Below are 50444 nucleotides of genomic sequence, written 5' to 3' on the forward strand. Positions count from 1 at the left end.
CTTACTATTATTCAATCAATAAACAGAAACCAAAATAGAAATATTAACAAATTAAAAATTAATATTACCTAAATGCACTACGGGTTTACGAAAAATATTCGAACTTCAATTTTCTAATAGCGAACTTCGCATTTCGTAATACATAAAGCATAATTAAAGATGTTTCATTATTTTTACACAAAAAGTCTCAGAACTTATGATGTTAAAGAAAGAACGCGTCCAATTTGTGATTGATGAATTGGAAAAATTATATCCAGTTCCACCTATTCCATTAGATCATCAAGATGCTTTTACATTATTGATTGCCGTTTTATTATCTGCCCAAACAACAGATAAAAAAGTGAATCAAGTAACACCCGAATTATTTGCGAAAGCTGCTAATGCAAAAGCAATGTCGTTATTAGAAGTAGATGAAATAAAATATTATATCCGCGAAATTGGTTTATCAAATACAAAAGCCAAAAACATCAAACGATTATCCGAAATTTTAATCGAAAAATACGATGGAGAAGTTCCAGAAGGTTTTGATGAATTAGAAGAATTACCTGGCGTTGGACACAAAACTGCTTCGGTTGTGATGTCACAATGGTTTGGTCATCCAGCTTTTCCTGTCGACACACATATTCATCGTTTGATGAAATTATGGAAATTGACAAAAGGGAAAAATGTTGGAGAAACAGAAAAGGATGCGAAGAAAATATTTCCAAAAGAATTGTGGAATAAATTACATATTCAAATCATTTATTATGGACGTGAATATTCTCCTGCACGCGCTTGGAGTTTAGACAAAGATTTTATTACACGAAAAATGTTCGAATAAAAAATACCTTCCAAGATTGAAGGTATTTTCATTATTATTTTACAATTTCAAAAACTTGCAAACGAAGCTTTATCGTATCTACTTTACTCAACGTATCTTGCAAAATCAAATATTTTGGATCTAACTGCTTCACATAATAATTGTACGTTGTATCATTCAGAGACATCGTTAACAAACGTTTTGTTTTAGACGTATTATACACATACGTTCCTATCGTTTGTTCTTGTACACAATTTCCTTTTTCGGTTTTATACATGTTAGAATTATAATTCGTAACATCCGAAAAATCTAATGTAGACTGTCGCTCACAAGCCAACAACTTGTCTGTTTCCGTTATATTCCCTTTCGTTTTTCTAATTTCTTTCAATTGCCATTTTCCAGATCGCAACAATTGATCTTGCGATATTGCCAACGAATCGTCTTCTTTGCACGAAAAAACTGAAAGCAATAAAATTGATGCTAAAAATAGGCTGAATATATTTTTCATTCGGTTCAATAATTATGTGGTAAAAATAAAGATTTTGAATGACGTAAAGTGAATATAAAAAATAAACCTGAAAACTTATTTTCTTTATTTATTGTTTACGTAAAATATCATAACTGATTGTATTTGCTATTTTCTCAAATTTCTTATCAGAATCTACAATTTTTTTATCAATATATGTTTCAAAAGTTATCGTTTTATCTTGATTAATTTTCACAATTCTATCCTCAAAAATATAATCATCAATGTAAAATTGAATTCTATTATCAACAATTCGCCACAATGTTAATCGAGGCTCACTAGGAAAACAATTGCCATTACTTCCTTCTACATAGTTATAAATAGCATATCCATTATCCCAAATTGTATAATTTCTCATTAACCGACAATCATCAAATTCTTTAGACACTTTTTTGCCATTTTCATAAAAGCCCGATTCTTGTAATTTCCAAAAACCAATCACATTATCAGGTTTTAATTGTTGAGAAAACATTTTTGAAGAGAATAAGATTAATAGAATTAAAATAATTTTTTTCATAAGATTGATTTACCTTGTAAAGGTATATTTTTTACCTTATCAAATAAAAAGAATGAAAAAATTCATACTAGAAACTTCCGACAAATATCCAATTGCCGTAACCTCTTTTGGCGAAAACAACGCAACCAAAAAAATCATTGTCATTTCGTCTGCAATTGGTGTTAAACAAACTTTTTATGCCAAATGTGCAACGTATTTAGCTAATAAGGGATATTTGGTTTTTTCGTTTGATTATCGCGGAATCAGCGATTCTAAACCCAAAAAGTTAAAAGATTTTAAAGTGCATTTTACAGATTGGGCCGACAAAGATTTTTTAGGTTTGACACAATATATCGAAGAATTTTATCCCAATCACGAAAAATTTTTAATTGGTCATAGTATCGGTGGAATTATGATTGGTTTGACACGCGCTTACAAAGTTTATGATAAAATTGTAACAATTGGTTCTCAATATGGTTATATCAAAAATTTTCATCAAAAAGATAAACCAAAAGTAAATTTCTTTTTTCGTATTGCAATTCCTATTTTATCTGCTTTTTACGGATTTTTTCCTTCTCAAAAGGTTGGAATGGGTTAACCAGTTCCAATCGGAATTGCGAAAGATTGGCGAAAGTTAATTCTGAATGAAACTTCGATTTTAGGTTATGCAGATGAAACACAGAATTTATATGATGAGATTACAAAACCTGTTTTAATCATTAGTTTGGATGATGATTTTATGGCAACGCCAAAATCTGTAGATTTATTTGCTGAATTAGTTTTGAAAAATGTGAGGAAAAAACGTTTGAATATCATTCCTAAAGAATATGGATTGGATGAAATTGGACATTTGGATTTCTTTCGAGAAAAAAATAAAACCGAAATTTGGCATATTCCTCTTGATTATATTGAAGAATAAAAAAAACTCGAGAAGTTCTCGAGCTTTTAGCTTTTTATAAACGAATTCCAACTCCGCCCAAAACATTAATTCCGGCTTGTGGAAAATAATATCCTCCTCCATAATAATAACCGTTTGATTCGTATTCTACATCAAATAAGTTATTAATCAAGAACGAAAATTCAAGGTTTTTAATTCCTTTTACTTTTGTCGAATATCGAATCAAAAGATCCGAAACCAAATAACTATCTAATTTACCATCTGCTGGTTCTGTATTTGATAAATATTGTTCACCAACATACTTATTCGTCAAATTAATCAATACATTTTTGAAAGGAACAGCTTCAAAACCGAAAGCAGAAATCACATCTGGTGAAAGCGAAATTTTTGTTTTTCCATAATTTTTTATAGAAGAAATTCCTTTTTCATCCCAAGCCTCCTCTTCGTAATTTATATTTCTATTTTGACTTAAAGTTAAATTTCCAAAAATATTCAAGTGATTCGGAATAACTTTATAATTCGCATCCAACTCTATTCCTCTTCTATAGCTATTTCCAGAGTTAACACGCTTTCTTGCACCTACTTCATTTAACTCTCCTGTTGCAACCAACTGATTCTGGTAGTCCATATAATACAAATTTGCATTCAAAGAAAGTTGTCCTACTTTTCTATAACCAAATTCATAATCTTGTAGAAATTCTTCTTTTGGTTTAGATTTAGAATCTACATAATCATTTCTCAAAGGCTCACGATGTGAAATACCATAAGAAGCATACAATACATTTGAAGAATTGATTTTAAAATTTATTCCAGCTTTTGGATTCACAAAATTGAATGTATCCGAAAATGGTCTGAAATCTTCCTCATCATTTTTCCCATTTGGCAAATATTTCGCATCATATTCAACATAACGGTATTGCAAATCACCAAACAATTCAAATTTATTCAATTGATACAATACTTTTGCATAAGCAGCCAATTGCTTTTTCACAGAACGATTGTTGTAATATTTGAAATCTTTATCCTTAAAATCTGTGCCTTTTACCCATAAGACATTTCCATAATGATCGCCATCATATTCGTTTGCAGATAATCCGAAAAATACTTTAAAATCGTTTAATTTTTGATTTTCAACTTCAAGATTAAAACCATAAAAATCATTATCAAGATATTCACGATTAATTAAATTTCTTTTTTCTGAAGTTAAATAATCCAATTTATAACGTTTCAAACTGCGATTATTTTTATAGCTCTCGTAATAACCTTTACCTTTTGTGTAATGAAGTGTTAAATTTGATTTCCAATTATTCCCAAAATCTTGTAACCACGAAAGAAAATAATGATTTTGACGGTAATTATCGGTGTGATTTTTATAAAAACCTTCAACTTTTCCATTTTCGTCTAAAATTTCTCCTTCAAAATTATATGTTCTATCTTTTTTTAAAGTTTCAGCATCTACACCACTCCATGCCTGATACGTTTGTTCTTTTCCAAACATATTCTGAAATCTAAACTTTGTTTTTTCATTCAATTCATATAAGGCAGTAAAATCATAAGAGATTAAATCTGACCAAGATCTGTCTACATATCCATCCGAATTTATCTTAGAAAAACGTCCATCAATACTCAACTTATTATTTAGTATTTTTCCCGTACCAGCCTGAACTGTATATTTTTGCGTTTTATAATTTCCGAAAGAAACATTTGCTTCTGCAAAAGGAACGGTAGACGGATTTTGAGATTCGATATTAACACTTGCTCCAAAAGAAGCCATTCCGTTTGATGAAGTTCCAACTCCTCTCTGAATTATCATAGAACTTGTAGATGAAGCCAAGTCTGGCATATTCACCCAAAAAACACCTTGAGATTCAGGATTATTAAGCGGAATTCCATTTAATGTAACGTTGATTGATTGTTCATTAAGTCCACGAATTTTGATAGACGAATAACCAATTCCTGTTCCTGTATCGGAAGTTATAGAAACAGACGTAGCAGAATTTAACAAAGTTGGAATATCTTGTCCCAAATTCTTCTTTTGTAACATTTTATCAGTTACCTTTTCAACTGTAATCGGAAGTTTTTCGACAATTGAAACTTCTCCTAATTGAATTTCTTCTTTTTGAATAGAATCTTTTTCTTGTGCATAAAGAATAGATGCACCAAATAATGACAATAAAAAAATCGACCTTTTCATAATTAATTTTAAAAAATATTATGAAAGGAGCCATCTTACACTTTTATAATTTACGCGCGAATGTAATTTGGTGAAGTACCAGTTCCCTTAGCAGCATTACCTGCCCAGGTTCTTTGGGTATAATCTCAGCCTCTTGTAAAGAAGCACCCCTTTCGATTGAACTTCAAAGGTAATCTTTTTTTTGAAATTTAAAAATTAACGCAAATTCTTAATCTATTTTCAGTTCTGCAACAATCGGAAAATGATCTGATTTTATATCATCTCCACGATAAAAATTGGTCACTTTTATTTTCTTCGAAACCCAACATTGGTCAATATTTGTGCGGAAAATTGGAATAAAAGCATTCCAAGAATTATTCAATCCAAAACCAGAACGAGCATCTTTCATTTTATCCGATTGCACCAATTTGAAGTTCGGAGAATAAACTGTTGAATTCAAATCGCCAACTAAAATGATATTTTCATTCGGTAAAGCATCAATTTCTTGCTTCATCAATTCGTATTGTTTATTTCGTCTTTCAAAACGAGCCTGATTTGGTAAAGGCGGAACAGGATGTGTTGCTAAAATGCTTACCAGCTTAGCGTCTACAATAATTTCCGCTAAAATAGACGGATGCATTTCATCAATATAATTTTTTGTAGATACTTTAGAGAATGGAATTTTAGAATAAATCGCAATTCCAAAATTGTTACTTCTCACCTCTTCTTTATAATATGGATATTCTTTTCGGATAAACTCTACATGTTTTTGCCAAGCAGGCGTTAATTCTTGTAAAACAATTACATCACTTTTATCTTTAGCTAAATAATCTTTTAGATGTTGAAATTCTTCATTTTGAGAAAAAATATTGATCGACGTAATTTTAAAATTCGATTTTTCTCCTTTTGCATTTTCTCCAAAATAGAAATTTCCTATGTTTTTGTACGTAATAATCGGAATCGCAACCAAAGGAATCAACCATAAAATATTTTTCTTTTCTTCTTTTCGAATCGAATAATTGTAAATCAAACACAAGAAAAAAGCAATAATCAGCGCATACATAGAATATTGTACCAGCATATCGAATACAAAATATTGATAAAAACTCTTACTCGTCAAATAAATTCCAGCAAATACAAAAAATAAAATTCTACTCCATTTTGTTAACATCTCGTCAATACTTTTTTAATTCTCGTAAAAATAGAAATTATATTATTCATTAACTTCGCAATATGATAAAAATCGGAATTTTAGGAGGAGGACAATTGGGGTATATGTTTTTGCAAAATGCATTGCAATATCCTTGCGAGATTAGTATTTTAGATCCAGCTGCTGATGCACCTTGCGCGCCACATGCACATCATTTTGTACAAGGCGATTTCAAAGATTATGACACGGTTGTTGCATTTGGAAAAGATTTAGATGCCATCGGAATTGAGATCGAACACGTAAATGTTGAAGCATTACGTTATCTAAAATCAATTGGAAAACACGTTGTTCCAGATCCTGAAGCTTTAGCGATTATTCAAGACAAAGGAATTCAGAAAGAATTTTATGTCAATAATAATATTCCAACTGCGCCTTATCTTGGATTAGATAATTGGGAAGATTTAGAATCGAAACAAGACATCAGTTATCCAATTTTTCAAAAATCTCGAAAAGATGGTTACGATGGAAAAGGTGTTCAGTTCCTAAAATCTGAAGCTGATTTGGATAAAATGCTTCAAGCTCCTTCAATTTTCGAAACGCCAGCCGATTTAGATCGTGAAATTGCGGTTGTTACGGTTGCCGATCATTTAGGAAATATTGTCACCTATCCAACCGTAGAATTTGTCATCAACGAAGAATATAATTTATTAGATTATTTATTGATGCCTTCTACACTTTCGAAAGAAATCACTGATCGAGCGGAACAAATTGCGCGTGATGTTGTAAAAGCATTGAAATCTCCAGGAGTTTTCGCAGTTGAATTATTCTTGAACAAAGATCAATCGATTTGGGTAAACGAAACCGCTTCTCGTGTTCACAATTCTGGACATTCAACAATTGAAGCTGCTTATTCATCACAATTCGATCAAATGTTAAGAACGTTAATGCAATTACCACTTGGTTCTACAAAATTGTTTACTACTTCTGCTATGGTTAACTTAATTGGTGCTGAAGGACAAACTGGACAAGCAGAAATCGAAAATATTGAAGAATTATTGACGATTCCAGGAACATTTTTGCATTGGTACGCAAAAACTATCACAAAACCAGGTCGAAAAATGGGACACGTTACATTGGTGAATGATGATTTAGAACAATTAAAACAAAACATAAAACAAGTTAATGCAACGGTTAAAGTCGTGGCAAAAAAGTAACAACTATGGTAGGAATTATAATGGGAAGTGATAGCGATTTGCCTATCATGAAACAAGCTGCTGATCTATTAACAGAATTAAATATCCCTTTCGAATTGACAATTGTTTCGGCGCATCGTACGCCAAAACGTATGTTTGATTATGCAAAAACAGCGCATGAACGTGGAATAAATGTTATTATTGCTGGTGCAGGAGGTGCTGCGCATTTACCAGGAATGGTTGCATCTATTACGCCTCTTCCTGTTGTTGGTGTTCCTATTAAATCGTCAAATTCTATTGACGGTTGGGATTCGATTTTATCTATTTTACAAATGCCAAATGGTATTCCAGTTGCTACAGTTGCAGTGAATGCGGCGAAGAATGCAGGGATTTTGGCAGCGCGTATTTTAGGTGCGACTAATCCTACTTTACAAGAAAGATTAATCAAATATCAAGAAGATTTACAAAAAGCTGTAGAAGCGAAAATTGAAATCGTGAAAGGCGAATATCCGAATGGTTTTGATAAGTAAAAACTAATTTGTATGATTGAAAACTACATCCAATACTTAGGAGGCTATAATAAAGATAATATTGTATTTTCTGATATTGAGAAAGCTATAATAGAAATTAATGAAACAGATGATGAACATGGCGTATTTTGGGTTTCGGTAATTTCTGATGATGATTTTGAAAATGTTATAGAGACTTCAAAATCATTAGATTTAATTATAACATTTGATGAAATAGGTATTAAGTATAAAGCTAAAGACTGGAATGAAGTTAAAGAATTATACAAACTACTTTTAGAAGAAAAGTTTGACTTAATAAAAGCTCAAATTAAATAAACCAAAAACTCCCAAACTTTATAGTTTGGGAGTTTTTTATTGTAAGAAATTTTTAAATCTTAACGTAAAGCTCTATCGCGGTTATCAACCACATCAGCAGCTTGAATCAATGATTGTAACAATGTTTGTTGAAATTTACCTTGTAATTGACGGTTTAAATTATCCAAAATCATTGAACCTTTTTGATTCTTTTGAATTTGTTGGTTTGAAGGAATAATGTAGAAAACTCCAGCATTTCCTGCAATCGCCTTAGAAGATTGATTTGGTTTTACACCAAACGCAGCTCCTACAACTTTAGGTTCTAAACCAATTCCAGTTAAATTAGAATTAGAGAAGTTAACCGTAGCATTTCCTTTTTTCGCTCCGAATTTAGATGCAAAAGCATTCAATCCACCGTTTGCAACTTGCTCATCAACCAATTTAGCAACTTTTTCGTGCATCAAAACTGGCTCTACATATTGACGAACAACACTTGGATGTGCTAAACCTTTGTCAAATTTTTCAACTAAATGAACAACAATGTAATCTCCTGTAGAAGATGTAAACAAGTTTGTTGCTCCTTTATCTGTTTTCTTGTCAAAAGCCCATTTTAAGATATCTCCGTCCTGATCGTTTGGAATATCTTGACCAATCGCAGCATAACGCTCAATTCCTTCTGTTGTATTATTTAAATAACCACCTTTTTTCGCAGTATTTTTGAAATCATTCAATGATTTTCCTTCAACATTCTGAACATACGTTCTTGCATTTGTAAATGCTTTTTCTGTTGTCGCTTTAGAAGGCTCAATTGTTTTTACAATATTTGCAACTTGATAAGCTGTTTTGTTTTTCGCGTCATCAACTTTGATGATATGAAACCCAAATTGAGATTCTACCAAATCAACTGTACCAACTGGTTTTGTAAAAATAAATCCGTTGTAAGTTTGATCTAATTGATTGTTTTTTCCAACCCAACCAATGCTTCCTTTTTGTACAGCAGATGATTTATCATCCGATTTTGTTGAAGCAACTTCTCCAAAAGAAGCTGGATTAGCTTTTACCTCAGCTAAAATTTGTTCAGCTAATTTTTTTGCTTCGTCTTTTGTACGTTTTACTCCGTTTCCAGCAGCGCTTCCTGTATAAGAAACTAAGATGTGACTAGATTTTACAGAATCTTTTACTTCTTTCGATTTCGAAAGTTTGTATAATTGGTATGTATTTCCAATTTTGAAAGGTCCACCAATTTGTCCAACTGTAGCAGTTTTCAAGAAGTTTGTTGCTTCTGGTCCTAATTGAGCTTGTTCCAATTCTGCTTTTGTAAAATAATTTGGAATAAATGGTTTCTCAGAATTTTGAGTCACATAAACCGAATCACTTTTTGCAGAACCAAATGCTGCAATTGTATCTGTAACATTGTTTACTTCGTCATGAACAATTTGAGTTGACAAATACTTTTTGATGTTTGCTAAAGCAACAGCGTCATCAGCAGTCGAAGCTCCAGCAGGGAAATAAGTATAACTTAATTTTACTAAACCTTCTGCTTTGAACAATTTTGGATATTTCGCTTCGTAAGCAGAAATTTCTTCGTCTGTTACTTTTACATTTAATTTTTTAGCCAAAGTTGCGTAATCTACAAATGCATACTGAATATTTGCATTCGAAATATTGTATCCTTGTTGAATATCCGCTTCTTTACCTGTAACCGCTGTACCAGCCATTACATAACCAAAATATTTTTGAGATAAAATCTGTAATTTTATTTGTTCAGCAGTTTGCAACCAACCTCTATATTGTTGTTGCGCTTCTGGACTTGATGCCGCATTTGCTTCTAATTGAGCAATCTGTTGTTGTGCTTCTGCACCAGATGCCATTCCGAAGTTTTGAGCTGTATAACTCCAAAATTCATCATCAGAAACTTTTAAACCTAATTTTTCAGCATGTTGTTTCAACACTTTCTGACTAACTAAACTGTTCCAAGTTTGTTGAGCAATTTGATTTGGAGTTGCAGTTTGACCTTGATTTTCGTACATCTTTTGTGTTTGATCGTACGCACTCTGATATTCTGCAATACCAATAGGTTCTCCGTTCACTGTACCAACTACAGACGGATCTCCAGTAAATAATTGTTTTATTTTTGAATTCTCTCCGAATAAATCTCCTGCAACGAAAGCTAACATTGCAACTCCGATTACCACGAAGATCAGCCAAGTTTTTTTACGAATTTCTCCTAAAACTGCCATTGTTTTATTTTAATGTTATTTCTATAATAGGTGGCGAAAATACGACAATACATTGAATAATAAAATAGAAGAAGCGACAAGTATGCGCTTTTTTGTTAATTTTTTTAACGCTCTTTAGAATTTTTGATTATCATCAACATACTTAAATCCTTGATTATTGAATAAAGTATAGGTTTCTAAATCGTCAGTAGCTTGCAAACCGTTTTTCGCTGTTAACGAATCGCCTTCCTTGCTAATTAAGTAAACTTCTTTCGATGTATAAACTGTTTTATTTTTCTTATTCCAAAATAATTGTTCGCTTTTCAACGAATCACCTTTCTCATTTACGATAATTACGTTTCCTCTACCCTCGTACAATCCCGTTACGTCACTCAACTTCGCCCAATCTGCTTGAAAATAGACTGGTTTTACGCTTCCTTTTTGATAAAAATCAAGGTTTAAACCTTTTCTAAAAATCGTGTAAGGAGAATCTACCGTTGTATATTCTTCGATTAGTGGCGAACGCAAATTACCAGAAATTCTTCCCGAATCTTTGTTAATAATATTTGCATTGATAAGTGTGCGTGTTGGGAATTCTACCTTCTTTTTACTGATAGGAGGAAGTTCTTTTTTACAAGAAAAAAGCAAAACGAAAACGCTAATTAGACCAAATACAAGAGTTGATTTAATTAAAACTTTTTCGTTTGCTTTTTTATACAATTTTTGTTTGTCCAAAATTAGTCAATAACTCTTTTTCTAAACCAAATATCGTTAATATCAAATCCAACTTTAACTCCGAAATAATTTTCTTTAATTAAGTTGTTTGCTGTTTTTCCTTTTTGTCCGTACTCTAATGAAATATTCATCATAGAACCATCATTTTGTTTTCCGATTGGAAATCCAAAACCTAAAGTTGCTCCATAAGCGTCAATATCTGTTCCGTGAATAGAGTATTGAGCTGATTGATAATACATACCAGCACGATACGTTACACGATTAAAATAACTTTTGTAACTGTTATAATCTGGAATCCAATATCCACCAACAGCCAAACGTACATTATTTTTGTAATCTACCGCAGAAGACATTGTTGTATTTTGACCTTCTAATGGTTGAGAGAAATCTTTCCAATTATTATACTTTGCTTCTACAGCTAATGACCACGTATTATCTTTAGAATAAGATGCTCCTAAAGTAAATTGTTGTGGAATCTTAGTTTTTCCATTATCAATTCTAATAATAGAAATTGTATCTACAGAAGATTGTGCTGTTCCAATATATGTGTAAGAAGTTGTAAGATCTGTAACATCAGTTCTTAACTTAGTTCCTAATGTATAAGTAGCCCCAATGTTTAAATTGTTATTTTTTCCAATTTTCTTTGTATACATAGATCCCAACGTAAATTGAGCACCACGATAGTTCGATTTATCGCTATAATCTACAGCTAAACTTGCTCCATCTACAGCTAAAATCTCATTACGTTGCAACTCTCCGAAAAGATAATTAACACGCAAACCTAAAGAAAATCCTTTTGAAAGATTTCTTGAATAAAAAGCATGAAGACTATTTAACCCTCCATCACCTTTCATTTGTACAGTTTGTTTGATATTATTTTTCTCAGAAGTATTCATAATATCATATCCCAACGCTGTGTAAGGTTGAAAACCAACTCCGAAACTTCCTTTTTCACCAACTGGAAAAGCCAATGAAATATTAGAAACATTGAAACGACCTGCGTTTTCCTTATCTGTTCCAGATTTGAAATTATAATTAGTTCCACTTCCACTTGCATTGAAAGTTGTCATACGCAAGTTTTGGTTTGCCGCCGGATTCGAAAAATTCGCACTTTGTCCAAAAGGATTCGTAGGAACCGTTGAGATACCGCCCATACCAGCTTGTTCAGTATTATTATCAAACAATTGCTCCCCTACTCCGTATGCCGAATAAGGTGAAACTGATATTGACTGAGCTTTTATTGTTACCACGCTAAATAGTGATAAACTACAAATAATCCACTTCATTATGAATGTATAATAGAATTCTAAGACGCAAATATGATGATTTGTTGCGAATTGTAAAAATTAGATTGCAAAAATGAGTTGTTAAATCTCTATTAAAATATTAAAACCGCTCTTTTTTTGCAAAGATAAAAATATTTTAAAATTTATTTCTCGGTAAATGAACAAGATAGCTTTTTCGTCTAAAAAATATTTTAAATAATGTTTGGTAGAACAGATTTTCGCTCTATATTTGCATCACAATTAAGGCGGTGCCTTAGCTCAGTTGGTAGAGCAAAGGACTGAAAATCCTTGTGTCCCTGGTTCGATTCCTGGAGGCACCACTGCTTAAAACCTCAATCATTTGATTGAGGTTTTTTTAGTTTTAATTTTTAAATGTTAATAATATATTAAAAAATATTTTCAATTAAAAAAAGCCGATGTAGAAATACATCGGCTTTTACTTTTTATGTTGAAATAATTATTACGCTTGTTGCGCTTTAATTAAATTTAATGCTGAACCAGCTTTGAACCATTCAATTTGTTGTGTATTGTATGTATGATTTGCTACAACTAAATCTTTAGATCCATCTGCATGAACAAACTCGATTGTTAAAGGTTTTTCTGGCGCAAATTCCGTTAAATCAATAAAGTTGATTGTATCATCTTCTTGTACTTTATCATAATCTGCTTTGTCAGCAAATGTCAACGCTAACATTCCTTGCTTTTTAAGATTTGTTTCGTGGATACGTGCAAAAGAACGTACTAAAACTGCAACAGCTCCTAAATGACGTGGTTGCATCGCCGCATGCTCACGAGAAGAACCTTCTCCATAGTTTTCGTCACCAACAATTACAGAAGGTACACCTGCCGCTTTATATGCACGTGCAGTATCTGGAACTGGTCCGTATTCTCCTGTTAATTGATTTTTAACTGAATTTGTTTCTTGGTTGAATGCATTTACGGCACCAATCAATGTATTATTCGAAATATTATCTAAGTGTCCACGGAAACGTAACCAAGGTCCAGCCATAGAAATATGGTCAGTTGTACATTTACCAAATGCTTTGATTAATAATTTAGCTCCAGTAATATTTTCACCATTCCAAGGTTTGAAACCTTCTAATAATTGTAAACGCTCAGAATTTGGATTTACGATCACTTCTACACGAGAACCATCTTCTACAGGTGCTTGATATCCATTATCTTCATAAGCATAACCTTTTGTTGGTAATTCCTCTCCTTTTGGAGCATCTAACATTACTTCTTCACCAAATTTATTGATTAATTTATCTGTTAATGGATTAAAATCTAAACGTCCAGAAATTGCAATCGCCGCAACCATTTCAGGCGATGTTACGAAAGCATATGTATTTGGATTTCCGTCCGCACGTTTTTTGAAATTACGGTTGAATGAATGAACGATTGTATTTTTTTCTTCTTTATCCGCACCTTCACGATCCCATTGACCAATACAAGGTCCACAAGCATTTGTAAAGATAACCGCATCTAAATCCTCGAAAGTTTTTAATAAACCATCACGATCCGCAGTATAACGAACTACCTCAGAACCAGGATTAATTCCAAAAGATGATTTCACTTCTAAACCTTTATCTAAAGCTTGTTGCGCAATCGAAGCTGCACGTGTTAAATCTTCGTAAGAAGAGTTTGTACAAGACCCTATTAATCCCCATTCTACATCTAAAGGCCAACCATTAGCTGCAGCAGTTTCTTTCATTTTAGAAACTGGTGTCATTAAATCTGGCGTAAAAGGACCATTCAAACGAGGCTCTAATTCAGATAAGTTAATTTCAATTAATTGATCATAGAAGTTTTCTGGATTTGCATAAACTTCATCATCAGAACGTAAATAAGATTTGTGAGCATTTGCAGCATCAGCAACATCATTACGATCAGTCGCTCTTAAATATCTTTCTGAAGCATCATCATAAGCGAAGATTGAAGTTGTTGCTCCAATTTCTGCACCCATATTACAAATTGTTCCTTTACCTGTTGCAGATAAAGACTCTGCTCCTTCTCCAAAATACTCTACAATTGCTCCTGTTCCACCTTTTACAGTTAAACGTCCAGCAACTTCTAAAATAACGTCTTTTGGAGCAGCCCAACCAGATAATTTACCCGTTAATTTAACTCCGATTAATTTTGGCATTTTTAATTCCCAAGCCATTCCAGACATTACATCAACAGCATCAGCACCACCAACACCAATTGCTACCATTCCTAATCCACCTGCATTTGGCGTGTGAGAATCGGTACCAATCATCATTCCTCCTGGAAATGCATAGTTTTCTAAAACTACTTGGTGAATAATTCCTGCTCCTGGTTTCCAGAATCCAATTCCATATTTATTAGAAACTGATTCTAAGAAATTAAATACTTCTGAAGATTTATTGATTGCCTCTTGTAGATCGGTTTTTGCACCAACTTTAGCTTGAATCAAGTGATCACAGTGAACCGTAGAAGGAACAGCCGTTTTGGTTTTTCCAGCTTGCATAAATTGCAACAAAGCCATTTGAGCAGTTGCATCTTGCATTGCTACACGATCTGGCGCAAAATCTACATAAGATTCTCCTCTTGTATACGCTTGTGTAGGTTTTCCGTCAAACAAGTGAGCATATAAAATTTTCTCTGAATAAGTCAAAGGGCGACCTACGATGGCTTTCGCAGCATCTACACGTTCTTGCATTTTTGCATAAACGCCTTTAATCATATTTATATCAAATGCCATAATAATTGATTTATTTAATTGGTTTTAATTTATCAAAAAACATACCCCAATATACTGAATTATTTGTAAACTACTAACTCTTTACCGTGCTAATAATCTTATTTAAAACAATTCTAACTTATTTATTTGCAATATTATATATTTATCACAAAAAAAGGCTAACACCGAAATGTTAGCCTTTATTATATCATTTTCTACAAACAATTAGTTCATTGAAATTGGTTTAAACTTTGTTAAGTTAATACCTTCAACTGCAGTTTTGTACTCTTCGATAGAAGGAATACGTCCTAAAATCGCTGATAAAACAACTACTGGAGTTGATGCTAATAAAGATTCTCCTTTTTTACCATCACGGTCCTCAACCACACGACCTTGGAATAAACGTGTAGATGTAGCCATTACTGTATCTCCTTTTTCTGCTTTTTCTTGGTTCCCCATACAAAGGTTACAACCAGGACGCTCTAAGTACATAATGTTTTCGTATTCTGTACGTGCAGTAGATTTTGGCAATAAGTCGCTAAACTCAAATCCTGAGTATTTTTGTAACATTTCCCAATCACCTTCTGCTTTTAATTCGTCGATGATGTTGTAAGTAGGTGCCGCAACAACTAAAGGAGCTTTAAACTCAACTTTACCATTTGCTTTTTCTACATTACGTAACATTTGAGAAACGATTTTTAAATCGTCTTTGTGTACCATACAAGACCCTACGAAACCTAAATCTACGTGTTTATCACCACCATAGTAAGTTAAATCGCGGATTGTATCGTGTGTATAACGTTTAGAAACATCAGCATTATTCACGTCTGGATCGGCAATCATTGGCTCTTCGATAATATCTAAGTCAATTACTACTTCAGCGTAATATTTAGCGTTAGCATCTGGTTGTAAAGCTGGTTTTTCACAAGATTTAATTTCCTCGATACGTTTGTTTGCTTTGTTGATTAAACCTTGTAAAACTGCATTTTTGTTATCCATACCTTTATCAATCATGATTTGGATACGAGATTTAGCAATTTCTAAAGATTCAATTAAGGTATCATCTTGAGAAATACAGATAGAAGCTTTCGCTTTCATTTCTGCAGTCCAGTCAGTAAATGTGAAGGCTTGGTCAGCTAATAAAGTTCCGATATGAACCTCGATTACACGTCCTTGGAATACGTTTTCACCGTCAAATTGTTTTAACATTTGAGCTTGAGTAGCGTGAACCACATCACGGAAATCCATAAATGGTTTCATTTCACCTTTGAATGTTACTTTAACAGATTCTGGAATTGGCATAGACGCTTCACCAGTTGCTAAAGCTAAAGCTACCGTACCTGAATCGGCACCGAAAGCAACACCTTTTGACATACGTGTGTGTGAGTCACCACCAATAATGATAGCCCATTCGTCAATCGTGATATCATTTAAAACTTTGTGAATAACGTCAGTCATTGCATGATATTCACCTTTAGGGTCACGTGCTGTGATTACCCCAAATTCGTTCATGAATTTCATTAATTTAGGGATGTTAGCTTGCGCTTTTTTATCCCATACAGAAGCAGTATGACAACCAGATTGGTAAGCACCATCAAGAATTGGAGAAATAACTGTAGCAGCCATAGACTCTAATTCTTGCACAGTCATTAAACCAGTTGTATCTTGAGAACCAACGATATTAACTTCAACACGAACGTCTGAACCTGCGTGTAATACTTTTCCATCTGCAACACCAACTGCATTTTTGTTGAAGATTTTTTCAACAGCAGTTAATCCTTGTCCTTCGATAGAAACTTCTTTTGAAGGAGCGAAAACTACAGGAGCTTCAATTCCTAAAGTTTTAGCTGCGAAAGTTTGGATTTTTTTACCAAATACGATAGCGTAAGAACCACCAGCCTTGATAAATTCCATTTTTTGTGGAGTTAAAGCTTTAGAGATATCAATTAATTCTTGATCTCCGTTGTATAACTTTTTCTCTCTTGTATTGATAGTTAATACAGTACCTGTTGCTACTGAATAAACTTCTTCTAAAATTGGGTCACCGTTTTCGTTACGAACAACTTCTCCGTTAGCGTCAACTTTTTTAGTCCAGTTTTTTAAATCGATACCGATACCACCAGTTACATCAACAGTAGTTAAGAAGATAGGAGAAATATCATTTGTACCCGCTACAATTGGAGCAATATTTACGAATGGAATATATGGAGATGCTTGTTTACCTGTCCATAAAGCCACGTTATTTACACCCGACATACGAGAAGACCCAACTCCCATTGTACCTTTTTCAGCGATTAACATTACTGAAGCGTCTGGATGTTTCGCTTGTAAAGCTTTAATTTCAGCTTGAGCTTCAGGAGTAATCATACATTTCCCGTGTAATTCTCTATCAGAACGAGAGTGTGCTTGGTTACCTGGAGATAATAAATCTGTAGAAATATCACCCTCAGCAGCAATGTAAGTCACAACTTTTATTTCTTCAGCAACAGCTGGCAATTCTGTAAAGAACTCTGCTTTTGCATAACTTTCTAAAATATCTTTTGCAATTGCATTTCCTGCTTTGTAAGCATCAGCTAAACGAGCTGTATCTGCATCGTATAAGAAAACTTGTGTTTTTAAAACTTCAGCAGCTTGTTTTGCAATTGCTTCATCATTTCCTAAAGCTAAGTCTAAAAGAACCTCAATAGATGGTCCTCCTTTCATGTGAGATAACAATTCGAATGCAAATGTTGGTGTAATTTCAGCAACTGTTGCTTCTCCTAAAATAATCTCTTTTAAAAATTTTGCTTTTACACCTGCAGCAGAAGTTGTTCCTGGCAACGTGTTATAGATAAAGAATTTAACAGAATCCTCGCGGTATTCGTTGTTAACATCTTTAATTTGATTAATGATTTCACTTAGTAATTCTGCACCATCAATTGGTTTTGGATGTAAACCTTGACCTTTTCTTTCTTCAATCTCGTTAAGATACTCTTGGTAAAGACTCATAATTATCTATCTTTTCTTTTTAATATTAAAGATTGTTTAAAACCAAGCTACTTACACCTGATTTCATCCAATCAAAATGAATTATATAATAACACTTCGCTGTATCGTCACATCTTATGCAAAAATTATTTTCAACAAAAATCATTTTTGGCATAGGTAACCACTGTTATCAGAATACAAACTAAGTATGTAATTTTTTCGAAGGGTAATTTTTAATAATTTAACTCACACAAACTCAACACTCATAAGCATTTGAGTCAGAGTTTTATTCTAAAACTTACATTAACAATCATCTAAACAAATACGCGTTTAGCTATAAATTGGTACACAAAATTACGTTTATAGTAAAGATTTTTCATCAAAGAATGATATATTTTAGTTATATTTCAATAATTTAGAATTATTATAAAAAAGGTCTAAATTTCACTTTAACAATGTTTTAAACGTAAATAAATAGAAGTTAAAAATTAAAAGGTTCTTAAAATATCAACTCCATAATTTTTGGGTCATTTTTTTACGAAATTGAATTATTTCGAAATATTAATAAACATTCAATAATCAATCTTTCAAAATGCTATCAATCGTCTAAACATTCTCAAAAAACAATCAAAAATATTCAATATGAATAAATATTTATGATTATTAATAATTATACAAGTTTAATGAGATATTATGCAACTTTTTACTAACTTTGCGCCCTTAATTCATTATTATAGATATGAAACTTTGGGATAAAGGTTTTACCATTAATGATAAAATCGAAAAATTTACTGTTGGAAAAGACAGAGAATTAGATGCTCATCTTGCGAAATACGATGCATTAGCGTCGAAAGCGCAGGCAAATATGCTGGCAAAAACAGGTTTGATTACCAATGAAGAAAATGATGCGTTGCAAATTGCTTTGGATGAAGTTTTGGTTCTGATTGCGGAAAATAATTTCGAAGTCGACGAAAATTTCGAAGATATACATTCAAAAATTGAAGCTTATTTAATTGAAAAAACTGGCGATGCTGGAAAAAAAATTCACGTTGCACGTTCTCGAAATGATCAAGTTTTGGTTGCAATTCAACTTTTTAAGAAAGAGTATTTAAAACATACAACTGAAAAAATTGTCAATTTAATTGAGATTTTCTTACAAAAAGCAGACGAATTCAAGAATCATCAATTACCAGGATACACACATTTTCAGGCGGCAATGCCAAGTAGTTTTGGAATGTGGTTTTCGGCATATGCAGAAAGTTTGTTGACGGATTTATACTTTTTTGAGGCTGCATATAAAATTTCTGATCAAAATCCTTTGGGTTCTGGTGCAGGTTTCGGAACAAGTTTCCCAATTGATCGTTTGCAAACAACACAAGAATTAGGTTTTTCAGAAATCTTAGTTTCTTCTGTTGGTGCACAAATGCTTCGTGGAAAAACAGAAAAATCTGTCGCAACAGCTTTGGCAATGATTTGTGGAACGTTGTCTAAAATGTCGTACGATTTGGTTTTATACAATTCACAAGATTTAGCTTTTGTGAAGTTGCCAAACGAAATGACAACAGGTTCATCGATTATGCCGCACAAGAAAAACCCAGATGTGTTTGAGTTAACTCGTGCGCATTGCAATAGAATTCAGGCGTTGCCGAATGATATTATGATGACGATCAATAATCTTCCAAGTGGATATCACCGTGATTATCAAATATTGAAAGAAATATTATTCGAACCAATGATGCAATTTGATAATATTATTGACATCTTAACATTTGCGATTCCTCAACTTCAGATTAAAGATAACTATATGAATCAGGATAAATATGATCCGATTTATACCGTTGAAAATATTAATGAAGCGATTAAGAATGGAACACCTTTCCGTGATGCTTACAAAGAAGTTGGTTTATCTGTAGAAAATGGAACATATATACCACACAAAGAATTTCAGACTTCGCATATCGGAAGTATTCATAATTTGAGATTGGATTTAATTTCAAATAAAATCGAAAAATTCAAATTAGAAGCACAAGTTTTAAAATAAACACTTGTAATAAGTCAAAAATCATCCTCAAAATTATAGAATTTGAGGATTTTTTTGTCTTATAAATTTTATAATTTCGGAAAATATAAACGTTTAAATAATTGTAATTCTATATTTTGTAAAATAAAAAATGTTTTACAAAATAATTACAATCATTTTTTATTATATCAGGTCAAAATCATTCTAACTTTGACATATCAAATTAATCGATTAAAATTTAAAAAGATGAAAAAATTTTTCGCAGTAGTTGCAGTAGCAGCTTTATCATTAGGAGCAGTATCTTGTGGAGAGAAAACTGAAGAAGCACCAGTAGAAGAAGCACCAGCAGTTGATTCTTTAGCTACAGCAGCTAACGATTCTACAGCAGTTGCTCCAACTGATTCTACAGCAGTTGCTCCAGTAGCTGATTCTACAGCAGTTGCTAAATAATTTATAGCGAAGCTAAAATATAAATGCGCTCAACTAGGTTGAGCGCATTTTTTATGTTATAAATTCATCATGAATCTTAAAGTAGATTTCCGTCAAATTTTCCTGATTGTATTTTTTTATCAAGTTCTGCTTGAATATCCTCTAAAACAGGGCGAACAGTAGATTCTGGAATATCAGAAACTCTAATATACATTAAGCCATCAATTGCATCATTAAATTTTGGATCAACATTGAAAGCAATCACTTTTGCGTTTTGTTTGATGTATTTCTTAATCAAAACAGGTAATCTCAACATATTTGGCTCAAGCTCATCAATTAACTTATCAAATTTATTCAAATCAGCTTCAGATTCATCGAAAATAAATTCTTTATCTTCCTCTTTCAGCTTAACCTTAAACTCATTTTTTGCTCTCACATACTGCGCTACAGTAGAATCGTAATAATGAGATTTCATAAATTCGATCATCAAAGATTTTGAGAAATCAGAAAACTGATTACTAATACTCACTCCTCCAATAATAAATTTCTGATTTGGATTTCTCAACGTTACATGCACAATTCCTCTCCATAATAAGAACAATGGCATCGGCTTTTGTTGATATTCAGCTGAAACGAAAGCACGTCCCATTTCGATACATTTCTTGAAAAATGGATGAATTTCTGGATCAAAATTGAATAATTCATGAACATAAAATCCATTAATTCCATATTTTTCATACACTTCCGAACCAATCGCCATACGATATGCTCCAACAATTTTATTCGTATCCTTATCCCACAAAAATAAATGGTGATAATGATTATCAAATCGATCAAGGTCAATTTCATCATTTGTACCTTCACCTATCGCACGGAATGTTATCTCGCGTAAACGACCAATTTCCCTTAATATATTTGGAATTTGTTGAGCTGTAGAAAAGAAACATTCGTAATTATTATTTGTAAACAATAATGCTTGTTCATCTTTTCGTAAAGTTTCAATATCTTGAATTAATAAGTCTAAAGCTGTTTCCGAAATAATCGGCTTAACCTTTTTACTAGAAGAAGATAAGCTTGGTAAATTCGGCATTTTCAACTCAATATTCGAAGGGTTTTTCAATACTTGAGTTAAACTTCTTTTTTGTTTGTAATAAGACGAAAGCATGTATGTTTTCTTTCTCAAAAACTCAGAATAATCTTCTATAGACACATGCTCGTCTTGTTGTTTTTGTAAAATTGGTTTTCCAATACGAATCTGAATTGGTCGTGTTCTTTTCTTCATCATTTCAGCTGGCAACATTGCCGTTTGAAAATCTGGATGAATCTTCGCTACACGGTAAAAAATATTACTATTTCGCGCTCTAAAAAACATTGGAACAACAGGAACTTTCGCTTTTTTGATCAACTTCATCGCTGATTCTTGCCATTCTCTGTCAATAATTCTACTTTCGTCATCTCGATAAGAAACTTCTCCCGCAGGAAAAATCCCTAAACAACCTCCAGCTCTTAACAATTTTAATGCATCGCGCATTCCTGAAAGGCTACTGTATGCATCTTTACGTGTTTCGAAAGGATTAACTGGAATAATCATAGGTTCTAATGGTTTAATTTTTTGCAATAAAAAATTACCCATTACCTTGAAATCAGGACGAATTTTTGACATAAAATGCATCAAAATAATTCCATCCAACGCTCCAAGCGGATGATTAGAAATAATAATAAAAGGTCCTTCTTTTGGAATACGTTTTAAATCTTCTTCATGGATTTCGTAATCCATTCCCAAATCATCAATCAAATAATCCAAAAAAGGTTCGCATTGCAAATGCTTTCCACGATTGTACAAATCGTTTAACTGATCTATACTGAAAATTTTTTTCAATGCCCAAGCCACAGGTTTTCCTAAAACACCAATTTTAGAAAGACCCGAAGCTGAATAGATATCTTGTGTCGTGATTAAACTCATTTAAGCTTTAACAACTATTTGTAATGTTTCGCGCACTGTTTGTCGCAATAATTCTTTTTCTTTTGAAACAACTTTGTCAGAATCTGCATCGAAATGGCGAATTGTGTACAATAAAACATTGTTTTCTTCCTGCACTTTATACTCTTCGTTCATATCTGCAACAAACTTTTCTAAGTTGTCATATTTATCCTCCAAACATAAAGATAATGAAATTGCTGAATTTTGCATCAAATTTACTTTGATTTGATAATCATATAGTTTATTGAAAATTCCGCTCAATTTATCTTCTGTAATAAAAGAGAAATCTTTACTTGATAAACGAATCAAATGTTGCTCTCTTTTTAGGATAAAACAAGGTACTTTTGGATCTAATGGTTGACCTTTCGCTACCTCTGTTCCTGCTTCTGTAGGATTAATAAATGATTTTACGAAGAAAGGAATTTCTTTTTGTTGAAGCGGCTGTAACGTTTTCGGGTGAATAACAGATGCACCATAATACGCCAACTCTATTGCTTCTTCATATGAAATATGATTTAACAGCTCAGCATTATCAAAATAACGTGGATCAGCATTCAAAACTCCAGGAACATCTTTCCAAATCGTCATGTTATCCGCATTTAAACAATAAGCAAAAATCGCCGCAGAATAATCTGAACCTTCACGCCCTAAAGTTGTTGTGAAAAAGTTAGGATCAGAACCTAAGAAACCTTGGGTAATAAACAAACCTGTGTTTGGTAAACGTTTAATACTTTCTTCTGTTAATGCCCAATTTACTTTTCCTTCACGATATGTATTATCTGTTTTGATATAATCGCGAACATCTAACCATTCGTTATTAATTTGTATCGAATTAAGATACATACTGATGATTTTTGTCGAAATTAATTCTCCACAACAAACCACTTGATCATACACATAGCTATAATTTGGTGATTTGTTACGTCTTAAAAACGAAACAATATCATCAAAAAATTGCGAAATTTCGTTAGAAACCTCAGCTGGATTATCAAATAATTCTGTCGCTAAAGCAATGTGCTGTTCTTTTACTTCGTTAATTGTTTTTTCGAAATCTTGTTTTTCAAAATAGCGTTTGACTACCTCTTCCAATGCATTTGTTGTCTTGCCCATAGCAGAAACAATGATACATGTATTTTCGTAACCAACAGATTGCAATAAACTCGCAACATTTCTAACGCCGGCTGCATCTTTCACCGAAGCACCACCGAATTTGAAAACTTTCATTTCTATAAAAACTTTTTTTTGTAAATATTTAACTTGCAAATATAACCAAACTACACTTTATATGTTGACCGATTTTAATTAAAATAAAAAATAAATTTGAATGATGATTTTCACGTATTTAGATTAATTTCAAACGTTTGAAATGATATAAAATTGAGTTATTATTCCGATATTTGACCAGCAAAACATAATTATGAATACTAATTCTCATCAAACTCTTGGAGAGTTTATCATAGAAAATCAAGCAGATTTTATTTACTCATCCGGAGAATTATCTAGATTACTGAGTTCTATTAAATTAGCTACAAAAGTTGTTAATTATAAAGTAAACAAAGCAGGACTTGTAAATATCTTAGGCGAATTCGGAAATGAAAATGTCCAAGGAGAAAAACAACAAAAATTAGATGTTTTCGCAAACGATACGTTTATCGAAACGTTGTCGCAACGCGAAGTTGTTTGTGGTATTGCTTCGGAAGAAAACGAAGATTTTATCGCGATTCAACCTTCAAAAAATTCAAAAAACAGTAAATATGTTGTGTTGATTGATCCACTTGATGGCTCATCAAACATCGACGTAAATGTTTCTGTTGGAACAATTTTCTCAATCTACCACCGTGTTTCTGAACCTGGAACACCTGTTACAAAAGCAGATTTCTTACAACCAGGAAATAAGCAAGTTGCTGCGGGATATGTAATTTATGGAACATCGACAATGTTAGTTTATACAACAGGAAATGGTGTAAATGGATTTACATTGAACCCAGGAATCGGAACGTTCTATTTATCTCATCCAAATATGTGTATTCCAGAAGATGGACACATTTATTCAGTTAACGAAGGTAATTATGTAAAATTCCCTCAAGGGGTTAAAAATTACATCAAATACTGTCAGGCAGATGAGGAAGATCGTCCGTACACTTCTCGTTACATTGGTTCTTTATGCTCAGATTTTCACCGAAACATGCTGAAAGGAGGAATTTATATTTATCCTTCTGGAACAAATAATCCGAACGGAAAATTACGTTTATTGTACGAATGCAACCCGATGGCTTTTATCGCGGAACAAGCAGGAGGAAAAGCTTCTGACGGTTTCCAACGCATTATGGATATTGAACCTACAGAATTACACCAACGTATTCCTTTCTTTTGCGGATCGAAAAATATGGTCGAAAAAGCAGAAGAATTTATGCGAAATGAAGAATTGAAATAATCATTTCAAAAAACATAAATAATAAAAAATCCGCTCGATGAGCGGATTTTTTTGTTATCTAAACATTCAATTAAGGAATTGCAATACCTGGATAATTTCCTGGGTAAACGTGTCTTAAAGTTGAATGATATTTTTGGTTGATTGCATCAGCAAACATATTTGCGACAATTGCATATCCAGTTCCAGTTAAGTGAACTCCATCTAATGAGAACGCTCCACCAGAAACGAAAGTTGTTGTATATGTTTGTCCGTAATATTTAATCCCTGATTGAGAACTTAATTTTTTCATTTCAGAATATGCATCAACTAAAGCTAAATTATAAGCAGTTGCTAACTCCGCAATTGCTGCATTGTATTTAACTACAGCTGCTTCTGCTTTCGCAGTTTCTTTTGCTGTTAATACATAATTATCTGTCATTGGATAACTAACACCTACTACTGATAATTTACCAGCTTTCTCTTGAGTTAACCCTAACTTCATTAATTCTGCAACTCTATTTGTGTCAACTTTTCCAATTACAGATGAAGAAGTCAAAACCAATAAATCTTTTGCTGTTGCTTGACGAGCTTGTCCATAAGTAATTCCAAACAAAGTTGCAGTACCAGTATCATATCCTGCTTTAATTAATGCAGCAGTAATCGTTGTTGATAAATCCGCTAAATCTTTATCTTTAATTACTACAGCACTTGCAGCAGTCTTAGAAAAAGAAATTTTTCTTTCTGAAGCACCAACTGCATCAAATACTTGATTTAATCCTGCATAAGTTGCATTCAATTCATCAATCATTGGTGCAAAACTTGGATTTGCTGGTGATAAAGGTGCGTATGGAACCGTTGTAAAATATGGAATAGATGTTACAGAAGGAATATTTGCAATAACTCCTTTTGCTCCTACCGATGTTAATGCTTTTAATCCATCATTAATTGTAGATTTTACCACATTTACATTAGAAATATCATTACTTCCATAAGTTCTTGGATCAACATTATTTGTTTCATTATGATCTACTCCAACTCCTCCAGATGTTGCATAACCTAATACATCATTGTTCCCAATCCAATAAGAGAAAAATGTTGGCTTTTGAGCAACTGCATCTGCAACTACAGAAGTTGTCGCACCACTTGCAAAACGTACAAAATAAGGATTCGCTGTTGCTGGATCAGTTTTTAAGCCTGCTGGATTTCCATAACCTGGCGCAACTAAATGATAAGACTTAGCACCTGGAACTCCCATATTTTGAAACTTTCCTTTATCTGCTAAGATATCTAAAGCTCCACCCGCAGCACTTGGAACTGGTGTTAAAGCTCCATTTACAATTTGTAAATTCAATTTACCTGGAAAACCTGGTAAATCAGTAAATCCACCTGTATCATTTGACATATATGGAATTTTAAATTCTCCTCCTCCTGCAGCTTTCATCAATCCAGCTAACATGTTTGGGTAAGAATTTTCTTGTCCAGATTTGTACAATGCATTATCTCTATAACCAGAAGTTAACGAGTTTCCTAATGCGATATATGTAGAAAAGTTTGCTTCACCAGCAGAAACTTGAATATCTTCAATTGGATGTTCGAAATCTTCGCTACAGTTAAACATCGTAGCAGCTAATGCAACTAATACTATTTTATTTAAGTGTTTCATTTTTGTCTTATTTTAAGTTGTACGATACGCCTAAACCAAAGTTTATAGCACGCATTTTAACATCTCCAGAGAAGTTTTGTTGAATATTATCAATATGTCTTTCGTCTCCTTTTACATATGATCCAAATAAATCAACATTAAATCCTGACTCGAATCTAAATCCTAATCCAGCTGAAACTGAATTTAAGTTAGAACTTGGTGTTTCTGATGACCAATAAGCTGATGGCACTGGTGATTTATCGTGATAATAACCAACACGTCCAACAATCATCTCGCTGAAAGTATACTCAGCTCCAAAACGGAATAATGTATTGTCTTTCCAGTTTTTCGTAGAAGATGATGTGTAGAAAGTATTAGAAGCATCATTATATAAATTGATATCTAAACTTTTGTAACGTGTCCAGTTTTGCCAAACTACATCTCCAAAAAGTTCTAATTGTGGTAAAACTTTGTATGACATCCCAAATGTAAACTCTGATGGTAATGGTAAAGTTGTATTCCATTTATCTGTATTAAAAGGTACATTAGATGCAATTCCAGAAGGAACATTCGACCATGTAACATCACCTTTGTTTGCAGAAACATCTACATTAGAACGGTACGCAATTCCAACTCCAAATTTATCTGTTGGCTTGAACATTGCTCCAACATTAAATCCTAAACCATGGGCATCTTTATCCTCTAATTTAAGTTTAATATCATTTCCAGCAACTGTTTGTACTTTCTCTAATTTAGCTGTTCCGTGTGTATAAATGAAACCTACACCCAAACTAAACCAGTCAGAAAAACGATATGCAACCGTTGGCTGAATATTGAATGCTTTCAAGTCAATATGTGTAATATTTGCTTTGTTTTGCCAATCTTCTGGCCACGTAACCGAACTACCAAAAGGCGTCGTAACACTCAATCCAATTGCTAAATCATCTACAGGCTTGTAACTAACTGCCAAATACATTGGTGTTCCTAATTTACTATCTGTTTCTGCTTTTTGTAACGTCATTGGATCTTGCCATTTTACGTCAGTTTTTACACCAAAACCTCCGACAGCAATACTCAATTTACTATCAACAAAAGCTAAACCTGCAGGATTATAAAACGCAACACTCGCATCGTGAGTTTGTGTTGCAGAAGTTCCCCCCAATGCTGCTTGGCGAACTCCTTGTAAAGCAACTCGGTATCCACCTGCAAATGCAGAAGAAGATAAGCCGATTAATGCTAAGGTTAAGAAAATTTTCTTCATATTTTTTGTTCGTTTTTAATAATTCCTTTAAACAAAAATAACATAATTTTATAATAACGTTATGTTAACATAATAAATTTTGAAAAAATCTTTACTATTAAGGCTTTCAGCCAGAATAACATTCGTGTAAAATATACACTATTGATAAATTTCTTTGATTTTTTCAGATATAATATAACCTTCAGACCAACATGCCTGAAAATTGAATCCACCTGTTATAGCATCAATATTTAAAACCTCTCCAGCCATAAACAATTGTGGGATTTTTTTTGCTTGCATCGAATGAAAATCAATTTCTTTCAAATCGACACCGCCTGCCGTTACAAACTCATCTTTGAACGTACTTTTTCCATTAATTTGGTATTTTCCTTGCGTCAATTCTATTGCAATTGCTTCGATGTGTTTTTTCGATAAATCTGCATAAACCTTGTTTTCATCTATATTACAATAGCTCAGAATACTAAACCAAAAACGCTTCGGAAAATCGAATGGATTATTTTTATGCACATTTTTCTTAGCATCAACTTGTTTTTTATCATTCAAAAATGAAATGATTTCGTCTTTAGATTGATTTACAAAATTGATTTCAGTTTCGAATTTATAATTGCTTTCATTCAATTTTAAAGCACCCCAAGCCGATAATCTCAAAATCGCTGGTCCACTAAATCCCCAATGCGTAATTAGTAACGGACCTTCTTCTTCTAATTTTTGTTGATTGATTTTGACTTCAGCATTATCGAAAGAAATTCCCATCAATCCTTCAATTCGAGGATCTTTGCAATTAAACGTGAATAAAGAAGGAACTGGTTGAACGATTTTCAAACCTATATTTTTCAAACTTTTCCAAAATTTAGGCGTACTTCCTGTTGTCACAATCACCGTTTCGAAAAAATGTTTTCCTGATTTTGTTATCAATTCATAACCACCATCAACTTTATTAATTTCTTGCACACCGTCTGAGAAATTAAGCTGAACTTTATTTTTATCAACCGCTTTTGTCAAAGCCTCTATAATCGAAAGTGAAGAATCGCTAACTGGAAAAATACGGTTATCGTCTTCTATTTTCAATTCTACTCCGCGCTCATCAAACCAAGCCATTGTATCACCCGGTTGAAACGTGTAAAAAACACTTAATAATTCCTTTCTTCCACGCGGATAAAACTCGACCAAATCAAGCGGATCAAAACATGCATGCGTAACATTACATCTTCCTCCGCCCGAAATGCGTACTTTTTGAAGCGGTAAATTTGCTTGTTCAAACAATATAGTTTGTTGTCCTACAGTTTTTCCAAGGTTTGCAGCAACAAAATATCCTGCGGCACCACCTCCTACTATGGCTATTCTTTTCACGAGACAAAGGTAAAGTTTTATTTTTAACAGAATTTTTGATAAAAAAAGGAAATGTTTTCACATCTCCTTCTAAACTTTTTGTTCATGAAAAACGAACAAAGGTGTAATATTTTTATTTGCAATTTTCTTTGTAAATCCTGGTGAAAAAATCTTATCAAAAAACCCTTTATTGCGGCTTACAACCGTCAACAAATCTATTTGTTTTTCCTTGATAAAATCCAACACCGCATTTACAGGATCTGCATCATGATAAACTTCAAATACAATTGGATCTCCAGCAAACTGATCTTGCCAATCTTTCATCGCTTGTTGATTAAATTTTCCGTCTTTCGAAACGTGCATGCAATGAATTTTTGCATGATGACGATTTGCAATTTCGATCAAATACTTCAATGCATCTTTATCTTTTTGATCAAAAACAGTAGTAAAACCAATATTCTTAAATCCTTTGAAAGACATTCCATGCGGAATACTAAGAATTGGAACTTTCATCGACGTAATCGCATTTATCGTATTCGAACCGAAAAGCATTTTTTCTATTCCTGAATTTCCGTCTGTTCCCATCACTACAAAATCAACGCTTTCTTCTCCAATAATTTCACGTAAAATATATAAGAAATTTCCTTCTTCTAAGATAAATTTGATTGGAATTTCATTCAAATCATTTTCAACAGCTATTTGTCTTAATTGCGGAATATTATCTTTGAAGTTGTCAAAACTTCCTAATTCTACCGTTTCATATACATTCTGAATCAATCCAGCACTCAAACTTCCTGTAATCATTGGCAATTCGTAAACATGCAACACATAAACTTGTGCATCGATACTTTTTGCAAGATTTAGTGCATATAAAAAGGCGTTATTAGCTGTTTCTGAGAAATCTGTCGGGAACAATATTTTTTTCATCTTTTCGTGTTTTGTACTCAAAAGTTACGAATAATTTTATTTCAACACGAAAAAAGCTCAATCTATTTCTACAGATTAAGCTTTTTGTATATTCAGTATAAATTATCTTATTCGTGGAAAACAAACAAAGGCACGTTGTGTTGTGTCAAAATTTTCTTTGTAAAACTTGGTGAAAATAATTTCTCGAAGAAGCCTTTGTTACGGCTAACTACTGTCAACAAATCAATTTTTTCTTCTTTAATAAATTCCAAAACTGCATCTACAGATTCATCCGCAGTATAAATAAAAAAATCTACAGGTTCATCTTTATAATATTCTTTCCAATGATTAAGCGTCGGAATATCGTAATTTCCATCTTTCGAAACGTGTAAGCAATGCACTTTTGCTTTATAGCGATAAGCAATTTCGGTTAAATAATCTAAGGCTTTGCGGTCTTTATCTTGGAAAATTGTCGTAAATCCAATATTATTTATTCCTTTGAATTCGTAACCATTTGGCACGCTCAATACCGGAATTTTAAGATGTTTTATTGCATTCATCGTATTCGAACCAAAAAGGACTTTATCAAATCCTGTATTTCCAGTCGTTCCCATTACTACAAAATCCACTTTTTCATCTTCGATAAATGTTGGCAATACAAACGAAAGCATTCCTTCTTTTACGAAAAATTTCAAATCAACATTTGCAAAACCATTATCCTCAGCCATTTTTCTCAAGAACGGAATATGATCTTTTAAATTCTCGAAATTATTTAATTCAATTGTATTATAAACATCTTGCAAAATACCAGCATCGATTCCTCCACTTACCATTGGATACTGAAAAGCATGCAAAACATATAATTCTGCATTTTGATTTTCGGCTAAATTTAACGCATACAAAAACGCATTATTTGCTGTTTCTGAAAAATCTGTTGGAAATAATATTTTTTTCATAATCTGTCTGTTTAATAGCTTTTTAAAGATACAAATTATTAAATATCTATATTTTAATTTGATGTTAAATCTTATTGTTTTTTATTATTTACGATGATTAAAAATATTATCATTTTCGTATAAATAGTAATCCGTAACTTTGTACCTTAAATAATTTTTCAATTCATGAATAATAAATATTTTCAAAAAACCATTATTCGATGGTCAGATTTGGATGCTAATCGCCATTTAGCGAACGCTTCGTATATGAATTTTACAAGTTTTGCACGTATTGCTTTTTTGAGAGATTATGGCATTTCGATGAAAAATTTGGAGGAATATGGAATTGGACCAGCTATTTTGCACGAACAATTTTCTTTTTTTAAGGAAGCTATGGAAGGTGAAGAAATTTATATTTCGGTAGAAATTGGTGGAATGTCGGAAGATGGAATGATTTATCAATTTATTCATAATTTATATAACCAAGATGGTGTACATCTTTGCCATTCTGAATTGACAGGTGTTTGGTTTTCGATGTCGAAAAGAAAAATGCAAGCACCACCAACAGAAATGTTAGAAAATATTAAAAAATCATTTGAAGGACAAACCGTCAAAACAATGTCGAAACAGGACATTATCAATTTACCTTTTCGTTCAGAAAATATAGATCCTTCAATCTTTACTCAAAAATAAAATCATGTTAGAAGATAAAAACGTTTCAAAAACAAGTTTAGCCGAAATTGGAGAATTTGGTTTAATTAACCAAATCAAAGAAGGTTTTCCAATCAAATTAGAAAGTTCTATCAAAGGAATTGGTGACGATGCGGCTGTTCTTGATTATAAAAAAGAGAAAATTGTGGTTTCTACTGATATGTTAGTAGAAGGCGTAAATTTTAGCTGGTCGTATATGCCTTTACGTCACTTGGGGTACAAAGCGGTTGTGACGGCAATTAGTGATATTTTGGCGATGAATGCTATTCCAAAACAATTGTTGATTTCGATGGCAATTTCGAATCGTTTTACGATAGAAGCTGTGGACGAAATTTACAACGGAATGAAATACGCTTGCGATAAATACAATATCGATATTGTGGGAGGCGATACAACTTCTTCTGTTAGCGGACTTGTTTTGAGTATGACTGCAATTGGCTCGGCTCCAGAAAAAGATTTGACTTATAGAAATGGTGCGAAGGAAAATGATTTGGTTGTTCTTTCTGGAGATTTAGGTGCTTCTTTTCTTGGTTTGCAAGTTTTGGAACGCGAAGCGCAAGTTTCAAAAGTGAATCCTAATAATCAACCAGATTTCGAAAATTATTCATATTTAATTGAACGTCAATTAAAACCTGAAGCGCGTTTGGATATTATCAATCTTTTGAAAGAGTTGAAAGTTAAACCAACTTCTATGATTGATATTTCGGACGGATTATCTTCTGAAATTATTCATATCTCAAAAGAAAGTGGTGTTGGAATTAATATATACGAAGAAAAAATCCCGTTAGATTCTGTTGTTATTCGCACAGCCGAAGAATTCAAAATCAATCCAATCACATGTGCTTTAAGCGGTGGAGAAGATTACGAATTATTGTTTACAATTGATCAAAAAGATTTTGAAAAAATCAAAGGAAATCCACATTTAACGGTAATTGGTCATGTAACTGGTAAAAACGAAGAAAACTATTTGATTACTCGTGGAAGTGAGCAAATGGTTCCATTAACTGCACAAGGTTGGGGAGTTGAAACGGAAGAAGAATAGGTTAATGAGATAATTCGCTAATTAAAAAATGTGATCCTTAAACGAGTTCAGATGACTTAACGAATTATCAAAACAAAACGTGTCAAGCTGATTTCATTTCAGCTTCTCTTCAAAATAATAAAATCAAAAAGCATTCAAGAAATTGGATGCTTTTTTAGTTGAAATAAGTTGTAATTTAGTTCTATTAATTAACCACTTATGAAATACTTTTTACTTTCATTTATTCTATTTTTTTGTTCATGTTCATCAACATTCAATTCTACTTATAAGAGCAAACAACTAAAAAAAACAGTTGATACTTTTATTGAATTAGGAGAAAAACATAATGAACGTATTAATCCTAATAATTCTTATTTAATTCTAGGTTTTGATAAATTAAAAAGTCCTGATAGAAAAGTTTTTTTTAATAATGCTGAATTTGGAGTTGGAATTACTTTTATGGCATACTTAGGATCTTGTAACACAAATGAGAAAACTCAACAATATGAGTATAAAAACTATACAATTGCTATTATAGATTCTGCTGACATTAATTTTAAAAGGTATAAATTTTTAAAACCAATAAATTCTAAGAAATTAAATTTAAACGAAAATACCTTCCAATGTAAACATGGTACGAGTAATCCATTGTATTATTCATTTTATTTTGATAAAAAAGGAATTATCCAATCTATTGATCCTTGGGGAAAAAGGAAATTAATTCGAGATAAGTTAATTGAAAAAGGATTCAACATAAACTTAAATTCTGATGAAGTATACTCTAAAGGAGCTGTAGACTTAGAAGAATAAAAATCATAAAAAAAGCTCGAAGTAATAAGTTCGAGCTTTTATATTGTTAGCATTTTCGCTGTCGAATTATCAATTAAGATAATGGTTCAACTGAAACGTAAGATCTATCGTTACGTTTTTTAGTGAAAACTACTTTTCCGTCAATTAAAGCGAATAATGTGTGATCTTTACCGATTCCTACATTATCACCAGGATGATGTTGAGTACCTCTTTGACGAACAATAATGTTACCAGCGATTGCTGCTTGTCCACCAAAAATTTTAACACCTAAACGTTTCGAATGTGATTCACGACCATTTTTCGAACTTCCGACCCCTTTCTTATGTGCCATTTCGTTTTGTTTTTAAGAGTTAATAATTAATCTCAGCTCAATCTTAACCGATTGAAGCTACTTCAATTTTAGTGAATTGTTGACGATGACCGTTAGACTTTTGGTAACCTTTTCTTCTTTTCTTTTTGAAAACGATTACTTTGTCTCCTTTCACGTGTTCAACGATTTTAGCTACTACGGTAACTCCGTCTATAACTGGGGCGCCGACAGTGATTGCTCCGTTATCTGTTAATAAAACACGGTCGAATTTTACTTCGTCACCTGCTTCACCAGCTAAACGGTTTACAAACAATTGTTGGTCTTTTTCAACTTTGTATTGAAGCCCTGCTATCTCTACAATTGCGTACATAAATTAATGTTTATAAATGAAAATTGAGTGCAAAGATAATCAAAATTTTGAATTTAGATACTTGAATTCATTGAAATTTAATTAGAAAGATAAAAAAACTATGACATATCTTCTATTTGGATTAATTAAAAATAAATATCTTTGCATATAGTAAAATCATAGATAGATTGGTAGAAATGGTTGAAAATTATTCTTTAAAAGATTTAAAAATTGGTGAACAAGCAGTTGTAACTGGATTTAGTACAGAAGACATACCTGCTAAGTTTTACGAAATGGGCTTTATTCCGGGAACAAGTTTATTGGTAAAAAATAAGGCTCCGTTTGGTGGTCCTATTTGCATTAGTATCATCTCTAACAAGTCTGTTTTAGCTTTAAGAAGAAACGAAGCCGATAAAATTTTGATAACAAAAAAATAATGAATCATTATAAAATTGCCTTAATTGGTAACCCAAATGTTGGTAAAACTTCGTTATTTAATAAATTAACAAATCTTCGTCAAAAAGTTGGGAATTACCCTGGTGTGACGGTAGAAAAACGCGAAGGTAAAATAGAACGAAATGGAAATAAATTCCAAATTACAGATTTTCCCGGAACGTATACAATTTATCCAAGCTCTTTGGATGAAGAAATTGTTTTCAAAACTTTAGGAGACAAAACCAATAACCATTACCCAAATTTGGCGGTTGTTGTTGGTGAACCATCTAATCTAAAACGATCGATTTTGTTGTACCAACAAGTTCGAGATTTAGAAGTTCCTGCGATTTTTGTCATCAATATGAAAGATGAAATCAAAAGCAAGGGATTAAATATTGATTTGAAAAAGTTAGAAGATTTTCTTCAAACAAAAATATACTTAACAAACGCGCGTACAAGCGAAGGAATTGATGAATTGGTAGAAGCTTTTACAAAAGAAGCAACTCCATATAATCGTCATTACGAAATTCCGAAAGACCATCTTTCTATTGTAGAAAAAATCAAGAATGAATTTAATCTTAAATCTGATTATTTAGCTTGGCAATATCTTTCTCAGAAAGAAGTTCCGTTCGAATCGAAAGAAAATCTAAGTAAATTAGATACAATTAAGAAAGAAAATTCTATTGTTTCGAAACGATTACAAGTTAAAGAAGCATTAGATCGAAATAAAATTTTAGAGGATAAATTAAACGATATTATTTCGTATAATTTTGACGGAAATGAAACCTTAACCGATAAAATTGATAAAACATTAATTCATCCGATTTTTGGATACATCATCTTTTTAGGAATTTTATTATTAATCTTTCAAGCTGTTTATACGTGGTCTGCACCATTAATGACAATGGTCGAAGATTTATTTGGTTGGATCGACGAAAAAGCAATTAGCTTAATTCCCGAAGGACCTATCAACGAAATTATTGGAGGTGCAATAATCCCAGGTATAGAAGGGATTGCCGTTTTCGTTCCGCAAATTGCCATTTTGTTTTTATTCATTTCAATAATGGAAGAAACGGGCTACATGAGCCGCGTGGTTTATTTGATGGACAGATGGTTAAAACCATTCGGTTTAAGTGGAAAAAGTGTCGTCCCATTAATTTCTGGAGTTGCCTGTGCCGTTCCTGCAATCATGTCTGCGCGTAATATCGAAAATGATAAAGAACGTCTATTAACGATACTTGTAACGCCATTTATGACGTGTTCGGCTCGTTTACCGATTTACATCGTTTTAATTGCTTTGGTAATTCCCGACGAACATATTTTTGGATTAAGTTACCAAGCTTTGGCGTTATTTGTGATGTACATTTTAGGTGTTCTAGGCGCACTAGGAAGTGCTATTTTATTAAATTTAATCATTAAAGCGAAACATAAAAGTTACCTAATTTTAGAAATGCCAACATACAAACTTCCTGATTGGAAAAATGTTGGAATTAATGTTTGGGAAAAAACATTAGGATTTTTAGTTGATGCGGGTAAAATTATATTTGCAATTTCGATTATTCTTTGGGTTTTAGGAACTTTCGGACCTGGAGAACAATTCAAAAATGCAGAAGAAATTGTAACTGCTCATCATCCGAAAATGAATGAAGAAGATTTGGCAAATGAAATTGCTTCTTACAAATTAGAACATTCATATTTAGGGAGATTAGGATCAGTTATAGAACCAGTTGTAGAGCCTTTAGGATACGATTGGAAGATGGGAATTGGTTTAATTTCATCATTCGCAGCGCGTGAAGTTTTTGTCGGAACGATGTCAACGGTTTATAGTTTAGGAGAGGTTGATGTTGAGGACAATGGTCAAAAAGATCGTTTACTTCTTCGTATGAAAAATGAGATTAATCAAAACACAGGAGAACCAGCATACAACCTTGCTACAGGAGTTTCGTTGTTGTTATTTTATGCATTCGCAATGCAATGTATGAGTACAATTGCGATCGTAAAACGCGAAACAAATTCTTGGAAATGGACATTGATTCAGACAGGGTTTATGACAGGTTTGGCATATGTAGTTGCATTTATTGCATATCATTTTTTAAAATAATAGTATGGACAATATTTGGATACAATATATCTTTATCGCTTTTCTTTTTGGATTTGCAGTTTGGTATGTTGTAAAATTAATTAGAAGCTCATTTAGCTCAAAAGGAGGCGGATGTTCAAAAGGCTGTGGTTGTTCTCCAAGCAAAGATGAATTTCAAAAAAAGGCTAACTCTTAAAAGTTAGCCTTTTTTATTTCAAAATTTCGGAGTATTTTTACAATAGTATAATCAGAAAAAAACAAGTATTTTAATGATTATCAATTAGTTTTATTTTATTAATTCGGAATATAAATTTTACAAAAATGGAAACTTGGTTAATCATTTCATTAATAGTTTTAGCTATAATTATCTTAGGATTAATTATTTACTTTATTTCCAAAAAAACTAAACAATCAACTGAGATTTCTACTGAAGAAATTAATTCTGTAAAAGAAATTCCTTCTGAACCAATCAAAGAAGAGGTTACAAATAAAATAATTCCTCCAACTCCACCAACAGAGGTTATCATTGAGGAAAAACCAATGAATAATCTTAGCATTTCATCTAAAACCGAAAATGATTTACTTCGAAAATTAGAGTTATTTGAGAAGAATAAAGGCTTTACTAAGAAAGATATTAACCTTGCTTCATTATCAAAACAATTTGAAACGAATACAAAATATCTTTCTGAAATCATTAAAACTCATCGTCAAAAGCAATTTAATTCTTATTTGAATGAATTGAGAGTAAATTATATCGTCAATCGACTTCAAAATGAGCCGAAATACATTAACACGAAAGTAAGCTATTTAGCAAGTGATTGCGGATTTGCTTCTCATAGTACTTTTACAACAACTTTTACTCAAATCATGAATGAATCTCCTTCTGCTTTTATAAAAAGAATTAAAGAGGAACAAAAAAATTCATAATTACGAATTAATGAAGTTTATATAATTGAATTTAAAATATATAAACAATTATATTTGTTTTATTTTTTATACCAATCAATGCAAGAGCTATATAAAATACATTCACAAATTTCGATTGTATTTTTTTATTCTTAATTAAGACTTTATCTTTAATCTAAGATTGTGTCTTATGCGAAAAATTGACCCCGAAATACTTGCTCAAAAAATAAAAGAAGGCGATCGTTTTGCCTTATCAAGAGCTATTACACTAGCCGAAAGCAATCGTTTAGACGATTTGAAATTAGCGCAACATATCATTAGTTTATTACCTGTTTCCAAAACTTCAAAAAGAATTGCCATTACAGGAATTCCCGGTGTTGGTAAAAGTACTTTTATCGAATCTTTGGGGAAATATATTCTAAGTAAAGGTGAAAAAGTAGCGATTTTAGCAATTGATCCAAGTAGTTCCCTTTCAAAAGGAAGTATTTTAGGCGACAAAACACGCATGGAGGACTTATCGCGAGAAGAGAATGCTTATATACGTCCAAGCGCTTCTAACGGTTCTTTAGGTGGTGTTACCTCACGTACATATGAAGCAATTTTATTATGCGAAGCAGCAGGGTTTGAAAATATTTTGATTGAAACTGTCGGTGTTGGACAATCTGAAACCTTAGTAAATGAAATTTCAGATCTCTTCTTATTTCTTCAACTTCCGGGTTCTGGAGATGATTTACAAGGAATAAAACGAGGAATTATGGAAATGGCTGATTTAATTTTTGTCAATAAATCAGATTCGTTTCAAGAAAAATTAGTGAAAGATGCAAAATTGGATATTGTTCGTTCATTGCAATTTTTACCAACCAAATCTTCTCAATGGAAAAGAAAATCAATTATCGGTTCTGGATTAATCGGAAAAGGAATTCCTGAACTTTGGGAATTGGTCAATGATTATTTCAATTTTATTAATGAAAATAATTATTACGCATCAAACCGAGAAAAACAACAGCTTAATCAAGCGGAACGCTACACAATTGATTTGATTAATCAACAATTTTTAAAATTACTTAAGGAACACCCACTAGAATTAAGCAAAAATTTATCTGCATTCGAAATGGCAAAAGATTGGTTGAATAACCACACTGAAATTGATGAATTTCTTAATAAGTAAGTTTACGATTATTGAATCAAAATAACAAAAAAACGGCTCAAAATTGAGCCGTTTTTTTGTTAATCATCTTTATCAACTCCTGTTTTTTTGTTGATATTTTCTTGTATTTTTTGATAATATTCTTTCTCAATTTTATCAAATTCTGGTGTCGAAATTACTTTTCCTTTCGTTGGTTTTTGTAGTTTCAGCTTATCGTCAATCGAAATTGATTCTAACTTATAAGTTGTATACTGATTTTCATCTTTCAAAGAAGTTTTCTTCAGTTCTAATAATAATCCTGGCAAACCATTGTATTCATCTGGTCCACATTTTGATTTTATCGAAGGAACATACCACGCTTCTATGTTGAAATTAGCGTCAACAGCTACTGCTTTTCGTACATCATAACCTTTTATTTTTTTGGATTCTCGCGTAATACTCCATTTATAAGTTGCAATGGAATCAGAGATATTATACAATTTGGAATCCATTTCTCTCATGATTATTTTTGAATTCGTATCGAAATCATAAAAGCTTTCCAAATCTTTAAAACCACCTAAAACTTTCATCGAATATTTTGGTCCTTGCGAATTATCAATTCGTTCTATTTCTTGTGAAAGACATTGATTTGCATCGACAGAAAGAGCAATATATTTTGGTTTCGAAAACATTTCCTCTCTTAATCTTTTCGATTCTGGATTCGGATCATTCAAATTAATAAAATTCCGTCTTTCATATTCTACTTTAAATTTTTCTTGACCAAAAACTGAAACTGAAAACAACAACAATAAGATATACTTCATTTTAATGCAATTAGAAATTTAAAGATAACAAAAAAAGCTTCACCATTTCTGATAAAGCTTTTTGATTAAATATCCCTCTTGTTTTTAGAAAACTCTTACCAACAATTCTTGTTCTATTTTATCGTGACAATTTTCTAATGCATTTTTCTCTGCTTTTCCTGCTTTCCAATGCGATGTACAATAAAATTCGTCTTTTTTCCATTCTAAATCATCTTTAAAAAATGATTTTATTTCCTTTACAGATTTAGATTCCCCCGCAACATAAGCAAATCGTTTTCCGTCTTTGCGTTTCGGAAATTTCTGATTTTTTGTCAAACTATATAAAGCTATTCCGCTTCCTACATTTTGATTCACAATCCATTTAAATTCTAAATTTGCTTTCGTTTCAATTTGGTGAATATCATCTTCTGTTGGGACTTCCACACAAACAATTCCGTTTGTTTTAGCAGGAAGCGACTCTATAATTGCTGAAATTACAGGCAAGCCTGTTAAATCTGCAGCCAAGAAAATGAAATCTGTTTTTGGAGCCAAATCTTTTTTTTTCGACTTCATCGAAACTCCAATCATATCTCCAACTTTCGCCTCATTTGCCCAACGCGATCCTGGACCATTCAATCCATGATTTGCAATATCAATCACAATCACATTGTTTTTTGCATCAATATCGCGCAACGTATAGGTACGAGAAACTGGTTTAAATTTTTCTGATGGCGAAATCCATTTTTGATTCTCTTCATCATACTCAGCATAGTGAATATCACGGATCCCAAGCGGTGGAAAAAGTAATTTACATGTTCCGCCCAACGTTGTATCCTTAAAAAAAGATACATCATCATTTTCCAAATGAACGCGAATAAGATGTGGTGTCACAAATTCTTTCTTTTTTAAGATGAACTTCTCCTTCGCAATTTTCACTTTATCTCCCATCAGATTATTTAGATTTATTCTAATTCTATACGAATATAAAGTAAATTTAGATTGAATAAGAATAATAAAATGTTAAAGTAAAAAGTTATACTTTTTTTAATACGATTTTAATATGATAACTAAATAATTAACCTTAACTTTTACATATTAAAAATAACCTAAAAAACGAACAGAAAATGGAAAATACTTTATGCGAAATCTCGCTCGGACAAAGAACTCTTCCACTTGAAGGCGGATTTAATTGCAGAGATTTAGGTGGAATAATTAACACAAAAAATGAAGTCATTAGAAAAGGATTGTTAATTCGATCTGATGATTTAGCAAATTTGACAGATGATGATTTGGAGATTTTAAACGATTTTCCAATTCGAACAATTATTGATTTACGCACGACTTACGAACGTTTAAAAAATCAAGATCGCATTCCAAATAGTTGTAATCACGAAGTTCATTTGGATATTTCTTCTGGACATTTCGAAAATTTAGTGAAACAATTCAAAGCTGGAATTTCAAATCCGAAAGAATTTATGTGTAAAATCTACGAGGATTTTGTTTTAGATAAAACATGTCAAACGCAATACAAAAGCTTTTTTGATATTATTCAACATAAAAATAGAACGCCAATTTTATTTCATTGTACTGCAGGAAAAGATCGAACTGGATTTGCAACAGCAATGATTTTATCTGCTTTGAAAGTCGATTTAGATACAATTATGGATGATTACTTGGCTTCTAATATCTTTTTGGAACAAAAATATGCACACATCTTAAAGATCGATCCGAATTATAAATATCTAATTGATGTTTTACCTGAATATTTGGAAAGCTCTTATGAAGCGATTAATAAGAATTTTGGTTCAGTCGAAAATTATTTAACTGATATTTTAAAGGTTGATTTAGATTTGATGAAAGATTTATACATAAAAAAATAAGCGATCAATTGATCGCTTTATTTTTTATCTAAAATTTCATTCGTTGAATTCGAACAGCATTCAAAATTGCTAATAAAGCAACACCTACATCTGCAAAAACAGCTTCCCACATATTGGCAATTCCTTCTGCTCCAAGGAAAAGCACGATAATTTTAACGCCCATTGCTAAAATGATATTCTGAATCACAATCTTTTTTGTTTCACGACCAATTTTTATCGCCGTTGCAATTTTAGAAGGTTGATCGGTTTGGATTACAACATCTGCAGTTTCTATCGCAGCATCGCTTCCAAGTCCACCCATCGCAATTCCGACATCAGAAAGCGCTAGAACAGGCGCATCATTGATTCCATCACCTACGAAAGCCACCACTTGATTTTGATCTTTTTTCAATGCTTCAACTTTTTCTACTTTTCCTTCTGGTAACAATCCACCAAAAGCTTCATCAACACCAACTTCTTTTGCAACTTTTTGCGTAATGGTATTTTTATCTCCACTCAACATAATCGTTTTCGAAACACCTAAAGCTTTCATTTTCTGAATTGCTTGTTGCGCATCTTCCTTGATTTTATCAGCAATTGTAATATATCCTGCATATTTTTCATCAACTGCAACCACCACAATACTTTCTACAATATCATGAATTTCTTGTGGATATTGAATCGAGAAATGATCTAATAATTTAGTATTTCCAGCTAAAACTATTTTTCCATCAACTTTTCCTTTCAAACCTTTTCCAGAAATTTCTTCCACTTCTATCGCTTTCAATTCTGAAGGATGACTTGCCACAATCGCTTTCGCAATTGGATGCGTAGATTGCTTTTCTAAAGCCGAAACAAGATTTAAAAAATCGTTTTCAGGAAGATTAGTTTCAATTTTTTGAACTTCGAAAACGCCTTCCGTCATTGTTCCTGTTTTATCCATCACAACTGTGTTTACTTTCGCCATTAAATCTAAAAAGTTAGAACCTTTTACTAAAATTCCGTTGCGTGAAGCTGCTCCAATTCCACCAAAATAACCCAATGGAACCGAAATAACTAATGCACAAGGACAAGAAACAACCAAGAAAACTAAACCTCTGTATAACCAATCATTAAAATCGTAATTATCAACAAAGAAATAAGGAGTAATCACCAAAGCAGCCGCTAAAAAGAAAACAATTGGCGTATATATTTTTGCAAATTTTCGGATAAATAATTCAGTTGGAGCTTTGCGAGAAGCTGCATCTTGAACCATTTGTAAAATTTTTGCAATCGAACTATCTTCAAATTTTTTCGTCGTTTGAATTTCAATTACATTTTCAAGATTTAACATTCCTGCCAAAACAGTTTCTCCTATTTTATACGTTGAAGGTTTACTTTCTCCCGTCAAAGCCGCAGTATTAAAACTTCCTTTATCTGAAATCATAATTCCATCTAACGGAACTTTTTCCCCAACTTTTACCTGAATTGTTTCTCCAATTACCACATCTTGTGGTTTTATTGTTTCGAAATTACCATTTCGTAAAACATGCGCTGTGTCTGGACGAACATCTAATAAGGCTTTAATATTTCCTTTTGCCTTATTAACCGCCGCTTCTTGGAACATTTCGCCAATTGTATAAAACAACATTACCGCTACACCTTCTGGATATTCGCCAATAATGAAAGCACCTAAAGTCGCAATTCCCATCAACGAAAATTCATTGAAGAAATCTAGCTTTTTAGCTAATTTAAAGGCTTCTCCCCAAACAGGAAATGCTACTATAATATAAGAAATGCCAAACCATATCAAACGAATAATTTGATTATCAACAAACCAAGTTGGTTTTAAAACATATTGAACAAAAATTCCGGCAAAGAAAATAGCTAAACTGGCACCTAATAAAATTTTACTATTATTGTGTTCGTGGTCGTGACCTTCGTGATTGTGATTATGAGTATCTTTATGTTCGTCATTTGACGTACTACAACAAGCTTTAGACATAATTAAAAATTTATATTTCAAAATTATAAAGTTGTTGCTGCAATCTGGTTGCAAAGTTTAGGATTTACATTGATCGCATATTCCTTTTAAGATAAAAGAAGATTGTTCGACTTCGAAATTTTTGGGTAGATTGATTTCTGGCAAATGAATATTTCTCAAACAAAACGTCTGATTACAATTGTTACAATGAAAATGAGCATGCGTAAACTCAGGCGTACATTTGCAACTCGACTCACAAAGCGCATATTTTTTAGAACCCGTTCCGTCCTCTATGGAATGAATTAATTTATTTTCTTCAAACGTTTTTAATGTTCTATAAATCGTAACGCGATCTGCTTGATCCATCTCAATTTCTAAATCAGCTAAACTTAATGCAACGTCAGTTTTCATCAATTTATCTAAAACCAACAAACGCATCGCTGTTGGATTGATAGAACGATTCTGTAATGCTTTGTTTAAAATTTCTGTTTGCATTTTCTTCGATTTCGAATATAAAGTTACGAAAAAGTTAACTAAAGTTTAGTTAATAAAGTTTTTCCTTTTTTATTGCATCTAATTCTTTTTGCATTCGTTTCTTCCAATCTTTACCATTACGTTTTTCAAGATAAGGCTTTACAGTTTCTTCATATTTTAGTTCTAATTTATCATGTTTAAAATCTAAAACTCCAATATTTATATAATCTACTCCATATTTATTGTGAATACTGTCAATTTTAGCATAGGTTTCAGAACTAAATTCTGGTAAAGGAAATCCTCCTGAATGAAGAAAAATAATTTTATCATTTTTAATATCTTCTTTTGCTCTTTCTATGTATTCTTTTTCTTCCTTTTTTAATTTAATTATGTCATTTATAAATACTCCAATTATAATCATAAAAAAAACTGAAGTTAAAACTAAATTAACATTAATCAACTTACTGTATTTAAACAAACTAATTAAACTTGAGAAAATAATTATTCCAATAAGAATGTAAATAATTTCATGATATTCGGTTTGATAATAAATATCCCAAAAAGTATAATTTGAAGAACTATGTATCCAACAAAAATTTATTATTGGAAATAAAAGTATTAATCCAATAACGATTAAATTAAAAACAATTAACTTTTTATTCACTATTTCACTGTTATTTCATCTACAAAAATATACGACTTTCCTTGAAAAGGTTCTGCTAAATGACCTTTTGGGAAAGCACCATAATTTGTTGCTTTTACTTTGATGTAACGTGCTTTTTCTTCTTTAAACTGAATTTTCCATGAATCAGAAAACACGTTATTATCAAATGCATCAACTTGTTTTTCTAACATTCCAACCAATTTAAAATTCTGATTATCTTTCGATGTATAGACTTCTAATTTTGTAGGTAAGACAATCCAAGAACGAGAATCTTGCAAGAAATTCATGACAACCGAAGAAACGGATTTCGTTTTTTTCATGTCAACAATTGCATCAAAATTTTGATCATATCCACCTGCATGATATTGCGGTGTGTAGGTAGAATTCAACTGAATTGTATAATCATTTGGTTTCTTAGTAAATGTTCCAGAAATTGTTTTACTTTTCTTTCCATTCACTTCCACAAAAGAAGAAATTGTAGTTGTTTCTTTGATTGAAATTGGTTTTTTATAGATTTCTGCTTTTTTACCATTCACAGAAACATAGATTTTCGCATTTGGTTCAGAAGATTTTACTTCAACATTCATTTTATTTTGAAATGATCTGTCTTCAGCAACCAAAACTGGAATTGTTACAATTTTTTCACTTTCAGAAATAGGTTTAATCTCTCTATCTTTCAAAAATTCAAATCCTAAAAATTGATTTTCTTTGTAATTATTTTTCGTGATTATACGCTTCGTTCCATCTTCTAGATTAATCGTGATTTCATCAAAATACGGCTCAACAGTCGTCCACATTCCCGAACCTGGCGTAACGCTATAAATTCCCATCGAAGCCAAAACGTACCACGCGCTCATCTGCCCACAATCTTCATTTCCAATCAATCCATCTGGCGAGTTTTTGTAATGTTCATTCAAAATTTTATGAACCAATTCTTTTGTTTTTTTTGGCTTATCAATGTAATTGTACAAAAAAGCCACGTGATGACTCGGCTCATTTCCTTGCGCATATTGCCCGATAAGTCCCGTAACATCCACTTGCTCCCGACCTGTTGTTTCTGATGGTGCATTAAATAATTCATCTAATTTTGCATCAAAACCATCTTTTCCACCATAAAAATCAATCATTCCATTAATATCTTGCGGTGCAAAAAACGTGTATTGACAACCATTCGCCTCTGTGTAATTATTGTTTACTTCACGCGGATCAAAAGGTTTTAGCCAACCTCCATTTTTCTTTGGCTGAATAAATTTTGTCTCATGATTGAATAAATTTTTCCAATATTGAGAACGTTCGATAAAGTAATTATAATCGTCGTGTTTATTTAAAATCAATGCCATTTGCGCAATACACCAATCATCGTACGCATATTCTAATGTTTTAGAAACTGATTCGTGTTCATCGTCAATCGAAATAAATCCGTTTTGTTTGTAAGCTTTCAATCCCAAATGATCTAACATTGCCGAATGTTTTGCTGCTTCATAAGCTTTCTCATAATCAAAGCCTTTGAAACCTTTTACCATTGCATCAGCAATCACAGAAACCGAGTGATAACCAATCATACAATCGGTTTCGTTACTCGCTAATTCCCAAACAGGTAAACGTCCACCTTGTTCGTAATGCTTGATAAATGTGTTAATAAAATCAATCGTTCTTCTCTTCTCAATCAAGGTATACAAAGGATGCGCAGCACGAAAAGTATCCCAAAGTGAAAAAACCGAATAATAATCGAAATTATTTGCCAAATGAATTTGATCGTCCATTCCACGATAATTTCCATTCAAATCTTGCGAAATATTTGGTTGCATCATCGTGTGATACATCGCTGTATAAAAAATAGTTAGTTTATTCTTATCTGAAGATTTCACTTCAATCTTCGATAATTCTTTGTCCCAAGCCTTTTCAGCAGCGGCTTTCGTTTTAGAAAAATCAAAAGTTGTTAATTCTTTGCTATTAACATCCGTTCCATTATATCCAGTTGTAGATAAGGTCACTTTTACCATAATCTTCTCACCTTTCTTTACTTTTTTACCAAAAGCCAAGGCAATTTCATTTCCTTTAAATGTTTTAGATATTATATTTCCGTCTTTTGAAGCAGTTAATTTCAATGGAACATTAAATTCTATCTTGGCAAAAATCTTTTGATTCTTCGCCCATTCTTCCGAATTTCTGTAAACATAAAGTGTTTTAGCGTCTACAATTTTCACTTCTCCGTCAACTAATTTATCACGATGATTAAGATCTAAAATGATATTTGCGTCACCAGCTTTATTAAAAGTATATTCATGCAAACCAACGTGAGTTGTTGCCGTTAATCGAACATTGACATTATATTTATCTAACAAAACTTGATAATATCCTGCTGTTGCTTTTTCATTTTTATGCGAAAATTTAGAACCATAATCAGTCTGATTAAATCCTTTCTGATTAAGCGTTGGCATCAACATAATGTCACCATAATCAGAAACTCCTGTTCCATTTAGATGTGTATGTGAAAAACCATAAATAAAATCATCAGAATAATGATAACCACCACAACCATCCCAACTTCCATCAATTCGAGTATCTGGAGAAAGTTGAACCATTCCGAATGGTAAAGTCGCTCCAGGAAATGTATGTCCATGTCCACCTGTTCCAATAAACGGATTAACATATTGTGCATAATTATTTTTCTGAGCAAAAATTAATGATGAAAACATCATCAGAATAAATGATAGTAAAGTTGATCTCATTAGTTTTTAGTGTTTTGATTGACAGAAATTCTGTTATACAATAATATGGATTATATTTGTTTTAACACAATTTAGAAATCGATTAACACATGAGTAATAGAAGAAATTTCATAAAAAATCTTGGAGCTTTAGGCTTACTTTTAGGTACAACAAAACTTGATCTTAATGCGCAAACTACATCTAAAAGATCAACTACTTCAACAAAAATCAATAAACCAATTGTTCTTTCTACTTGGCGTTTTGGAATTGAAGCTAATGCCGAAGCTTGGAAAGTTTTAGGTAATAATGGAACAGCTTTAGATGCTGTAGAGCAAGGCGTAAAATTGGTCGAAGCTGATCCAAATGAACGAAGTGTTGGTTATGGTGGACGTCCTGATCGCGATGGAAAAGTAACTTTAGATGCATGTATTATGGACGATCAAGCAAATATTGGTTCTGTTGCTAGTTTAGAGTATATCAAACATCCAATTTCTGTTGCGCGAAAGGTAATGGAAGATACACCACACGTGATGTTAGTTGGAAATGGTGCACTTCAATTTGCGTTGGAAAAAGGCTTCAAAAAAGAGAATTTATTAACTGATGTTTCCGAAAAAGAGTGGAAAGAATGGTTGAAAGATACTAATTATCAGATGCCTATCAATATCGAAAATCATGATACAATTGGAATGATTGCCTTAGATTCCTATGGAAATCTTTCTGGAGCTTGTACTACGAGCGGAATGGCGTACAAAATGCACGGACGTGTTGGTGATTCACCAATTATCGGCGCAGGTTTATATGTTGATAACGAAATTGGTGCAGCAACCGCTACTGGTCATGGTGAAGAAGTGATTCGTATTGCGGGAAGTCATTTGGTTGTGGAGTTGATGCGTCAAGGTTATTCGCCAGAAAATGCATGTAAGGAGGCTGTTCATCGAATCATTAAATTAACAAAATCGCGTAAAAAAGATTTATCGGCGATTCAAGTTGGTTTTATTGCAATTAACAAACAAGGCGAATATGGTTCATATTGTATTCATCCTGGCTTTAACTTTGCGGTTTATGATGAAACTGGAAATCGTTTAATTGACGGAAAATCTATTACAAAATGAAAAAAATAGAAATTGCTTGCTTTAATTTAGAATCAGCTTTAGTTGCAGCAAAATCAAATGCAGATAGAATCGAGTTATGTGCTGATGTTTCAACAGGCGGAATTACACCTAGTTTTGAAGATATCAAAACATTAAGAAAAGAAACAGATAAAGAAATTATGGTGATGATTCGCCCTCGTGATGGAGACTTTTGTTATTCTGATGAAGAATTTGAACAAATGAAATCTGAAATCATCATGATTAAAAATTTTAGAATTGATGGTTTTGTTTTTGGAATTTTGAATGAAGATAACGAAATCGATTTTGAACGAAATCATGAATTAATTGAACTTGCAAAACCTTTTCCTTGTACTTTTCATCGCGCTTTTGACAGAACTTCTGATGCCGAAAATTCACTTCAAATCGTGATTGATTTAGGATTCAAAACTATTTTAACTTCTGGTTTAGATAGTAATGTTTATGATGGAAAACGTGAATTAAAAAACCTTGTTAAAAAAGCAGAAAATCAAATCACAATTATGCCTGGAGGTGGTTTGCGCTCAACAAATATTGAAGAAATTGATTCATATACAAACGCTACTTACTTTCATTCATCAGCGATGATTGATGATTCTGGAATTGCTAATTTAGAAGAAATCAATCGATTAAAAAGTATGATAAATTCTGAAAAATAAAAATAGTAACTTTGGACTATGCTTTGGGAAAATATAATTGGACAACAGGAGATTAAAAACAAGCTTCAACAATCTATAAAAGATGGTCGTATAAGTCATGCTCAGCTTTTTTCTGGTCCAGAAGGTTCGGGAACTTTGGCTTTGGCAATTGCTTATGCACGTGAAGTTTTGTGTGGTTTGAATAACGAACAATGCAATCTGAAAGTTGATAAATTACAACATCCCGATTTACATTTTTCTTTTCCTTATTCAGCAACAGAAAGTGTAAAAAAGCCACTTGCTAAGTATTTATTAAACGATTGGCGAACTTTTGTAGACGAAAATGTCTATGGAAATTTAACGGATTGGATGTCTCATCTTGGTATTGAGAAAAAACAAGGCGTTATTCCTGTTGATGAAGCGGATGAAATCGTCAAAACATTAGCGCTAAATAGTTACGAAGGAGGCTATAAAATCATGATTATTTGGCAAGCTGAGGAAATGACTACTGCAGCTGCAAATAAATTGTTGAAAATAATTGAAGAACCGCCTCAAAAAACACTTTTTTTATTGGTAACAGAACGTGAAGATTTGATTCTACAAACTATTACTTCTCGTTGTCAATTGGTTAAAATTCCTCGTTTATCGCAATCGGATATAAAGAATTATCTAATTGAGAAGAAAAATATTAATCCAGAAAAAGCGCAACATATCGCTTTTTTATCGCAAGGAAATGTACGAGAAGCGTTGCATCAATTGAATGATGACGAACATTTATTCGATAAGTATTTTGTGACTTGGGTTCGAAAAGCCTTTATGGCAGCCAAAACGCCAACCGTTTTAAAAGATTTGATTGATTGGTCGAATCAAATTGCAAGTTGGTCGAGAAGTGAACAAAAAGATTTTTTGAATTATTGTTCAGAGATTTTTCGTCAAGCTTTGTTAAAAACGTATCAATCTGATGATTTAGTTTTTTTACAAATTAATGCAGAAGGTTTTAAATGGCAAGGTTTTGCGCCTTTTATACATGGAGCTAATATCGAAGATATTTTAAATGAAATTAATGAAGCGTCGTATCATATCGAGCGAAATGGTAATTCTAAAATTATACTTTTAGATTTATCTATCAAGTTAACTCGCTATTTACATCGAAAAACAGCATAAAAAAACCACTTATCTAATAAGTGGTTTCTTTATATGATCTGAATGTTATTTCAAATTATTTTGCTGGAGCTTCAGTAGCTGGAGCTACTTCCTTAGCTGCACCTTCAACTTTAGTTGCTAAAGAATCAGTTTTTTCTACTAAAGAATCAGTTTTAGCTGCTAAAGAATCAGTTTGAGCTGCTAAAGAGTCAGTTTGAGTTGCTAAAGAGTCAGTTGTATTTTCTACTGCTTCTTCTGCTTTTTTCTCACCACAAGATACTGCTCCTAAAGATAAAGCTGCTACTGCAACTACTGCGAAAAATTTTTTCATTGTTTTATTGTTTTAATTATTAATAATTTTCGATTAATTTTCTTTGACAAATGTATTTCGAAACGTAAACAACAGCATGTAAAATCAATGTAATATA

At 32.2% G+C, this 50444-nt stretch carries 46 protein-coding genes and 1 tRNA gene; 22 read left to right on the top strand and 25 right to left on the bottom strand.

Features of this window, described 5'->3' with window-relative positions; translation table 11 throughout:
• Window positions 1-199: 199 nt before the first annotated feature.
• Window positions 200-820, top strand: coding sequence for an endonuclease III (nth, locus tag B4L98_RS13485; RefSeq protein ID WP_286496167.1), 621 nt, complete (start codon window positions 200-202; stop codon window positions 818-820).
• 34 nt (window positions 821-854) lie between these two features.
• Here nth and B4L98_RS13490 read toward each other — a convergent pair whose 3' ends face one another.
• A complete protein-coding gene (locus B4L98_RS13490; RefSeq protein WP_286496161.1) occupies window positions 855-1307 on the bottom strand; it encodes a lipocalin family protein in 453 nt (150 codons plus the stop codon).
• Window positions 1308-1395: 88 nt separating this feature from the next.
• On the bottom strand, window positions 1396-1842 hold the full coding sequence (locus B4L98_RS13495; protein ID WP_221855703.1) for a lipocalin family protein: 447 nt from the start codon (window positions 1840-1842) through the stop codon (window positions 1396-1398).
• Window positions 1843-1894: 52 nt separating this feature from the next.
• On the opposite strand from B4L98_RS13495, the gene B4L98_RS13500 reads away from it, so the two are divergent.
• The gene (locus B4L98_RS13500) at window positions 1895-2419 is read left to right on the top strand and encodes an alpha/beta fold hydrolase (RefSeq protein WP_291078491.1); all 525 of its coding nucleotides are present in this window, start codon (window positions 1895-1897) and stop codon (window positions 2417-2419) included.
• 141 nt (window positions 2420-2560) lie between these two features.
• Window positions 2561-2740 (top strand): hypothetical protein, encoded by a 180-nt coding sequence (locus B4L98_RS13505; protein WP_291078493.1) that lies wholly within the window; start codon window positions 2561-2563, stop codon window positions 2738-2740.
• A gap of 34 nt (window positions 2741-2774) precedes the next feature.
• Here B4L98_RS13505 and B4L98_RS13510 read toward each other — a convergent pair whose 3' ends face one another.
• Window positions 2775-4913: a TonB-dependent receptor gene (locus B4L98_RS13510; RefSeq protein ID WP_291078494.1), complete on the bottom strand. Its 2139-nt coding sequence runs from the start codon at window positions 4911-4913 to the stop codon at window positions 2775-2777.
• A 208-nt stretch (window positions 4914-5121) separates the two neighbouring features.
• Complete coding sequence (locus B4L98_RS13515; RefSeq protein WP_280051875.1) at window positions 5122-6063, bottom strand: endonuclease/exonuclease/phosphatase family protein; 942 nt, start codon at window positions 6061-6063, stop codon at window positions 5122-5124.
• Window positions 6064-6125: 62 nt separating this feature from the next.
• Between B4L98_RS13515 and B4L98_RS13520 the strand changes: the two genes are divergently transcribed.
• The 3 genes from B4L98_RS13520 to B4L98_RS13530 are packed head-to-tail and all read left to right on the top strand — an operon-like array spanning window position 6126 to window position 8080.
• Window positions 6126-7256 carry a 5-(carboxyamino)imidazole ribonucleotide synthase gene (locus tag B4L98_RS13520; RefSeq protein WP_291078495.1) on the top strand — a complete coding sequence of 377 codons (1131 nt, stop codon included), beginning with the start codon at window positions 6126-6128 and terminating at the stop codon, window positions 7254-7256.
• A 5-nt stretch (window positions 7257-7261) separates the two neighbouring features.
• On the top strand, window positions 7262-7765 hold the full coding sequence (gene purE, locus B4L98_RS13525) for a 5-(carboxyamino)imidazole ribonucleotide mutase (RefSeq protein ID WP_291078497.1): 504 nt from the start codon (window positions 7262-7264) through the stop codon (window positions 7763-7765).
• Between the two features lie 12 nt (window positions 7766-7777).
• Window positions 7778-8080 (top strand): hypothetical protein, encoded by a 303-nt coding sequence (locus B4L98_RS13530; RefSeq protein ID WP_291061492.1) that lies wholly within the window; start codon window positions 7778-7780, stop codon window positions 8078-8080.
• 59 nt (window positions 8081-8139) lie between these two features.
• On the opposite strand, the gene B4L98_RS13535 is transcribed toward B4L98_RS13530, so the two are convergent.
• From B4L98_RS13535 to B4L98_RS13545, 3 genes are all read right to left on the bottom strand, one after another.
• A complete protein-coding gene (locus tag B4L98_RS13535) occupies window positions 8140-10299 on the bottom strand; it encodes a SurA N-terminal domain-containing protein (RefSeq protein ID WP_291078499.1) in 2160 nt (719 codons plus the stop codon).
• 114 nt (window positions 10300-10413) lie between these two features.
• Window positions 10414-11013 carry an LPS export ABC transporter periplasmic protein LptC gene (gene lptC / locus B4L98_RS13540; protein WP_291078501.1) on the bottom strand — a complete coding sequence of 200 codons (600 nt, stop codon included), beginning with the start codon at window positions 11011-11013 and terminating at the stop codon, window positions 10414-10416.
• Window positions 11014-11015: 2 nt separating this feature from the next.
• A complete protein-coding gene (locus B4L98_RS13545; protein ID WP_291061486.1) occupies window positions 11016-12299 on the bottom strand; it encodes an OmpP1/FadL family transporter in 1284 nt (427 codons plus the stop codon).
• Between the two features lie 247 nt (window positions 12300-12546).
• On the opposite strand from B4L98_RS13545, the gene B4L98_RS13550 reads away from it, so the two are divergent.
• Window positions 12547-12619: transfer RNA gene (locus B4L98_RS13550), tRNA-Phe, on the top strand.
• 140 nt (window positions 12620-12759) lie between these two features.
• Here the strand turns inward: B4L98_RS13550 and B4L98_RS13555 are convergent.
• Both B4L98_RS13555 and B4L98_RS13560 read right to left on the bottom strand, forming a co-directional pair.
• A complete protein-coding gene (locus B4L98_RS13555) occupies window positions 12760-15024 on the bottom strand; it encodes an aconitate hydratase (protein WP_125349916.1) in 2265 nt (754 codons plus the stop codon).
• A 204-nt stretch (window positions 15025-15228) separates the two neighbouring features.
• On the bottom strand, window positions 15229-17991 hold the full coding sequence (locus B4L98_RS13560) for a bifunctional aconitate hydratase 2/2-methylisocitrate dehydratase (RefSeq protein ID WP_291078503.1): 2763 nt from the start codon (window positions 17989-17991) through the stop codon (window positions 15229-15231).
• A 718-nt stretch (window positions 17992-18709) separates the two neighbouring features.
• On the opposite strand from B4L98_RS13560, the gene argH reads away from it, so the two are divergent.
• A complete protein-coding gene (gene argH / locus B4L98_RS13565; protein WP_219034266.1) occupies window positions 18710-20011 on the top strand; it encodes an argininosuccinate lyase in 1302 nt (433 codons plus the stop codon).
• A gap of 225 nt (window positions 20012-20236) precedes the next feature.
• Window positions 20237-20440, top strand: coding sequence for a hypothetical protein (locus B4L98_RS13570; RefSeq protein ID WP_291052585.1), 204 nt, complete (start codon window positions 20237-20239; stop codon window positions 20438-20440).
• A 76-nt stretch (window positions 20441-20516) separates the two neighbouring features.
• On the opposite strand, the gene B4L98_RS13575 is transcribed toward B4L98_RS13570, so the two are convergent.
• Both B4L98_RS13575 and B4L98_RS13580 read right to left on the bottom strand, forming a co-directional pair.
• Window positions 20517-22382: a GNAT family N-acyltransferase gene (locus B4L98_RS13575; protein ID WP_219034268.1), complete on the bottom strand. Its 1866-nt coding sequence runs from the start codon at window positions 22380-22382 to the stop codon at window positions 20517-20519.
• Complete coding sequence (locus B4L98_RS13580) at window positions 22383-23624, bottom strand: aspartate kinase (protein WP_219034269.1); 1242 nt, start codon at window positions 23622-23624, stop codon at window positions 22383-22385.
• A gap of 193 nt (window positions 23625-23817) precedes the next feature.
• Here B4L98_RS13580 and fbp point away from each other — a divergent pair, with 193 nt between their 5' ends.
• Entirely contained in the window at window positions 23818-24834 is a 1017-nt protein-coding gene (gene fbp / locus B4L98_RS13585; RefSeq protein WP_114998305.1) for a class 1 fructose-bisphosphatase, read from the top strand.
• Between the two features lie 70 nt (window positions 24835-24904).
• On the opposite strand, the gene B4L98_RS13590 is transcribed toward fbp, so the two are convergent.
• The 5 genes from B4L98_RS13590 to B4L98_RS13610 all read right to left on the bottom strand — a co-directional run bounded on the left by B4L98_RS13590 (window position 24905) and on the right by B4L98_RS13610 (window position 30907).
• Window positions 24905-26476 (bottom strand): G-D-S-L family lipolytic protein, encoded by a 1572-nt coding sequence (locus B4L98_RS13590; RefSeq protein WP_286495448.1) that lies wholly within the window; start codon window positions 26474-26476, stop codon window positions 24905-24907.
• A 7-nt stretch (window positions 26477-26483) separates the two neighbouring features.
• On the bottom strand, window positions 26484-27716 hold the full coding sequence (locus B4L98_RS13595) for an OmpP1/FadL family transporter (RefSeq protein WP_221854422.1): 1233 nt from the start codon (window positions 27714-27716) through the stop codon (window positions 26484-26486).
• 138 nt (window positions 27717-27854) lie between these two features.
• Window positions 27855-29066, bottom strand: a complete 1212-nt coding sequence (locus B4L98_RS13600; protein ID WP_286495449.1) for an NAD(P)/FAD-dependent oxidoreductase — start codon at window positions 29064-29066, stop codon at window positions 27855-27857.
• A gap of 69 nt (window positions 29067-29135) precedes the next feature.
• A complete protein-coding gene (locus B4L98_RS13605) occupies window positions 29136-29972 on the bottom strand; it encodes a universal stress protein (RefSeq protein ID WP_291046264.1) in 837 nt (278 codons plus the stop codon).
• A 107-nt stretch (window positions 29973-30079) separates the two neighbouring features.
• Window positions 30080-30907: a universal stress protein gene (locus B4L98_RS13610; RefSeq protein ID WP_114998314.1), complete on the bottom strand. Its 828-nt coding sequence runs from the start codon at window positions 30905-30907 to the stop codon at window positions 30080-30082.
• A gap of 165 nt (window positions 30908-31072) precedes the next feature.
• Between B4L98_RS13610 and B4L98_RS13615 the strand changes: the two genes are divergently transcribed.
• The 3 genes from B4L98_RS13615 to B4L98_RS13625 all read left to right on the top strand — a co-directional run bounded on the left by B4L98_RS13615 (window position 31073) and on the right by B4L98_RS13625 (window position 33428).
• Complete coding sequence (locus B4L98_RS13615) at window positions 31073-31579, top strand: acyl-CoA thioesterase (protein WP_114998316.1); 507 nt, start codon at window positions 31073-31075, stop codon at window positions 31577-31579.
• Window positions 31580-31583: 4 nt separating this feature from the next.
• Window positions 31584-32639: a thiamine-phosphate kinase gene (gene thiL / locus B4L98_RS13620; RefSeq protein WP_125349928.1), complete on the top strand. Its 1056-nt coding sequence runs from the start codon at window positions 31584-31586 to the stop codon at window positions 32637-32639.
• A 198-nt stretch (window positions 32640-32837) separates the two neighbouring features.
• Window positions 32838-33428: a hypothetical protein gene (locus tag B4L98_RS13625; RefSeq protein WP_038334889.1), complete on the top strand. Its 591-nt coding sequence runs from the start codon at window positions 32838-32840 to the stop codon at window positions 33426-33428.
• Window positions 33429-33501: 73 nt separating this feature from the next.
• Here B4L98_RS13625 and rpmA read toward each other — a convergent pair whose 3' ends face one another.
• Both rpmA and rplU read right to left on the bottom strand, forming a co-directional pair.
• On the bottom strand, window positions 33502-33759 hold the full coding sequence (rpmA, locus tag B4L98_RS13630; protein ID WP_038334883.1) for a 50S ribosomal protein L27: 258 nt from the start codon (window positions 33757-33759) through the stop codon (window positions 33502-33504).
• 43 nt (window positions 33760-33802) lie between these two features.
• Window positions 33803-34108 carry a 50S ribosomal protein L21 gene (rplU, locus tag B4L98_RS13635; RefSeq protein ID WP_019975660.1) on the bottom strand — a complete coding sequence of 102 codons (306 nt, stop codon included), beginning with the start codon at window positions 34106-34108 and terminating at the stop codon, window positions 33803-33805.
• A 176-nt stretch (window positions 34109-34284) separates the two neighbouring features.
• Here rplU and B4L98_RS13640 point away from each other — a divergent pair, with 176 nt between their 5' ends.
• The 5 genes from B4L98_RS13640 (at window position 34285) to meaB (ending at window position 38676) form a co-directional block, all read left to right on the top strand.
• A complete protein-coding gene (locus B4L98_RS13640) occupies window positions 34285-34524 on the top strand; it encodes a FeoA family protein (protein WP_038334874.1) in 240 nt (79 codons plus the stop codon).
• Complete coding sequence (gene feoB, locus B4L98_RS13645) at window positions 34524-36623, top strand: ferrous iron transport protein B (RefSeq protein ID WP_291078505.1); 2100 nt, start codon at window positions 34524-34526, stop codon at window positions 36621-36623. Before B4L98_RS13640 ends, feoB begins: the two co-directional genes overlap by 1 nt.
• Window positions 36624-36627: 4 nt before the next feature.
• Entirely contained in the window at window positions 36628-36798 is a 171-nt protein-coding gene (locus tag B4L98_RS13650; protein WP_180905671.1) for a FeoB-associated Cys-rich membrane protein, read from the top strand.
• A 125-nt stretch (window positions 36799-36923) separates the two neighbouring features.
• On the top strand, window positions 36924-37529 hold the full coding sequence (locus B4L98_RS13655; RefSeq protein ID WP_291078507.1) for a helix-turn-helix domain-containing protein: 606 nt from the start codon (window positions 36924-36926) through the stop codon (window positions 37527-37529).
• A 169-nt stretch (window positions 37530-37698) separates the two neighbouring features.
• Complete coding sequence (gene meaB, locus B4L98_RS13660) at window positions 37699-38676, top strand: methylmalonyl Co-A mutase-associated GTPase MeaB (RefSeq protein ID WP_125349934.1); 978 nt, start codon at window positions 37699-37701, stop codon at window positions 38674-38676.
• 59 nt (window positions 38677-38735) lie between these two features.
• Here the strand turns inward: meaB and B4L98_RS13665 are convergent, their stop codons facing one another.
• Together B4L98_RS13665 and B4L98_RS13670 are read right to left on the bottom strand one after the other, a co-directional pair.
• A complete protein-coding gene (locus tag B4L98_RS13665; RefSeq protein WP_125349935.1) occupies window positions 38736-39458 on the bottom strand; it encodes a GLPGLI family protein in 723 nt (240 codons plus the stop codon).
• An 84-nt stretch (window positions 39459-39542) separates the two neighbouring features.
• Window positions 39543-40385, bottom strand: coding sequence for a siderophore-interacting protein (locus B4L98_RS13670; protein ID WP_125349936.1), 843 nt, complete (start codon window positions 40383-40385; stop codon window positions 39543-39545).
• A 176-nt stretch (window positions 40386-40561) separates the two neighbouring features.
• Between B4L98_RS13670 and B4L98_RS13675 the strand changes: the two genes are divergently transcribed.
• Window positions 40562-41317, top strand: a complete 756-nt coding sequence (locus B4L98_RS13675; RefSeq protein ID WP_280050893.1) for a tyrosine-protein phosphatase — start codon at window positions 40562-40564, stop codon at window positions 41315-41317.
• Window positions 41318-41345: 28 nt separating this feature from the next.
• On the opposite strand, the gene B4L98_RS13680 is transcribed toward B4L98_RS13675, so the two are convergent.
• The 4 genes from B4L98_RS13680 to B4L98_RS13695 are packed head-to-tail and all read right to left on the bottom strand — an operon-like array spanning window position 41346 to window position 47129.
• A complete protein-coding gene (locus B4L98_RS13680; RefSeq protein ID WP_291051881.1) occupies window positions 41346-43280 on the bottom strand; it encodes a heavy metal translocating P-type ATPase in 1935 nt (644 codons plus the stop codon).
• 57 nt (window positions 43281-43337) lie between these two features.
• Window positions 43338-43754, bottom strand: coding sequence for a Fur family transcriptional regulator (locus B4L98_RS13685; protein WP_291051884.1), 417 nt, complete (start codon window positions 43752-43754; stop codon window positions 43338-43340).
• A 49-nt stretch (window positions 43755-43803) separates the two neighbouring features.
• Window positions 43804-44397: a hypothetical protein gene (locus tag B4L98_RS13690; protein ID WP_219034963.1), complete on the bottom strand. Its 594-nt coding sequence runs from the start codon at window positions 44395-44397 to the stop codon at window positions 43804-43806.
• Entirely contained in the window at window positions 44397-47129 is a 2733-nt protein-coding gene (locus B4L98_RS13695; protein WP_291046233.1) for a GH92 family glycosyl hydrolase, read from the bottom strand. Before B4L98_RS13695 ends, B4L98_RS13690 begins: the two co-directional genes overlap by 1 nt.
• A gap of 89 nt (window positions 47130-47218) precedes the next feature.
• Between B4L98_RS13695 and B4L98_RS13700 the strand changes: the two genes are divergently transcribed.
• The 3 genes from B4L98_RS13700 to B4L98_RS13710 are packed head-to-tail and all read left to right on the top strand — an operon-like array spanning window position 47219 to window position 50037.
• On the top strand, window positions 47219-48220 hold the full coding sequence (locus B4L98_RS13700) for an isoaspartyl peptidase/L-asparaginase family protein (RefSeq protein WP_114998363.1): 1002 nt from the start codon (window positions 47219-47221) through the stop codon (window positions 48218-48220).
• Window positions 48217-48894 (top strand): copper homeostasis protein CutC, encoded by a 678-nt coding sequence (locus tag B4L98_RS13705; RefSeq protein WP_221854122.1) that lies wholly within the window; start codon window positions 48217-48219, stop codon window positions 48892-48894. The genes B4L98_RS13700 and B4L98_RS13705 overlap by 4 nt, the downstream gene beginning before the upstream one ends.
• Before the next feature lie 18 nt (window positions 48895-48912).
• On the top strand, window positions 48913-50037 hold the full coding sequence (locus B4L98_RS13710; RefSeq protein WP_221854121.1) for an ATP-binding protein: 1125 nt from the start codon (window positions 48913-48915) through the stop codon (window positions 50035-50037).
• Between the two features lie 55 nt (window positions 50038-50092).
• Here B4L98_RS13710 and B4L98_RS13715 read toward each other — a convergent pair whose 3' ends face one another.
• Window positions 50093-50347: a hypothetical protein gene (locus B4L98_RS13715; protein WP_038334756.1), complete on the bottom strand. Its 255-nt coding sequence runs from the start codon at window positions 50345-50347 to the stop codon at window positions 50093-50095.
• Between the last annotated feature and the right edge of the window lie 97 nt (window positions 50348-50444).

It is taken from the genome of Empedobacter sp. UBA5528, assembly GCF_002426075.1.
Taxonomy (GTDB): Bacteria; Bacteroidota; Bacteroidia; order Flavobacteriales; family Weeksellaceae; genus Empedobacter; species Empedobacter falsenii_B.

Bases quoted from the DNA above. Each gene is read 5' to 3' on its own strand.
- B4L98_RS13590 (WP_286495448.1), bottom strand. From the start codon at position 26,476: ATGAAACACTTAAATAAAATAGTATTAGTTGCATTAGCTGCTACGATG.
- B4L98_RS13515 (WP_280051875.1), bottom strand. From the start codon at position 6,063: ATGTTAACAAAATGGAGTAGAATTTTATTTTTTGTATTTGCTGGAATT.
- nth (WP_286496167.1), top strand. From the start codon at position 200: ATGTTAAAGAAAGAACGCGTCCAATTTGTGATTGATGAATTGGAAAAA.
- B4L98_RS13505 (WP_291078493.1), top strand. From the start codon at position 2,561: ATGGCAACGCCAAAATCTGTAGATTTATTTGCTGAATTAGTTTTGAAA.
- B4L98_RS13655 (WP_291078507.1), top strand. From the start codon at position 36,924: ATGGAAACTTGGTTAATCATTTCATTAATAGTTTTAGCTATAATTATC.
- B4L98_RS13555 (WP_125349916.1), bottom strand. From the start codon at position 15,024: ATGGCATTTGATATAAATATGATTAAAGGCGTTTATGCAAAAATGCAA.
- B4L98_RS13545 (WP_291061486.1), bottom strand. From the start codon at position 12,299: ATGAAGTGGATTATTTGTAGTTTATCACTATTTAGCGTGGTAACAATA.
- B4L98_RS13705 (WP_221854122.1), top strand. From the start codon at position 48,217: ATGAAAAAAATAGAAATTGCTTGCTTTAATTTAGAATCAGCTTTAGTT.
- rpmA (WP_038334883.1), bottom strand. From the start codon at position 33,759: ATGGCACATAAGAAAGGGGTCGGAAGTTCGAAAAATGGTCGTGAATCA.
- B4L98_RS13700 (WP_114998363.1), top strand. From the start codon at position 47,219: ATGAGTAATAGAAGAAATTTCATAAAAAATCTTGGAGCTTTAGGCTTA.
- B4L98_RS13640 (WP_038334874.1), top strand. From the start codon at position 34,285: ATGGTTGAAAATTATTCTTTAAAAGATTTAAAAATTGGTGAACAAGCA.
- B4L98_RS13685 (WP_291051884.1), bottom strand. From the start codon at position 43,754: ATGCAAACAGAAATTTTAAACAAAGCATTACAGAATCGTTCTATCAAT.
- B4L98_RS13715 (WP_038334756.1), bottom strand. From the start codon at position 50,347: ATGAAAAAATTTTTCGCAGTAGTTGCAGTAGCAGCTTTATCTTTAGGA.
- B4L98_RS13580 (WP_219034269.1), bottom strand. From the start codon at position 23,624: ATGAAAGTTTTCAAATTCGGTGGTGCTTCGGTGAAAGATGCAGCCGGC.
- B4L98_RS13510 (WP_291078494.1), bottom strand. From the start codon at position 4,913: ATGAAAAGGTCGATTTTTTTATTGTCATTATTTGGTGCATCTATTCTT.
- B4L98_RS13675 (WP_280050893.1), top strand. From the start codon at position 40,562: ATGGAAAATACTTTATGCGAAATCTCGCTCGGACAAAGAACTCTTCCA.
- B4L98_RS13490 (WP_286496161.1), bottom strand. From the start codon at position 1,307: ATGAAAAATATATTCAGCCTATTTTTAGCATCAATTTTATTGCTTTCA.
- B4L98_RS13595 (WP_221854422.1), bottom strand. From the start codon at position 27,716: ATGAAGAAAATTTTCTTAACCTTAGCATTAATCGGCTTATCTTCTTCT.
- meaB (WP_125349934.1), top strand. From the start codon at position 37,699: ATGCGAAAAATTGACCCCGAAATACTTGCTCAAAAAATAAAAGAAGGC.
- feoB (WP_291078505.1), top strand. From the start codon at position 34,524: ATGAATCATTATAAAATTGCCTTAATTGGTAACCCAAATGTTGGTAAA.
- B4L98_RS13680 (WP_291051881.1), bottom strand. From the start codon at position 43,280: ATGTCTAAAGCTTGTTGTAGTACGTCAAATGACGAACATAAAGATACT.
- B4L98_RS13575 (WP_219034268.1), bottom strand. From the start codon at position 22,382: ATGAGTTTAATCACGACACAAGATATCTATTCAGCTTCGGGTCTTTCT.
- B4L98_RS13695 (WP_291046233.1), bottom strand. From the start codon at position 47,129: ATGAGATCAACTTTACTATCATTTATTCTGATGATGTTTTCATCATTA.
- purE (WP_291078497.1), top strand. From the start codon at position 7,262: ATGGTAGGAATTATAATGGGAAGTGATAGCGATTTGCCTATCATGAAA.
- B4L98_RS13670 (WP_125349936.1), bottom strand. From the start codon at position 40,385: ATGGGAGATAAAGTGAAAATTGCGAAGGAGAAGTTCATCTTAAAAAAG.
- fbp (WP_114998305.1), top strand. From the start codon at position 23,818: ATGAATACTAATTCTCATCAAACTCTTGGAGAGTTTATCATAGAAAAT.
- argH (WP_219034266.1), top strand. From the start codon at position 18,710: ATGAAACTTTGGGATAAAGGTTTTACCATTAATGATAAAATCGAAAAA.
- B4L98_RS13665 (WP_125349935.1), bottom strand. From the start codon at position 39,458: ATGAAGTATATCTTATTGTTGTTGTTTTCAGTTTCAGTTTTTGGTCAA.
- B4L98_RS13495 (WP_221855703.1), bottom strand. From the start codon at position 1,842: ATGAAAAAAATTATTTTAATTCTATTAATCTTATTCTCTTCAAAAATG.
- B4L98_RS13520 (WP_291078495.1), top strand. From the start codon at position 6,126: ATGATAAAAATCGGAATTTTAGGAGGAGGACAATTGGGGTATATGTTT.
- B4L98_RS13615 (WP_114998316.1), top strand. From the start codon at position 31,073: ATGAATAATAAATATTTTCAAAAAACCATTATTCGATGGTCAGATTTG.
- B4L98_RS13530 (WP_291061492.1), top strand. From the start codon at position 7,778: ATGATTGAAAACTACATCCAATACTTAGGAGGCTATAATAAAGATAAT.
- B4L98_RS13710 (WP_221854121.1), top strand. From the start codon at position 48,913: ATGCTTTGGGAAAATATAATTGGACAACAGGAGATTAAAAACAAGCTT.
- B4L98_RS13570 (WP_291052585.1), top strand. From the start codon at position 20,237: ATGAAAAAATTTTTCGCAGTAGTTGCAGTAGCAGCTTTATCATTAGGA.
- B4L98_RS13650 (WP_180905671.1), top strand. From the start codon at position 36,628: ATGGACAATATTTGGATACAATATATCTTTATCGCTTTTCTTTTTGGA.
- B4L98_RS13500 (WP_291078491.1), top strand. From the start codon at position 1,895: ATGAAAAAATTCATACTAGAAACTTCCGACAAATATCCAATTGCCGTA.
- B4L98_RS13605 (WP_291046264.1), bottom strand. From the start codon at position 29,972: ATGAAAAAAATATTGTTCCCGACAGATTTCTCAGAAACAGCTAATAAC.
- rplU (WP_019975660.1), bottom strand. From the start codon at position 34,108: ATGTACGCAATTGTAGAGATAGCAGGGCTTCAATACAAAGTTGAAAAA.
- B4L98_RS13560 (WP_291078503.1), bottom strand. From the start codon at position 17,991: ATGAGTCTTTACCAAGAGTATCTTAACGAGATTGAAGAAAGAAAAGGT.
- B4L98_RS13535 (WP_291078499.1), bottom strand. From the start codon at position 10,299: ATGGCAGTTTTAGGAGAAATTCGTAAAAAAACTTGGCTGATCTTCGTG.
- thiL (WP_125349928.1), top strand. From the start codon at position 31,584: ATGTTAGAAGATAAAAACGTTTCAAAAACAAGTTTAGCCGAAATTGGA.
- B4L98_RS13610 (WP_114998314.1), bottom strand. From the start codon at position 30,907: ATGAAAAAAATATTATTTCCAACAGATTTTTCAGAAACAGCAAATAAT.
- B4L98_RS13625 (WP_038334889.1), top strand. From the start codon at position 32,838: ATGAAATACTTTTTACTTTCATTTATTCTATTTTTTTGTTCATGTTCA.